This window comes from Chryseobacterium sp. Marseille-Q8038 (assembly GCF_965111995.1).
In genome coordinates, this window is the sequence record NZ_CBCOPN010000002.1 from 170,674 (window position 1) to 227,953 (window position 57,280).

General features: G+C 36.3%; 60 protein-coding genes and 1 riboswitch (2 of these 61 running past the window's edge). Of the genes, 27 read left to right on the forward strand and 33 right to left on the reverse strand.

Annotated features, from left to right (window positions below):
* Nucleotides 1-1,311, forward strand: partial view of a BspA family leucine-rich repeat surface protein gene (locus ACWPWS_RS14680; protein WP_454047015.1) — the 3' portion only. It extends 243 nt beyond the left edge of the window; 1,311 of the gene's 1,554 nt are visible here — the last part of the coding sequence; the start codon falls outside the window, past its left edge; its stop codon occupies nt 1,309-1,311.
* Between the two features lie 17 nt (nt 1,312-1,328).
* Nucleotides 1,329-2,888, forward strand: a complete 1,560-nt coding sequence (locus ACWPWS_RS14685; protein WP_454047016.1) for a BspA family leucine-rich repeat surface protein — start codon at nt 1,329-1,331, stop codon at nt 2,886-2,888.
* A 54-nt stretch (nt 2,889-2,942) separates the two neighbouring features.
* Here the strand turns inward: ACWPWS_RS14685 and purE are convergent, their stop codons facing one another.
* Complete coding sequence (purE, locus tag ACWPWS_RS14690) at nt 2,943-3,446, reverse strand: 5-(carboxyamino)imidazole ribonucleotide mutase (RefSeq protein ID WP_034699885.1); 504 nt, start codon at nt 3,444-3,446, stop codon at nt 2,943-2,945.
* A 205-nt stretch (nt 3,447-3,651) separates the two neighbouring features.
* Between purE and ACWPWS_RS14695 the strand changes: the two genes are divergently transcribed.
* The 5 genes from ACWPWS_RS14695 to ACWPWS_RS14715 all read left to right on the forward strand — a co-directional run bounded on the left by ACWPWS_RS14695 (nt 3,652) and on the right by ACWPWS_RS14715 (nt 8,797).
* The gene (locus ACWPWS_RS14695; protein WP_454047017.1) at nt 3,652-4,557 is read left to right on the forward strand and encodes a DMT family transporter; all 906 of its coding nucleotides are present in this window, start codon (nt 3,652-3,654) and stop codon (nt 4,555-4,557) included.
* A 64-nt stretch (nt 4,558-4,621) separates the two neighbouring features.
* Nucleotides 4,622-5,242, forward strand: coding sequence for a hypothetical protein (locus ACWPWS_RS14700; protein WP_454047018.1), 621 nt, complete (start codon nt 4,622-4,624; stop codon nt 5,240-5,242).
* An 89-nt stretch (nt 5,243-5,331) separates the two neighbouring features.
* Nucleotides 5,332-6,030 carry a hypothetical protein gene (locus ACWPWS_RS14705; protein WP_454047019.1) on the forward strand — a complete coding sequence of 233 codons (699 nt, stop codon included), beginning with the start codon at nt 5,332-5,334 and terminating at the stop codon, nt 6,028-6,030.
* Between the two features lie 70 nt (nt 6,031-6,100).
* Nucleotides 6,101-6,667, forward strand: a complete 567-nt coding sequence (locus ACWPWS_RS14710) for a hypothetical protein (protein ID WP_454047020.1) — start codon at nt 6,101-6,103, stop codon at nt 6,665-6,667.
* A 6-nt stretch (nt 6,668-6,673) separates the two neighbouring features.
* Nucleotides 6,674-8,797 (forward strand): cation:proton antiporter, encoded by a 2,124-nt coding sequence (locus ACWPWS_RS14715; RefSeq protein ID WP_209788435.1) that lies wholly within the window; start codon nt 6,674-6,676, stop codon nt 8,795-8,797.
* Between the two features lie 307 nt (nt 8,798-9,104).
* Here the strand turns inward: ACWPWS_RS14715 and ACWPWS_RS14720 are convergent, their stop codons facing one another.
* A complete protein-coding gene (locus ACWPWS_RS14720; RefSeq protein ID WP_105680999.1) occupies nt 9,105-10,217 on the reverse strand; it encodes a 5-(carboxyamino)imidazole ribonucleotide synthase in 1,113 nt (370 codons plus the stop codon).
* 24 nt (nt 10,218-10,241) lie between these two features.
* Nucleotides 10,242-10,793 (reverse strand): DUF1543 domain-containing protein, encoded by a 552-nt coding sequence (locus tag ACWPWS_RS14725; protein ID WP_105681791.1) that lies wholly within the window; start codon nt 10,791-10,793, stop codon nt 10,242-10,244.
* Between the two features lie 97 nt (nt 10,794-10,890).
* Here ACWPWS_RS14725 and ACWPWS_RS14730 point away from each other — a divergent pair, with 97 nt between their 5' ends.
* Both ACWPWS_RS14730 and ACWPWS_RS14735 read left to right on the forward strand, forming a co-directional pair.
* Nucleotides 10,891-11,721, forward strand: coding sequence for a sulfite exporter TauE/SafE family protein (locus tag ACWPWS_RS14730; protein ID WP_105681000.1), 831 nt, complete (start codon nt 10,891-10,893; stop codon nt 11,719-11,721).
* Nucleotides 11,721-12,104 (forward strand): DUF1634 domain-containing protein, encoded by a 384-nt coding sequence (locus ACWPWS_RS14735; RefSeq protein ID WP_105681001.1) that lies wholly within the window; start codon nt 11,721-11,723, stop codon nt 12,102-12,104. The genes ACWPWS_RS14730 and ACWPWS_RS14735 overlap by 1 nt, the downstream gene beginning before the upstream one ends.
* 4 nt (nt 12,105-12,108) lie before the next feature.
* Here ACWPWS_RS14735 and gloA2 read toward each other — a convergent pair whose 3' ends face one another.
* Complete coding sequence (gloA2, locus tag ACWPWS_RS14740) at nt 12,109-12,486, reverse strand: SMU1112c/YaeR family gloxylase I-like metalloprotein (RefSeq protein ID WP_209788424.1); 378 nt, start codon at nt 12,484-12,486, stop codon at nt 12,109-12,111.
* A gap of 36 nt (nt 12,487-12,522) precedes the next feature.
* On the reverse strand, nt 12,523-12,963 hold the full coding sequence (locus ACWPWS_RS14745) for a nuclear transport factor 2 family protein (protein ID WP_454047021.1): 441 nt from the start codon (nt 12,961-12,963) through the stop codon (nt 12,523-12,525).
* A 152-nt stretch (nt 12,964-13,115) separates the two neighbouring features.
* Between ACWPWS_RS14745 and ACWPWS_RS14750 the strand changes: the two genes are divergently transcribed.
* Nucleotides 13,116-14,156: an endonuclease/exonuclease/phosphatase family protein gene (locus ACWPWS_RS14750; RefSeq protein ID WP_454047022.1), complete on the forward strand. Its 1,041-nt coding sequence runs from the start codon at nt 13,116-13,118 to the stop codon at nt 14,154-14,156.
* A 42-nt stretch (nt 14,157-14,198) separates the two neighbouring features.
* On the opposite strand, the gene ACWPWS_RS14755 is transcribed toward ACWPWS_RS14750, so the two are convergent.
* The 11 genes from ACWPWS_RS14755 to ACWPWS_RS14805 form a co-directional block, all read right to left on the reverse strand.
* The gene (locus ACWPWS_RS14755; protein ID WP_209788419.1) at nt 14,199-14,342 is read right to left on the reverse strand and encodes a hypothetical protein; all 144 of its coding nucleotides are present in this window, start codon (nt 14,340-14,342) and stop codon (nt 14,199-14,201) included.
* A 2-nt stretch (nt 14,343-14,344) separates the two neighbouring features.
* Nucleotides 14,345-15,403 (reverse strand): diphosphomevalonate/mevalonate 3,5-bisphosphate decarboxylase family protein, encoded by a 1,059-nt coding sequence (locus ACWPWS_RS14760; RefSeq protein ID WP_454047023.1) that lies wholly within the window; start codon nt 15,401-15,403, stop codon nt 14,345-14,347.
* A gap of 128 nt (nt 15,404-15,531) precedes the next feature.
* Nucleotides 15,532-17,301 (reverse strand): AMP-dependent synthetase/ligase, encoded by a 1,770-nt coding sequence (locus ACWPWS_RS14765; RefSeq protein ID WP_454047024.1) that lies wholly within the window; start codon nt 17,299-17,301, stop codon nt 15,532-15,534.
* Nucleotides 17,298-18,311, reverse strand: coding sequence for an NAD-dependent epimerase/dehydratase family protein (locus ACWPWS_RS14770; RefSeq protein ID WP_454047025.1), 1,014 nt, complete (start codon nt 18,309-18,311; stop codon nt 17,298-17,300). Before ACWPWS_RS14770 ends, ACWPWS_RS14765 begins: the two co-directional genes overlap by 4 nt.
* Nucleotides 18,312-18,570: 259 nt before the next feature.
* Nucleotides 18,571-19,575 (reverse strand): MvdD family ATP-grasp ribosomal peptide maturase, encoded by a 1,005-nt coding sequence (locus ACWPWS_RS14775; RefSeq protein ID WP_209788404.1) that lies wholly within the window; start codon nt 19,573-19,575, stop codon nt 18,571-18,573.
* Nucleotides 19,568-20,524 carry an MvdC family ATP-grasp ribosomal peptide maturase gene (locus ACWPWS_RS14780; RefSeq protein ID WP_454047026.1) on the reverse strand — a complete coding sequence of 319 codons (957 nt, stop codon included), beginning with the start codon at nt 20,522-20,524 and terminating at the stop codon, nt 19,568-19,570. Before ACWPWS_RS14780 ends, ACWPWS_RS14775 begins: the two co-directional genes overlap by 8 nt.
* A 74-nt stretch (nt 20,525-20,598) precedes the next feature.
* On the reverse strand, nt 20,599-20,823 hold the full coding sequence (locus ACWPWS_RS14785) for a microviridin/marinostatin family tricyclic proteinase inhibitor (RefSeq protein WP_105681010.1): 225 nt from the start codon (nt 20,821-20,823) through the stop codon (nt 20,599-20,601).
* 53 nt (nt 20,824-20,876) lie between these two features.
* Nucleotides 20,877-21,113 carry a microviridin/marinostatin family tricyclic proteinase inhibitor gene (locus ACWPWS_RS14790; RefSeq protein ID WP_209788400.1) on the reverse strand — a complete coding sequence of 79 codons (237 nt, stop codon included), beginning with the start codon at nt 21,111-21,113 and terminating at the stop codon, nt 20,877-20,879.
* 114 nt (nt 21,114-21,227) lie between these two features.
* Entirely contained in the window at nt 21,228-22,007 is a 780-nt protein-coding gene (locus ACWPWS_RS14795) for an alpha/beta fold hydrolase (protein ID WP_454047027.1), read from the reverse strand.
* 105 nt (nt 22,008-22,112) lie between these two features.
* A complete protein-coding gene (locus ACWPWS_RS14800; RefSeq protein ID WP_105681013.1) occupies nt 22,113-22,832 on the reverse strand; it encodes a pyridoxine 5'-phosphate synthase in 720 nt (239 codons plus the stop codon).
* Between the two features lie 176 nt (nt 22,833-23,008).
* A complete protein-coding gene (locus ACWPWS_RS14805; protein ID WP_454047028.1) occupies nt 23,009-24,277 on the reverse strand; it encodes a mechanosensitive ion channel family protein in 1,269 nt (422 codons plus the stop codon).
* Between the two features lie 257 nt (nt 24,278-24,534).
* On the opposite strand from ACWPWS_RS14805, the gene ACWPWS_RS14810 reads away from it, so the two are divergent.
* The 3 genes from ACWPWS_RS14810 (at nt 24,535) to ACWPWS_RS14820 (ending at nt 26,817) form a co-directional block, all read left to right on the forward strand.
* Nucleotides 24,535-25,719, forward strand: coding sequence for a carboxypeptidase-like regulatory domain-containing protein (locus ACWPWS_RS14810; RefSeq protein WP_454047029.1), 1,185 nt, complete (start codon nt 24,535-24,537; stop codon nt 25,717-25,719).
* Nucleotides 25,720-25,799: 80 nt separating this feature from the next.
* Nucleotides 25,800-26,291: a DUF456 domain-containing protein gene (locus ACWPWS_RS14815; protein ID WP_105681015.1), complete on the forward strand. Its 492-nt coding sequence runs from the start codon at nt 25,800-25,802 to the stop codon at nt 26,289-26,291.
* A gap of 16 nt (nt 26,292-26,307) precedes the next feature.
* Entirely contained in the window at nt 26,308-26,817 is a 510-nt protein-coding gene (locus ACWPWS_RS14820; RefSeq protein ID WP_454047030.1) for a hypothetical protein, read from the forward strand.
* Here the strand turns inward: ACWPWS_RS14820 and ACWPWS_RS14825 are convergent.
* The 3 genes from ACWPWS_RS14825 to ACWPWS_RS14835 are packed head-to-tail and all read right to left on the reverse strand — an operon-like array spanning nt 26,804 to nt 29,053.
* Nucleotides 26,804-27,445: a uracil-DNA glycosylase gene (locus ACWPWS_RS14825; RefSeq protein ID WP_454047031.1), complete on the reverse strand. Its 642-nt coding sequence runs from the start codon at nt 27,443-27,445 to the stop codon at nt 26,804-26,806. The two genes, ACWPWS_RS14820 and ACWPWS_RS14825, sit on opposite strands and share 14 nt — an antisense overlap.
* Nucleotides 27,446-27,481: 36 nt before the next feature.
* Nucleotides 27,482-28,486, reverse strand: a complete 1,005-nt coding sequence (locus ACWPWS_RS14830) for an acyltransferase family protein (RefSeq protein ID WP_454047032.1) — start codon at nt 28,484-28,486, stop codon at nt 27,482-27,484.
* Between the two features lie 39 nt (nt 28,487-28,525).
* Nucleotides 28,526-29,053 carry a GNAT family N-acetyltransferase gene (locus ACWPWS_RS14835; RefSeq protein ID WP_454047033.1) on the reverse strand — a complete coding sequence of 176 codons (528 nt, stop codon included), beginning with the start codon at nt 29,051-29,053 and terminating at the stop codon, nt 28,526-28,528.
* A gap of 152 nt (nt 29,054-29,205) precedes the next feature.
* Here ACWPWS_RS14835 and ACWPWS_RS14840 point away from each other — a divergent pair, with 152 nt between their 5' ends.
* Nucleotides 29,206-31,353, forward strand: coding sequence for an endonuclease MutS2 (locus ACWPWS_RS14840; RefSeq protein ID WP_105681020.1), 2,148 nt, complete (start codon nt 29,206-29,208; stop codon nt 31,351-31,353).
* 67 nt (nt 31,354-31,420) lie between these two features.
* On the opposite strand, the gene ACWPWS_RS14845 is transcribed toward ACWPWS_RS14840, so the two are convergent.
* Nucleotides 31,421-32,506: a GEVED domain-containing protein gene (locus ACWPWS_RS14845; RefSeq protein WP_454047034.1), complete on the reverse strand. Its 1,086-nt coding sequence runs from the start codon at nt 32,504-32,506 to the stop codon at nt 31,421-31,423.
* 424 nt (nt 32,507-32,930) lie between these two features.
* Here ACWPWS_RS14845 and ACWPWS_RS14850 point away from each other — a divergent pair, with 424 nt between their 5' ends.
* From ACWPWS_RS14850 to ACWPWS_RS14860, 3 genes are all read left to right on the forward strand, one after another.
* Nucleotides 32,931-33,593, forward strand: a complete 663-nt coding sequence (locus tag ACWPWS_RS14850) for an ATP-binding cassette domain-containing protein (protein WP_454047035.1) — start codon at nt 32,931-32,933, stop codon at nt 33,591-33,593.
* Nucleotides 33,594-33,623: 30 nt separating this feature from the next.
* Nucleotides 33,624-34,424: a hypothetical protein gene (locus ACWPWS_RS14855; protein ID WP_105681793.1), complete on the forward strand. Its 801-nt coding sequence runs from the start codon at nt 33,624-33,626 to the stop codon at nt 34,422-34,424.
* A 34-nt stretch (nt 34,425-34,458) separates the two neighbouring features.
* Nucleotides 34,459-34,638: riboswitch (cobalamin riboswitch) on the forward strand.
* A gap of 115 nt (nt 34,639-34,753) precedes the next feature.
* Nucleotides 34,754-35,137 (forward strand): acyl-CoA thioesterase, encoded by a 384-nt coding sequence (locus tag ACWPWS_RS14860; protein ID WP_002977578.1) that lies wholly within the window; start codon nt 34,754-34,756, stop codon nt 35,135-35,137.
* Between the two features lie 52 nt (nt 35,138-35,189).
* Here ACWPWS_RS14860 and ACWPWS_RS14865 read toward each other — a convergent pair whose 3' ends face one another.
* Both ACWPWS_RS14865 and ACWPWS_RS14870 read right to left on the reverse strand, forming a co-directional pair.
* On the reverse strand, nt 35,190-35,780 hold the full coding sequence (locus tag ACWPWS_RS14865; protein ID WP_209788373.1) for an HD domain-containing protein: 591 nt from the start codon (nt 35,778-35,780) through the stop codon (nt 35,190-35,192).
* Between the two features lies 1 nt (nt 35,781).
* A complete protein-coding gene (locus tag ACWPWS_RS14870) occupies nt 35,782-36,483 on the reverse strand; it encodes an XAC2610-related protein (protein WP_454047036.1) in 702 nt (233 codons plus the stop codon).
* 518 nt (nt 36,484-37,001) lie between these two features.
* On the opposite strand from ACWPWS_RS14870, the gene ACWPWS_RS14875 reads away from it, so the two are divergent.
* From ACWPWS_RS14875 to ACWPWS_RS14895, 5 genes are all read left to right on the forward strand, one after another.
* Nucleotides 37,002-37,331, forward strand: a complete 330-nt coding sequence (locus tag ACWPWS_RS14875; RefSeq protein ID WP_103234940.1) for a PadR family transcriptional regulator — start codon at nt 37,002-37,004, stop codon at nt 37,329-37,331.
* An 11-nt stretch (nt 37,332-37,342) separates the two neighbouring features.
* The gene (locus tag ACWPWS_RS14880; RefSeq protein ID WP_454047037.1) at nt 37,343-39,064 is read left to right on the forward strand and encodes a PspC domain-containing protein; all 1,722 of its coding nucleotides are present in this window, start codon (nt 37,343-37,345) and stop codon (nt 39,062-39,064) included.
* Nucleotides 39,065-39,379: 315 nt separating this feature from the next.
* Entirely contained in the window at nt 39,380-39,967 is a 588-nt protein-coding gene (locus ACWPWS_RS14885; RefSeq protein WP_309512575.1) for a 1-acyl-sn-glycerol-3-phosphate acyltransferase, read from the forward strand.
* A 34-nt stretch (nt 39,968-40,001) separates the two neighbouring features.
* Complete coding sequence (locus tag ACWPWS_RS14890) at nt 40,002-40,430, forward strand: PaaI family thioesterase (RefSeq protein ID WP_209788365.1); 429 nt, start codon at nt 40,002-40,004, stop codon at nt 40,428-40,430.
* Nucleotides 40,431-40,588: 158 nt separating this feature from the next.
* On the forward strand, nt 40,589-41,557 hold the full coding sequence (locus ACWPWS_RS14895) for a chorismate-binding protein (protein WP_454047038.1): 969 nt from the start codon (nt 40,589-40,591) through the stop codon (nt 41,555-41,557).
* Nucleotides 41,558-42,354: 797 nt separating this feature from the next.
* Here the strand turns inward: ACWPWS_RS14895 and ACWPWS_RS14900 are convergent.
* The 11 genes from ACWPWS_RS14900 to ACWPWS_RS14950 all read right to left on the reverse strand — a co-directional run bounded on the left by ACWPWS_RS14900 (nt 42,355) and on the right by ACWPWS_RS14950 (nt 52,706).
* Nucleotides 42,355-42,555, reverse strand: a complete 201-nt coding sequence (locus ACWPWS_RS14900) for a hypothetical protein (RefSeq protein ID WP_047434073.1) — start codon at nt 42,553-42,555, stop codon at nt 42,355-42,357.
* 5 nt (nt 42,556-42,560) lie between these two features.
* On the reverse strand, nt 42,561-43,163 hold the full coding sequence (locus tag ACWPWS_RS14905) for a MarC family protein (RefSeq protein ID WP_209788359.1): 603 nt from the start codon (nt 43,161-43,163) through the stop codon (nt 42,561-42,563).
* A 44-nt stretch (nt 43,164-43,207) separates the two neighbouring features.
* The gene (locus ACWPWS_RS14910) at nt 43,208-44,923 is read right to left on the reverse strand and encodes a BatD family protein (protein WP_454047039.1); all 1,716 of its coding nucleotides are present in this window, start codon (nt 44,921-44,923) and stop codon (nt 43,208-43,210) included.
* Between the two features lie 23 nt (nt 44,924-44,946).
* Nucleotides 44,947-45,690, reverse strand: a complete 744-nt coding sequence (locus ACWPWS_RS14915) for a tetratricopeptide repeat protein (RefSeq protein WP_209788353.1) — start codon at nt 45,688-45,690, stop codon at nt 44,947-44,949.
* A gap of 99 nt (nt 45,691-45,789) precedes the next feature.
* Nucleotides 45,790-46,797: a vWA domain-containing protein gene (locus tag ACWPWS_RS14920; protein WP_309512578.1), complete on the reverse strand. Its 1,008-nt coding sequence runs from the start codon at nt 46,795-46,797 to the stop codon at nt 45,790-45,792.
* Nucleotides 46,797-47,789 carry a VWA domain-containing protein gene (locus tag ACWPWS_RS14925; RefSeq protein WP_209788345.1) on the reverse strand — a complete coding sequence of 331 codons (993 nt, stop codon included), beginning with the start codon at nt 47,787-47,789 and terminating at the stop codon, nt 46,797-46,799. The genes ACWPWS_RS14920 and ACWPWS_RS14925 overlap by 1 nt, the downstream gene beginning before the upstream one ends.
* Nucleotides 47,782-48,678 carry a BatD family protein gene (locus tag ACWPWS_RS14930; RefSeq protein ID WP_105681794.1) on the reverse strand — a complete coding sequence of 299 codons (897 nt, stop codon included), beginning with the start codon at nt 48,676-48,678 and terminating at the stop codon, nt 47,782-47,784. The genes ACWPWS_RS14925 and ACWPWS_RS14930 overlap by 8 nt, the downstream gene beginning before the upstream one ends.
* 57 nt (nt 48,679-48,735) lie before the next feature.
* A complete protein-coding gene (locus ACWPWS_RS14935; protein ID WP_454047040.1) occupies nt 48,736-49,599 on the reverse strand; it encodes a DUF58 domain-containing protein in 864 nt (287 codons plus the stop codon).
* A 60-nt stretch (nt 49,600-49,659) separates the two neighbouring features.
* A complete protein-coding gene (locus tag ACWPWS_RS14940; RefSeq protein ID WP_454047041.1) occupies nt 49,660-50,118 on the reverse strand; it encodes an N-acetyltransferase family protein in 459 nt (152 codons plus the stop codon).
* Nucleotides 50,118-51,122 (reverse strand): AAA family ATPase, encoded by a 1,005-nt coding sequence (locus ACWPWS_RS14945; protein ID WP_209788338.1) that lies wholly within the window; start codon nt 51,120-51,122, stop codon nt 50,118-50,120. The genes ACWPWS_RS14940 and ACWPWS_RS14945 overlap by 1 nt, the downstream gene beginning before the upstream one ends.
* A gap of 276 nt (nt 51,123-51,398) precedes the next feature.
* A complete protein-coding gene (locus ACWPWS_RS14950; protein WP_454047042.1) occupies nt 51,399-52,706 on the reverse strand; it encodes a hypothetical protein in 1,308 nt (435 codons plus the stop codon).
* Nucleotides 52,707-52,943: 237 nt separating this feature from the next.
* On the opposite strand from ACWPWS_RS14950, the gene ACWPWS_RS14955 reads away from it, so the two are divergent.
* The 5 genes from ACWPWS_RS14955 to ACWPWS_RS14975 all read left to right on the forward strand — a co-directional run.
* Nucleotides 52,944-54,278, forward strand: a complete 1,335-nt coding sequence (locus ACWPWS_RS14955) for a peptide-N-glycosidase F-related protein (RefSeq protein ID WP_454047043.1) — start codon at nt 52,944-52,946, stop codon at nt 54,276-54,278.
* Between the two features lie 249 nt (nt 54,279-54,527).
* Entirely contained in the window at nt 54,528-54,998 is a 471-nt protein-coding gene (locus ACWPWS_RS14960) for a DinB family protein (RefSeq protein ID WP_002977558.1), read from the forward strand.
* 30 nt (nt 54,999-55,028) lie between these two features.
* Nucleotides 55,029-55,421: a four helix bundle protein gene (locus tag ACWPWS_RS14965; RefSeq protein WP_454047044.1), complete on the forward strand. Its 393-nt coding sequence runs from the start codon at nt 55,029-55,031 to the stop codon at nt 55,419-55,421.
* A 78-nt stretch (nt 55,422-55,499) separates the two neighbouring features.
* Nucleotides 55,500-56,249 carry a 23S rRNA (guanosine(2251)-2'-O)-methyltransferase RlmB gene (gene rlmB, locus ACWPWS_RS14970; protein ID WP_454047045.1) on the forward strand — a complete coding sequence of 250 codons (750 nt, stop codon included), beginning with the start codon at nt 55,500-55,502 and terminating at the stop codon, nt 56,247-56,249.
* A gap of 3 nt (nt 56,250-56,252) precedes the next feature.
* On the forward strand, nt 56,253-57,280 hold the 5' portion of the coding sequence (locus ACWPWS_RS14975; RefSeq protein WP_454047046.1) for a serine hydrolase domain-containing protein. It continues 94 nt past the right edge of the window; 1,028 of the gene's 1,122 nt are visible here — the first part of the coding sequence; its start codon is at nt 56,253-56,255; its stop codon lies beyond the right edge, outside the window.

The following is a 57,280-nucleotide window of genomic DNA, read 5'->3' on the forward strand; positions in this document are numbered from 1 at the left end:
ACAAAACAGGTTCTTATTGACTTCGGGACGTCAATCGCAGAAAAAAATGATGCAAAATACAGGGTAAAAGTAAGTAATGGAAATGGCGTTTTCAAACAGATAAAATTTGGAACACCACAGATCCTTACTCTTCCTGAGCAGCTCTTCCCTATCTGGCAGCTCAATGGAAGTGCAGATAAAATACTAGAAATTGAGCAATGGGGAAATATTTCATGGACAACAATGAACAGTGCATTCAGCCTGTGTAAACTCATACTTCTTACTGCTACAGACAGCCCGAATCTTAATAATGTGGATGATGCTTCTTTTATGTTTTATGGTACTACCAGCTTTAAAGGTGCCAGCTCTATGCAAAACTGGGATACTTCGAAAATCCGGAATTTCAGTTTTATGTTTTCCCTTTTATTTGATGTTGCACCAGCCACATTGACGGATCAGTTTAATCCGCCCTATTTTGACACCTGGAATATGTCATCAGCTACAGACCTCAGCTATATGTTTGGAAACAGAATTGCATTTAACCAAACGCTTAATAGCTGGGATGTTTCAAAGGTAACAGATATGAGCTGGATGTTTGGCCAGTGTGCAAGCTTCAATCAGCGTCTCGACAACTGGGATACTTCGAATCTTGAAGACATGCACTTTATGTTTCATATGATTCCTGTTTTCAATCAGCAACTCAATTGGAATACGTCTAAGGTTACAAATATGGCTCATATTTTTCATGGCTGTGTTGCCTTTAACCAACCTTTAAACTGGGATATGACTAAAGCAAAGAAAATAGATCAAATCCTTAATAGTGCTTCAAGTTATAATCAATCCTTAGGAAACTGGAACTTAGCTTCTGTTATTGATGGTAATGGCGCTATAACTTTATCAGGCCTTAATTGTGAAAATTACAGCAAAACACTTCAGGGATGGGCAGACAACCCCAACACAGCAAACAACATTTCATTAGGTTCTTTAACAGGATTAAAATATGCTTCCAATGTGTCAGATAAAAGAGATGCCCTTATCAATAAAGGCTGGTTCATCAATGGGGATACTGTAGGAAATTGCTTATTGTCTTCATCTGATGTAAAACTGAATAAAAAACTTTCGCTTTATCCTAATCCTGCGGTAGATGATATTCATATTGAAGGATTAAGTGATATTAAAAATTACAGAATTTTTGATGCAGCCGGAAGACTTGTACAGGAAGGAAATCCTAATAATGATATGATTAATGTAGGATCTCTATCAAAAGGAAATTACATTTTACAGCTCATTCTGAAAGAAAAAACAATCTCTTCAAAATTCATTAAGAAATAACCATAAAAAGTTTCGGAATGGTATTAAAAAAAATTTCAACAGGATTTTTTATTTTGCTGCTATGTATGGTGAAAGCCCAGAATGAATTTATCACTATCTGGAAGCCTGCTTCTACGGTAATACAGCCCATCACTGTAAGTGCTCCCTATCAGGCAGATACTCAACAAATATGGTTTCCCGGAATTGGTGAAAACTATGACATCTATTGGGAGGAAGTAGGTTTCCCCCAACATAATGGTTCCCTTACCAATGTAACATCTACAAAACAGGTTTTTATTGATTTTGGTACATCAGTCGCAGAAAAGAATGATGCAAAGTACAGAGTAAAAGTAAGCAATGGAAATGGTGTTTTTCAGCAAATAAAATTTGGAGACGTACAGGAAGTTCAGCTTCCGGACCAGATTTTCCCGATCTGGCAGATCAATGGAAGTGCTGATAAAGTATTGGAAATAGAACAATGGGGAAACATTGCATGGAACTCTATGAACAGTGCTTTCAGCCAATGTAAACTGGTTCAGATTACTGCTACAGACATTCCTGATCTTAGTAATGTTAAAGATGCTTCTTATATGTTTTATGCTGCAAAAAGCTTTACGGGGAACAGTTCTATGCAAAATTGGGATACTTCAAAGATTAAGAATTTCAAATTTATGTTTGCTATTATTTTTGACAGTATCAATACTACGCTTCCTGATCAGTTCAATTCTCCTTATCTTAATAACTGGGATACGTCATCAGCAACTGATCTCAGCTTTATGTTTGCAGGACGAGGAATCTTTAATCAAACCGTGAACAACTGGAATGTTTCCAATGTAAAGGATATGAAGTGGATGTTTGCGCTTTGCCCAAGCTACAATCAACCTATGGATAACTGGGATACTTCAAGCCTTGAAGATATTCGTTTTATGTTTCATTTTGATTCTGGTTTCAATCAGTCTTTAAATAATTGGAATACGTCTAAAATTACCAATATGGCCCATGCTATTCATGGCTGTACAGCTTTTAATCATCCTTTAGAAAATTGGGATATGACCAAAGTTACTAGAATAGATCAGATCCTTAAGGAGACTCCGAACTTTAATCAATCCCTTGCAAGCTGGAATCTTGCCAGCGTTAATAATGGCTCCCTTGCTTTGACAGAGACAGGAATGGATTGTGAAAATTTCAGTAAAACACTGGCAGGATGGGCAGATAATCCTAATACCGCCAATAATGTTGATTTAGATATTGTAACTCCTTTGACTTATGCTTCCAATGCAGCAGATAAAAGGAATATTCTCATCAGTAAAGGATGGACAATGTCCGGTGATACAGTAGGAAATTGTTTACTCTCTTCATCGGATGTAAAGCTGAAGAAAAAACTGTCACTATATCCCAATCCTGCTGTGGATGATATTCATATTGAAGGATTAAGTGATATTAAAAAGTATAGAATTTTTGATGCAAGTGGAAGACTTGTACTGGAAGGAAATCCCAATAAGGATATGATTAATGTAGGATCTTTACCCAAAGGAAATTACATTTTACAACTCATTCTGAAAGATACTACCCTCTCTTCAAAGTTCATTAAGAAATAAAACAAAGAAGCCTCGCTGGAAAGTGAGGCTTTTTATTTTGAATGTAAAGATCAACTATTTGTCAAAATGATTAGGATGCTGAGCTTTAATATCATCTACTGTTCCTAATACTTTATCTTTCAAGGAATCCTGATATTTCTGAAGTTTTGCGGCTACTTCTTCATTACCGCTTCCTAAAATTTTAGCCGCTAAAATCCCTGCGTTCAAAGCACCGTTCAAGGCTACAGTCGCTACCGGAATTCCACCAGGCATCTGAAGAATAGACAAAACGGAATCCCATCCATCTATTGAATTACTGGACAAAATCGGAACTCCAATTACCGGAAGTGTAGTACAGCTTGCTACCATTCCCGGAAGATGTGCTGCCCCGCCAGCTCCTGCCACGATTACTTTTAACCCTCTTTCCTGAGCAGTCTTTGCATAATCAAACATCCTTTCCGGTGTTCTGTGTGCTGAAACTACCGTTAATTCATAAGGGATATCAAGGCTTTTAAGAAAATTTGCAGCCTGTTCCATGATCGGCAGATCACTCTGACTGCCCATAATAATTCCTACCATCTTCAATTTTATTAGATGTTCAAAGATAAAAAATAAAGCTGGAAGTTGGAAGAAGGAAGCAGGAAGTTCTTTTAATCACAATCCAACATTTAAACAAAAACCTACCATTATTTCCTTTCTTATCTGTATCATTGAAAATTGAAACAACTGTACCCATTATAATCATTTTAAAACCTCTACATTTGTTTGTTACACTTTATTCACGTTGAAAGATTATAAACTTATTTTTGCTGTTCTCACTGTTGCCATTGTTTGGGGAACAACTTTTTTGGCCATCCGTGTGGCTGTGGAAACAATTCCTGCATGGTTTGTTGCCGGAATCCGACAGTTTCTGGCTTCTGTTATCATGCTTATCGTTCTTCTTTCAAGAAAGGAATTCAAATGGATTGGATGGAAGAATCTGGGATATCAGATCATTTTCGCTTCCCTGATGCTGGTGGTTGCCAATGGTATGACTACGGTAGCTGAAGAAACGGTATCAAGCAGCCTTGCATCATTGATCAGTGCCTGCTCACCTATTCTGGTATTTCTGGGAAGTGTGGCTGTAGGATTACAAAAGTTTAGTTTGCGTGCCCTTAGTGGTGTATTGCTGTGTTTCAGCGGAATTCTTTTTATTTTCTGGGATGGACTGAAAGATCTTGCCAACCCCGATTACAGAATGGGTATGATCTTCCTGTTCTGTGCCATTGCAGGCTGGGCTTCCGGAACTATTTTCACAAAGAAATTAAATATTCAGAGCGGAAATATAACGTTAAACCTGTTTTATCAATTCTTATTTGCAGGCGTTGTTCAGATTATTTTTGCTTTCCTGTTTTCTCAAAATTACCACTTCGAAAACTGGACCATTAAAAGTATTTCAGCCATGCTGTATCTTTCTGTTTTTGGTTCAGTAGCTGCTTTTTTTGCCTTTCATTATGCCCTGACCAAAATTTCACCGGTACAGGTTTCCATCCTTGCATATATCAACACCATTATTGCCATATTTTTAGGCTGGCTGATTATGGATGAAAAAGTGACTTTCAAATTTATTCTTGCAGCTGTCATGATCATTTGTGGTGTTTTTATCATTAACTACAAACCGGAGATGTTCAAAAGACAAAAGGTTGCCTAATGACTATCGTTTTTCCTGAAAAATTCTTTTATTTTTGCTATTAAGCTATTTAAAAATCAAAATCTTGAATCAAATTTTAATTGAATGTAAAGGAATATCAAATGATATATTTTCACTTCCTGCATTCACCCTCCTTAAGGGTGAGACAATTGGTATTTACATAGGAAATAATGACTCTTATTCTACACAACAATTCCTAACAGCAATTTTCACTGGAAAAGCACAATATAAAAATACTTTAGTCTACAAAGACTTTACATTTGTTGATTATGTCTGGGAATCATGCTGGAGAAGAATATTCTTTCCTGTAACAGTTGGTGAATATTTGAAAAAACATTCAAATTTAAAAAATTCTTATGCTCAAAAGATTTACGAAATTGACTGGATCAATAAAAAAACAAAAATTAACCGACTGCCAGGCAATCCAAGAAAATTATTAAGCTTGTATTCGGTACTTTCAAAAAAAGAAAACATTATTACAGATTTTGCAGGACAAGATCAGCAAGGAATGATTTTGGCAGCAGAAATAATTAAAAAGGAAACCATAAAAGGAAGTTCTGCCATACTTTTCGACGTGTTCAAAACTTTTGAAGATACATGTGATCAGTATATAAAAATTGACTGGAAAGATAATAGAAAGGATTATAAACCTGTTTATCATTTTCCAGAAGAAGAATCGTTGTAAATCTGCTTATTTCTAATCCGAGAATAATTAAAATTTACAGGTAAGTATCAGAATTTCTTTACATTTGCCCAAACACAACGAGTATAACCATGAAGCAAAAACTATCCATCATTACTGTTTTACTTCTTCCTGCATTTTATTTTTCTCAAAAAGCAGAGCCCAGGGAAGATATCAAACTGAAAAGCTTTGATTACAAAATCTATATTCAAAACAAAAAAGACAAAGAAACCGATCAGGAATTATATATGATTCCTAATAAAGGGGATACTATCAGAGAAAATGCTCTTGTTAAAAACATATCAGGGGAAGAAACTCACAGAGGTATGTACAGAATGAACAATACAGAAATTCATTTTGTAGATATTGATCTTACCACAGAAAAAATCAACCATAAAATCTATAGCCCTAATAAAAAAGGAGTGCTAACATTAGTTAAAGAAAATTCAAATCTGGCCTCTTATCCAAAGGATCTTCCTCCAAAATTTAAAGACAATAAACCTCCGCATCCCGAATTCGCAGGTGGTGAAGCAGCATTGTATCAATGGATTGAAAAAAATATCTATCCGGTTCTGGAAAAGAAATATAAGAAAAAAGAGAAAGGGAATTCTGTTCTTATTTTAGATATAGATCCAAATGGAGTTCCAACTTTTGTAGAAATAAAAAATTTGAATATTGCTGATATCATCAAAAAACAATTCACCGATATCGTAAAAACATCTCCTGTCTGGAAGACCAATATACAAGGGTTTGACGTGTCGGGAATTGTCTTTATTCCTTTAGAATACTAAGGAGTATTGTCAGGGAGTATTTTCATATTCCCTTCATTTTTCTTATATTGTATACTCCAACCTATACAATATGCTGAAAAACACATTATTTTTATTTCTGACCGCCTCTTTTCTTTTGGTAAGCTGTGATTACAAAGAGAAAGAAAAGAACCTGACAGACCGGGAGAAACAATTATTAGAAAAAGAAAAAATATTCGCTAAAAAAGAGTCCGAATATCAGTCACTCCTGAAAATGAGGGACAGTATTTTTGCCAAAAAAGATTCTGTAGTCATTACTTCTTCATGGCCCGCGGAAATTTCCGGCCCATGGAATGGAAAAGTTATCTGTACAGAGTCTAACTGCAGTGAATATGCTGTAGGAGACCAGCGTACGGACATCTGGGAATTCGATAATGATTCCACCCAGCCTATTACCAAAATTATCAATAATAATAACCTGGTAAGGCTGTATACAGGCAAGTTTGAAAATAATGAGATCAGACTGTCTTTTAAAACAGATTCTACGGCCAAAAAGAATGTAGAAATGAGCGTTCTTCTTAATGATATTTCAGACAACAAGATCAAAGGAACAAGAACCATCACTTCTGATGGCTGTACCGCCAAGTTCTCTGTTGAATTAGTACGTTCCACAAAATAAACACATATGATTTTACTGAGTATACACAACCTGAGTCTTCCTATAGAAGATCCGGTACTGAAGTTCCTGTTGGTACTGGTCATTATCCTGGCAGCACCATTGCTGCTTAATAAAATTAAAGTTCCCCACCTGTTGGGGCTTATTATCGCCGGAGCAATCATTGGTCCGAACGGATTCAATGTATTATCCAGAGACAGCAGTATTGTGGTAACGGGAACTACCGGACTTCTTTATATTATGTTTCTGGCTGGGCTTGAGATTGATATGGGAGATTTTAAAAAGAACAAATGGAAAAGTCTCACCTTTGGTATCTATACCTTCACTGTTCCCTTTGTACTGGGATATCTGGGAGGATATTACCTTCTTCATTTCTCCATGCTGACATCTATACTATTCGCCAGTCTTTTTTCGTCTCATACCCTTATTGCGTATCCGTTAGTGAGCAAGTTGGGAATTGCGAAAAATAAAGCAGTTAATATTACCGTTGGCGGTACGATGATCACAGATATTCTTGCCCTATTGGTACTTGCTGTGATTGTAGGAATGTCTCAGGGTGACGTAGGAACAGAATTTTGGGTTAAATTATCTGTTTCTTTTGTTGTTTTTGCCCTGATTGTACTGATTGTATTCCCTATTATAGGACGCTGGTTTTTCAAAAGAGTGGATGATAAAATCTCACAGTATATTTTTGTACTGGTTATGATTTATCTTGCTGCTATGCTGGCTGAACTGGCTGGTGTAGAAGCGATTATCGGGGCATTCTTTGCAGGATTGGCTTTAAACAGACTTATTCCTCATACTTCTTCTTTGATGAACAGAGTGGAATTTGTGGGAAATGCTATATTTATCCCGTTTTTCCTGATCAGTGTAGGAATGCTGATTGATTTTAAAGTGTTCTTTAAAAGCTGGGAAACACTGGAAGTAGCAGGAATTATGCTGGTAGCCTCCATCGGAGGAAAATATCTTTCTGCTGTAGCCACTCAAAAAACATTCAGACTGACCAAAGAAGAAGGTAAACTTATCTTTGGACTGAGTTCCGCTTCTGCTGCTGCAACACTGGCTTCAGTAATGGTAGGATATAATATTATTCTTTCTGAAACTGAAACCGGAGAGCCCGTGAGATTGCTAAATGAACACGTGCTGAACGGAAGTATTTTATTGATTTTGATTTCGTGTACCATCTCCTCTTTCATTTCTATGGCAAGTGCTCAGAAAATTGCGGAAAGTGACAATGAAGATACGGTTTCAGGAAATACCCATGAGGAAGAAAGTATTCTCTTAGCGATCAATCATGAAGCAACGGTTGAGAGAATGGTAAATCTGGGAATCCTCATCAAAGCACATTCCAATACGGAAGATCTTTTCGCCCTGAATGTCATTAATGAAGACAAAAACGAATCTTCAGTAAAGAATGCGGAAAAACTTCTTCACCAGGCAGCAGATGCAGCTGCGGCCGCAGATGTTAAATTACAGGCTTTAAAAAGGTATGACAATGATGTCATCAACGGCGTAAATAATGTGATTAAAGAACAGAAAATTACAGACCTTATTATAGGACTGGAGGATGAAAAAGGATTCTCCCCTTCTTTTGTCTATAATCTTTACAACGGTTATCTGCAGAATGATGATGTGAATGTGCTGGTATATCATGCGGCACAACCACTTTCCACCATAAAAAAATATGCAGTGATGATTCCTGAAAATGCCCATCAGGAAGCAGGATTCTTCCATGCATTGCTGAGAGTATGGAACATTGCCAGAAATTCCGGAGCAACAGTTGTTTTCTATGCTCCTGAAAACATCCTTGATATTCTGCAGAAAATTATTAAAAAAGCCAATATAGAAGCAGAGTTTATCATTATGAATACCTGGCAGGACGGGGAAAGAACGGCTGCCCAATTGAAAGATGATGAAGCCCTGATTATCCTTATGGCAAAACGCGGTATGAAATCTTATATTCCAAGAATGAGGCTGATTCCGGAACTTCTGAACAGGAACCTGAAAGATAATAATTACCTTCTGATTTTCCCGTTCTCAGAATATGATAAAAACAGTCCGGAAATACGTTCTGTAGGAAATCATGGAGATTTTGTGGAGATTGGAAATGTAATTCAGAAAATTTTTAAATAAAAAGCTGGAAGAAGGAAGAGGGATGATGGAAGTTATCTATGCACAAATAATCACTTTTTATTAAACCATCAAACCATCAAACCATTCAGTCATCAATAGGATCGGGCTTTAGCCCGATATGAATAAGAATAACATACATAAAATTGGCTTTAGCCAAAACTTAATTTTAGGTTTCGGCTAAAGCCAATTGAATCTATAATTATTTGTAAACGGGCTAAAGCCCGTTCCTATTGAATTGATTGTATAACAAAGTAAAGGGAGCCGTTTTTAAATTGAAACGGCTCCCTTTATTTATTTTAAACTGATTTTACTCAGCAATTACTCTTACCATTCCCTTCACCATAACAAGCTTTTCCATAAGCTCTTCTCTGGAATCAGCAAGAACGTTAATATGTCCCATTTTTCTTCCTGGTTTGGTTTCTGTTTTCCCGTATAAGTGGATGTAGGTTTCAGGCAACTGAAGAACGTCTTCCATTCCTTCATAGATTACTTTTCCGGAAAATCCTTCTGCTCCTACCAGATTCAGCATTCCGCTGTAGGTGATAGCATCGGTATCTGCCAAAGGTAAGTTTTTAACCACACGGTACATCTGCTCAAATTGAGAATTTGTATTTCCTTCCTGACTCTGGTGTCCGGAATTGTGCAGTCTTGGTGCTGTTTCATTCACCCATATTTTTCCTTCTTTATCAAGGAATAACTCAATGGCAAATAATCCCGGTGAGTTTACTGCAGCTAAAAATTTCTCAGTAATAGAATCAATCTGGTTCTGAACATCTTCTGTCAGAAGAACCGGACATACATTGAAGTCTAAAAGATTCAGCTTGGGATCAGCAACCATTTCCGTTACCGGGAAAATATTGGTTTCTCCTTTCTCGTTTCTCGCTACAATGACAGAAAGTTCTTTTTCAATATCAACCAGACTTTCAATAACAGATGCTTCTGTCCATAGATGCTGATAGTCTTCTTCTGTTTTGATGACCTGTACTCCTTTTCCATCATATCCTCCGGTATTCATTTTCTGAACGAATGGTAATGGCATAATGATCTTTTCATCACTGTTCCATACCACCTGAAATTCCGGGCTTGGGATATCGTGTGTTTTATAAAATTCTTTCTGAAGGATCTTTTGCTGGATTGTTTTGATGATATTGGCATTAGGAACCACCTTTATTCCCTGCTTTTCAAGTTCTGCCAGTGCATCAGCATTTACATGTTCTATTTCAATGGTTACAACATCTTTATCTTTTCCGAAGTTCAAAACCGTTTCGTAGTCATTGAAATTTCCCTGTGTAAAATACGAGATATTATGACACGGAGCATCAGAAGCAGGATCCAGCGTATAAAACTCATCGTCATACTTCAGTGCACTTTGTATCAGCATTCTTCCCAGCTGTCCGCCTCCCAGAATTCCTATTTTCATTTTTTATTTTTATTAGATTTATTCTTATTGAATTTTATCAATTTTTAAATAGCCCAGTCCCATTGGGTTTACCTGATTTTCTTCATCAGACTTTTTAAGAACGATAGCATATTTTTCTTTCATATAGGCCGGAAGAATATCACTTACATTGAAAATATCATCAATATCCACTCCGTGCTTATCATCAATATGGCTTACAGCGCCTTCAAATCCCATGGTCTGGTAAAATTCTGTAGCCTTTGCTCTTTTTACAATTTCACCCATAGACTGCCCAACCATAAGGTGCTGCTCATGGAATTCTTCAAAGAAACCAGGCTTATAGCCTCCTAAATTGAGGAAAAACAATTGATCTTCTGAAGATTTTTCACCCTTTTCCACAATCTCCACTTTGTACCCATCAGCGAATTTTACTTCCTGATAACAGTCCAGGTGAATTTTCCCTTCTGCCTCCTTCCAAAAGTCTTTCATATCCGGAATCAAATCTTTAAGATTCTCTGCTATTCCGAAGAAAACATCGTGCTGCTCAATATTTCTTCCTTTGGGTGTTGCCCCAAGAATGACATAAAATAATTTCATTTCGTTTTTCATGCATGCAAAAATACGTTAAATTTATCTTTTTCAAATGTTTGGCAGACTACGACAATAATTTTATATTTGTAGTATTATTTGTAGTATGTCAGAAATCATCATACTCTTCCTTGGCGCAATTTCCGCGGGTCTTTTAGGTTCACTTACGGGTTTAGGAGGAGGAGTTATTATCATTCCCTTATTAACGCTGGGATTCGGCGTTCCAATGCATTATGCTATCGGTGCTTCACTCATCTCTGTGATTGGCACCTCTTCCGGTGCGGCTGTAGCTTTCGTAAAAGAAGGCTTTACCAATATGAGAATCGGGATGTTTCTCGAAATAGCAACTACAGCAGGAGCTATTATTGGTGCGCTGGTTTCAGGAATGCTTAACCCCAATACAATCGGAATTATTTTCGCAAGTATCCTTCTTCTTACAGTTATTTTAAATCTTAAAGGGAAGCCTGATCATCAGGAACCTTTGATCAAAGGAAGTCTGGAAGAGAAGCTAAAATTATACGGAACATTCCCGGATAAAGGGATTTTAAAAAGCTATTCTGCAAGAAATACCGTTCCCGGATTTTTGATGATGATGTTTGCCGGTGCAATGTCCGGACTTTTAGGAATAGGTTCCGGTGCATTAAAAGTATTGGCGATGGACAATATGATGAAACTGCCTTTCAAAGTATCTACAACAACCAGTAATTTTATGATTGGAGTAACGGCAGTAGCCAGTGCACTGATCTATTTCCAGAGAGGAGAAATTATTCCGGTAATTGTAGCTCCCGTATTGATAGGAGTTGTTATTGGAAGTTTTATTGGTTCAAAAACGCTGATGGTATCAAAAACCAAAAAATTAAAAGTATTTTTTGCCATTGTTATTACCATTCTTTCAGTTTATATGATGTATAACGGTATCAACAAAAGCTTCAGATAATGAAAAAGAATTTTACAGATGTAGATCTGAACCGTTCCGTAGGAAATCTTTTGAGACTGGGTGTTATTCTGTCTGTGGCTACATCGCTTATCGGTTTTATCAAGTTATTTATTGAAGGTTTTAAAATGCCTGAAAAATATTCCAGCCTTGTCGTAGGTACTTCTTCTGAAAAAGTATGGGGACACTTCTGGACCTCTCTTTGCAAAGGAGAAGGTGTAGCGATTATTCAGCTGGGTATTCTTTTGTTGATCTTCACCCCTCTGATGAGAATTGTTTTCGCTTTAATAGGCTATTTAAAAGAAAAAGACTACGTGTATGTAGTCATTTCTTCTATTGTTTTAGCAATTATGGCGGTAAGTTTCTTTGCAGGGTACGCCCACTAATTTTTTACATTTCATAAAACTCTAACGGCAACTGGTCCGGATCCTGGGTAAAGAAAAACTCTTTTCCGGTGAATTCATCTATGCGGATTTCTTCACAGCTAAGTCCCTTTCCTATCAGCTCATTCCGTTTTTCCGTAACATTTTCCACTGAGAAAGCAAGATGTCTTAAACCACATGCTTCAGGACGTGACGGCCGTTGTGGAGGATCAGGAAAGGAAAATAATTCTATTACATAATGATCTCCGATAGCCAGATCAAGTTTATAAGATTGTCTTTCCTCGCGGTATACTTCCCGGATGATATTCAGATTTAAAATTTCTGTATAAAATTTTTTGGAGACAGCATAATCTGAACAGATAATGGCGATATGATGGATTTTCATTCTTTAAATTTTAAACTACTTCTTAATTCAACGTTGTTATTTGATCTCTTTACAGTTATCTTTTCTTCTCGTATCAATAATATATTGGATTTTCCACTCATTATTCTGCTTTACCAATTGAAAACTGTTTGCTCCACAATGTGATAATTTTTCCTTTACATAAAAAGAATAGGGAGTAAATACGCTTGCCAGATTTCCATCCGCATGAATAGCTTCTATGATAATTCTTTCATCTAGATCTCCTTTTGTAAATTTTGAAACAGAGGCAACAAAATCCTGTATGCTGTCACTTTTCACAGTCCCATCTTTAGTGATGGTTTGCAGCACCGCATTCTCTGCAAAAGCTGATTTTACAAGCTCAGAATCTGCATTTTTCATGCCAAGGAACAGATTACGGATAGGTTTTTCAATCTCTTTATGCTGCTGCCCGAAGCCTGAAATACTTATAAGAACAAGAAGTACAATTATTTTATTCATAGTATAGATTTAGATAATTAAAAATAGATAAAATAAAATTTAAATTGATTAACAAATTTTAAAATTCATTTTCCTTAAATTGTAACCAAAATTATTTCAGAGCTTTTTATATGTGGATTATTTATCTGACTTTGGCCATACTTCTTCTGGTCATGACAATATTACCAAAGATTCAGCATTCTCACTGGATATTCAGGGTTCCGGAATTTGCAAAAATACAGGTCACTTATCTTATCTTTTTCACTTTCTTATTAGGCCTTTTTACTGATTCTGAAGAATATTTATGGTATTATCAGGGACTTCTTCTGGTCTTATTTGTTCATCACAGCCATACCCTCATCAAGTACACCCGTTTTTATCCTGTAAAAAAACACAGACAACGTCACAAGTCTTCTGATAAACTGCATTTTATTTCTGCCAATGTTTATCAGTTCAATAAAGACTACGAGAAATTCATGAGGCTTGTTAAAAAGCATAATCCTGATTTTTTCATGACTATGGAAAGCAATGGCGATTGGGAAAAGGCAATGAGACCTTTAGAAAAAGAATACGGCTTCCAACATAAAGTGACTCTTGAAAACACCTATGGAATGCATTTCTATTCCAGGATTGAAATCAAAGAAGCAAAAACTCATTATTTTGTGGCTGATGATATTCCGAGTATCGAGATCCATATGAAAACAGCGGATGGCTTTTCTTTTGTTTTCTTCGGAGTTCACCCGCCGCCGCCAAGTCCTACAGAAGAAGAAACTTCAAAGGAAAGAGATGGTGATCTTCTAAGCACTGCCAAGCGGGTAAAAGACATCAAAAAACCTGTTATTGTTGTAGGAGACTTTAATAATGTTGCATGGTCAAGATCATCTGTTCTGTTCAGAAAAACAAGCCATCTGATAGATCCGAGAATCGGGCATTCTTTTGTTTCTACTTTCCATGCGAAATACCGTCTCCTAAGGTTTCCTATCGATCTGATGTTTCACAGCGAAGACATTTTTATTAAACAGCTGAAAACTTTGGAAAACTTTGGTTCAGACCACCTTCCGGTATACTGCGAATTTTTTATAGATCATCACAATGATGAACAGGAAGAATTGATTGAAACAGCAACTTCCGAAGAGAAAGCAGAAGCAGAAATCATGATAGAGGAAGGAAAGAAAGAAGATGGCGAACGTGAAACTATCGTTACTGAAGATTAATAAAAAAAGTGGACTAAAGCCCACTTCTATTAATTTTTTTTATCAGAATCCAAAGTTCCAACCCCAATTGATTGTCCTGTTCCAGCCAAAGGCTACTTTTACCGGACCTTCCTCATATTCAGCAAAAAGCATAAACAATACAGCAATGGCAATAGCAACAAGGATATAAAGCTTCTTCTTTTTCATACTTAGAAATTCATCACATCCTTCACTACTCCATTTTTCTGAGTGTGCTGTAATAACTCAGCTTCAATGAAGGCTTTAATCTGCCCTTCGGAACCATTATTGGGGAACAAAAGATGAACATTAGCTCCAGCATCAAGGGTAAAGAATAAAGGAAGTCCTGTTTCTCTTCTGAAATCCCAGATCTTATTGATGACTTCCAGAGTACCTGTTTTCATCAGGATAAAAGCAGGGTCACTCATCATCATCATTGCATGTAAGGTAAGTGCTTCATGTTCTACCAGCTTGATGAAACGTTCCATATCTCCGTTTTTCAGGATTTCTTTCATCGGAACAAAGTTTTCCCTTGCTTCCTGAAATCTTCTCTCCGCGTAAGGATTGGCATTCATCAACCCGTGTCCTACTGTTGAGGAAACACTTTTCTGTCCTTCATGAATCAAAAGAACCCAATCATTAAAATTTTTGAATGATTCATGAATTTCAGCATCCGGATATTGTACTCCGAATAGATCTGAACTGCCTTCTACCTCATCTGTTTTCCCCCACACTACAAGCCCATTATACAAACTTCGGCATGCACTTCCACTTCCTAGCCTTGCCAGAAATGAAGCCTTTCTCAAAGATTCTTCTTCGGAATTTTTCCCCGTAAATGATGCATCCAATGCCATCAGACATTTTGCAATGGCTCCAAATCCTGAAGCTGAACTTGCAATTCCTGAACTGTGAGGAAATGTATTTTCAGTTCTGATAATATATTTCCCTTTTAAAATCCATGGAACGTATTGCTCTATATTTCTGAAATATTTTTCAATTTTCTCCGCAAACTTCACTTCTTCATTTCCAGCCAGAAAAGTCTGTACTGAAAAAGCTTCATCTGCTGTAAACTCCATTGAAGTATTGGTTTTACAATGGTTTAGTGTATAACTGATACTTGGGTTGGCAGGAATCTGATTGTCATATTTCCCCCAATATTTAATCAGAGCAATATTAGACGGACAGCTTTCCGAAACCGTTTGTGTATGAATGTTGAAATTTTCTTTTCCTATAAATTCTTGTGTTGTCATAGTTTCATTTAAGTCATTATTTTAAACCACCCCGTCAAAAATTCTTTGAATTTTCGCCACCCCTCCAAAAGAGGGGAATTCTCACACCTTTATTTGTACTTGACGTGAAAAACAGGAGGTTAAAATTTTTAATACATCTTCTCTATAATATCCGCATATTTTTTTATCACCACATTTCTTTTGACCTTTAGCGTAGGAGTAATTTCTCCTGTATTGATATCAAATTCTGCAGGCATTAAAGTAAATTTCTTCACTTTCTCATAGTCTGCCAGGTGACTCTGTAATTCTTTAACTTTTTCTTTATAAAGGTTGATGATCTTTTCATTTTTTACAGCATCTTCCCAATTGGTAAAAGAAATATTATTCTTTTTGATATAATCCTGTAAAAATTCAAAGTTAGGAACAATCAATGCTGAAACAAACTGTCTACCTTCTGCAATCAGCATAATCTGCTGGATGAAATTATTATTGGTCAGAAGATTTTCGATCTGCTGCGGAGCAATATATTTTCCATTGGAAGTTTTCATCAGATCTTTGATTCTATCCGTAATGATCAGATTTCCTTTATCATCAAACTTTCCTGCATCACCGGTTTTGAACCATCCGTCTTCCGTGAATACTTTCTGGGTTTCTTCAGGTTTATTATAATATCCTTTCATGATTCCGTTTCCTCTCGCCTGAATCTCATCGCTTTCTCCGATACGCATTTCTACTCCCGGAAGTGGTTTTCCGCTTGTACCATGTTCAAAATGAGTTAAAGGGAAAAGAGTCAGGGTTGCTGTAGTTTCCGTTAATCCGTACCCAACGGTCACATGAATTCCTACTGATTCAAAGAAACGGGTAACTTCCGGTGATAATGAAGCTCCTCCACAAGGTAAGAACCAAAGTCTGCCACCCATTTTTTCCTTAATTTTACTGAAAACCAATCTATCGGCAACAGCTTCTTTGAATTTTAATCCAAAAGGAATTGGCCTTTCATTTCTTCTCAATTCAGCAGTTTCCCATCCGGTTTTAAGCGCCCAGTCGAAGATTTTCTTCTTCAATGATGAACCTTCTTCTGCTTTTTCCAAAACTCCTGCATATACTTTCTGGAAAAATCTTGGTACTGCACACATCATAGTAGGTTTTACTTCTTCCAGTGCTTTGGCTACATTTTTCGGATCTTCCAGGAAATACACGCGGGCTCCGCCATATAAGCATAATAAACTCCAGCTTCTTTCAAAAACATGGCTTAAGGGTAAGAATGCCAGTGAGAGCTCTTCTTCAAAGTTTTTAAATTTAAAAAATTCAAAGTGGGAGTCAAATGCTTTGATGAAATTTCCATGGGTAAGCATTACGCCTTTTGGAGTTCCGGTAGTTCCGGAGGTATAAATCAGTGTAGCGGTATCATCATGTTCTTTCTTACAGATTTCCAGCTCTGTTGAAGCTTTTGCAATAAAATCTTCAAGATAAAAACTGTTGAATTCCTTTTTGATCCATACTGCTTTTTTGGAAACAATAATCGTTTCCAGATTGTTTTCTTCTTTATGTAAAAATTCCAGGCAGGCATCATACTGCATCTGATTTCCTACTAAAACTGCTTTAGCTCCTGAATCGTTAATGATGTGTTCTGCCTGTTCAGCATTATTGGTTGAATAAATCGGTACAGTAACGGCACCAATAGCCATTGAAGCCAGATCAAAGATCATCCATTCTGATGAGTTATCTGAATAAATAGCCACTCTGTCATTCTCCTGAACTCCGGATTCTTGTAAGGCATTGGCTGTTTTAAAAATAATCTCACTGAATTTTTTCCAGCTCAGCTCTTTCCAGGCTGCATCTTTCTTTTTAAATCCGATGGCCGCTTTTATAGGATGTTTTTCTACATTTTTAAGGATAATTGCCTCTGCAAGATTCATTTCTTCAGCTTTTTGTCGTTAATATAATTATTCAGGTGAAAGTCTATACTTTCTTTTACAGGAATAAACTGATAGTTCAGCTTTTCTTTAACTTTGTGATTGGAAATGGTGCTGAATGAAGAAATGGCCTCAATATTCGATTTGGTGACCATTTTCAGTTTCGGGATCAGCCATCCGAAAAGGGTATTGGCAATTCTTCCGATATTTAATACAGATTGTGAAAGAATTCTGGCATTTTTAAGTCCCAGGCGGGTTCTGACCTGTTTTGCAAGGTCGGCATATCTGTTATTTTCAGCAACAATAATAAAACGTTCTCCGAAAAGGTTATTTTCCATTAATCCTATCGCCGTATTGGCAACATCTCTTACATCTACGTAAGCAGAACCTCCTGAAAAGGTAAAACTATTGTCTTCAAAAGTAGAGAAAAGTTCACCGCTGCTTTGATTCCAGTTTCCGCTTCCTACAATCATTCCCGGATTGATGATGATCACATTAAGGCCTTCCGCTGAAGCTCTCCACACCTCCATTTCGGATAAATGCTTGGAAATAGCATAGGCAGAATGTTCAAGTTTCGGATTAAAGTCAGAATCTTCATCCAGTTCTCCTTTTTCATTAAAATTATCGAGAACAGCAACAGAACTTACGTGGAGAAATTTTTTAACTTCCGATCCTTCACAGGCAAACAAAAGATTCTCTGTACCCTTGATATTGGTGCGGTACATTTCTTTTTCATCTTTTGGATGAAAGCTTACTTTTGCAGCACAGTGATACACCTCATCTACTCCTTCCAGAGCCGTTTTCAAGGAATCGAGATCGTCAAAATCTACGTTTACCCATTCAATTTTGTTGAAAAAATCGTCAGGATTCTCCGTATAAAAGCTATATGAATGCTTTACTTCGTTTAAATTGCTGCCCGGTCGTTTGGAAGCACGTACCTTTTCCCCTCTTTTAAGAAGTTCCAGTACAATTATTCTTCCCAGAATTCCGGTAGCACCTGTTACAAAAATCATTACTTATTTTCTTGATTGCTGACTAAAATATAACAATATTTTCTATCCGGCAATTCTTCAGGTTTCTGTAAAAATTACCCCGAAAAACTGCTTTTGCAAATTTGCGATTTTTAAAGCATAATTCAAGTTAATTTAACCAATATTATCATTCACAGAACAACAAACCGAAAAAATTTTAACAGCATCAGGGTATTAAATTTAAAAGTCCTGAAAGAATTGACAACTTTCAGGACTTTTATGATTAAAAAACACTTTGTTTTTAAGCCATTACCTCATTATTTCGTCTTGGTGCTTTGTCACAAAGAACGTCTGCAATACTTTTGGAAATAAGGTTTCCTTCTGTAAGGTTATCCAGCCAGAAGAATTCTCCTGCAGCATTAATCTCTATGAAGTAATATTCGTCTTCAGGAGAAACAATCATATCTATTGCTCCGTAATCTACATTATAAATATCAAGCAGTTCAAGGAGTTTTGCTTCCACATCTGCCGGAAGTTCTGTTCTGTTCCATTTATCGATAAGATTCACCCCATCTTTTCTCCAGTCTATTTTAGCATCTTCGGACTGCTGAGAATCTATTTCGAATGCATAGACTTCTCTTCCCACAATGGTAATACGAAGTTCTTTTTTCTTTTGAATCATCTGCTGAAACTGCATTGGACAGTACAACAAAGAATCCAGTTCCTCCAGTTTATCTTCATTGACAACGTTGGTAAATACTACATTTTCAACACCGTCTTCATAAATGGCAAAACCGGTCTGCATTTTTGCCACTACATTTTGATGTTTCAGAATAAATTTTCTAGCTTCATCAGGATTGTTGGTAAGACAGGTAGCCGGAATGGTCAATCCTAATTTATCTGCAATTTTCAATTGTTCTTCTTTACTGTCGAGTCTTCTGTACACACTTGGTTTTCCTAAAGAATAGGCATCTACAGATTCGAAGAAACCAAAAAGGGTATTACGGATTTCTCCCATTGCGGCACCGTAAAATTTAGTATCCATTTCTTCTCGCAGACCTTTTCCTATGTTGTAGGCTCTTCTGTACCAGATTGCAGAAATATCATCCAGTCTGTGTTTTGCTTCAGGAGTTTCAAGAATGCTTATCCATTCTCCGTCCTGGAAAATAGTGGACAGTTTGTTTTGTAAAGGATATACGTCTACATCAAAGCGAATGACTTCACAGTTGTTTTTTTCAATGTATTCTGTGACTTTTTCAATAGAAAAATTATCTGCGGTATGGGTTATAATTAAAATTTTATTCATGGAAATTGATTCTTTTGATAAGATTGTCGGCAATTCTTTCTGCAATGGGAAACCCCAGTTCTTTTTGCAGCATTCCCCATTCTCCCTGCGGATTGACTTCAAGGAAATAATAGGCTCCGTCTTTTCCTTTGATCATATCGATCGCGCCTATATAAAGTCCCATTTCATTCATCATAGAAGTGAGATTTGCTTTTACAGATTCAGGTAATTCGTAAGCTTCCCAGAAATACCCTTCACGGGCTACTCTCCAGTCTGCATTTTCACTGTTATTGATTTTTCCTGTAAAGAAATCCCCGTCTACATAAACGATTCTCAATTCGTATTCTTTGTCAATATAAGGTTGAAAAATCATCGGACAGTAAGCGATATCTGAAAGGTGTTCCAAAGATTCCTCCTCAATAACTGTAGTGGAAATCATGTTTTCTCCTGACATTGTTTTCGCTGTTACCCCATGAAGTTTAGCAATGGCTTTTCCCTGACAGTATTGATAGAAAAATGTTGTTATTTTTTCTTCATCATTGGAAAAAATGGTTTTGGGAATGGTTAAGTTATTTCTTTGAGCTACTTTCAGCTGAAATATCTTATTTCCATCTACTTTTTTTTCATTTTCATAAGGGTTAATCCAGGGAATATGTTCTAAAGCTGTCATCAGATTATATCTCAGACTTCCATATTCGTTGAGAAAGATTCTTTCATAGTCCTGATCCAGTTCTTCAGGAGCATTGATCCTCCAGGCTTTCCTGTGCCACACTCCTTTTATGGTATCGGAATGGATTGTCTTCCCTGATTCATCCGTGAGCTCAAATGAATTTTCATGGATGCTGATTTTCTGAAGATGGTTCAGATGGTCAGAATTGAGTCTGAAATAGGGAATATTTTGAGACGTCAGGTATTCAAAAAAGATGTCGATATTATAAAAATCCTGTGAATGGGTGATGCAGAGAATCATTTGCCGGTTTTATTAAAAAGGGAAACTTACTATTTAAGTTTCCCCTACTATTTTATTTAATGTTCTGTCTGATCTTACAGTGGAATAAAGATGGTATCATCATCACCGTCCGATGGATATTTCAGCGTGTGCATCATATCATCTTTTGGAGAAGTTACTGTATCTATGGCAGGTTTTGTGATCAAATCCCTTTCAGCAAGGGTTACGTCAGTTCCTCCTTTTACCGTTTCAGGGTCTTTCACCTGCTTTTCTAAGAATGATGCGAAAAATGGCTTCTTCTTTGAGTTTTGGTTTTTCATAATGTTTTAGTTTTGGTTTGATATATAATTAGCTTAAGCTGTATGTATATTTTTTATACTTCTAAAACATCATCATCTCCGTCAGATGGATATTTCATGGTTACATTGTCATTATCAGGCTTGGTAACATTATCCTTAAGAGGAGTCGTGATCTGATCCTGAAGGGATGTAGTAATTTGGTCTACAAGTACGGAAGTAATACCTCCTCCTTTTACTGTTTCAGGATCTTTAACCTGTTTTTCTAAGAATGACGCAAAAAACGGCTTCTTTTTTGAATTTTTGTTTTCCATAAGTTAATATTTTTATTGTTTTGGAAATCCAAAGTACAAAAAATTCAAATCATGGAGAAATAATATTGCGTTTTAATAAAATTTTAACACAATATCAAAAATCAAAGTATAAAATTAATTTAAACCAAGAAATTCCTTAACAACATTTGCAAAATCAACGGGATTTTCGGCCTGCACCCAATGTCCTGCATTTTGTACGGTTACTATTTTAGCTTTAGGAAATTGCTGCCTGATACCAAATTCATCCTGTGGCAGGATATAATTAGATTTTGCTCCTGCAATAAACAATGTATCTCCTTCAAAAACACCGAATTTAATGGCGTTGGATACAAATTCAGTATATTTTTCAGATAATGTTTTAAGATTGAATCTCCAGCCCAGCTTTTTATTGTCATCCCAATACAGGTTTTTCGTTAAAAACTGCACGGTAGATCTTTCCGGAATATACTGGTTCAGAACGGCTTCCACTTCATTTCTTGAGGATACGGTATCAAAATCAACCGTTTCCAGTGCTTTGATAATTCCCTGATGGTGTGGCGGATATGCTTTAGGCGAAATATCGACAACGATAAGTTTTTCAACACGTTCAGGATATTTTATGGCAAACTGCATTACCGCTTTTCCCCCAAGTGAATGTCCCAGAACATGAGCTTTCTGAATTCCGTAATGATCCATATAGCGTGCAATATCGTCTGCCAGATCATCATGGGACATACTTTCTGAATGAAAGCTTCGTCCATGGTTTCTAAGATCGATCAGATGGACAGGAAGATATTCTCCCAGATCCTTTCCGAAACTTCCCCAGTTGTCAAGCATTCCGAATAATCCGTGAAATACGAGAAGCGGCGTATTGGTTACATTTTCGCCGAATATTTTTGAGTTTAAAATTTCCATTTTTATAGAAGTTAGAGGTGAGAAATTAGAAGTTAGATAATATAAGAGATCAGAAACAAAGTTGTACTAAATTCTAGTATCTAGCTTCTAACTTCTCTTAATTAATTACCATTTTGCCAGTCTCTTCAAATAAGCCTGTACTGTATTTTCCAATCCCATATAAAGTGCTTCAGAAACCAAAGCATGTCCGATAGATACTTCCAGCAGATTGGGAATAGTATCTGAAAAGTACTTGAGATTTTCTAAACTCAGATCATGTCCGGCATTGATTCCCAATCCTAATTTGCTCGCTTCAACAGCGGTATCGTAATAAGGTTTTATGGCCTGTTCTTTATTGATAAGATAATTTTTTGCGTAAGCTTCGGTATACAGTTCAATTCTGTCTGCTCCTGTTTTAGCTGCATATTCTACCAGTTCCGGTAAAGGGTCAAGGAAAACAGAAGTACGGATTCCTGCTTTTTTAAATTCAGCAATGATCTCTGTAAGGTAATCAAGATGTTTTTTGGTATCCCAACCTGCATTGGATGTAATAGCATCATCAGCATCCGGTACCAGAGTCACCTGTTCAGGCTTCACTTCCAATACCATGTCAATAAAATCCTGATGAGGGTTTCCTTCAATATTAAACTCAGTCGTAACCAATGGCTTCAGATCATAGACATCTTTTCTTGTGATATGCCTTTCATCAGGTCTTGGATGGATGGTAATCCCCTGTCCTCCGAATTCCTGAATTTTTACAGCAGCTTCTGTAACACTTGGGGTTTCACCTCCTCTTGCATTTCTTAACGTCGCAATTTTATTAATGTTTACGCTTAGTTTTGTCATTTTTTATTTTAGATGTTAGATATGAGAAGTTAGAAGTCAGAAGCCTGAAGCTGGAAGTAAACCAGACTTTGTACTTCTATTTGTCTTTCTAAATTCATTATCATTTAAAAGTTTAATTAAAATATGTTTTAAAGTGGATAAAACTTCCAGCTTCCTTCTTCTGTCTTCCAGCTTTTCTACACTTTCACGCTAACCTGCATCACCTGAAGTTCAAATTCTTTTGAAGCCACCAATAAATGGTCAAAAATATCGGCCTGAATCTGCTCAAAACGCTCCCATTTGGAATCATTGGCAAAACAATATATTTCAAGAGGCAGCCCTTGTGGCGTAATCTCCAGCTGGCGAACCATTCGGGTTCCGTTTTTATCAACATCCGGATCATTTTCAATATATTTCTGGGCGTAATATCTGAAAACACCGATATTGGTAAGCTGCCTTCCATTCACGATTTTATCTTTATGTTCAAGGCTTTCTTTTTCTTTTTTGATCTCTGAGGCTCTTTCTTCCAGATAATCTGAAATCAGGTTAATCTCCTTTAAACGCTCCACATCTTCGTCCGTTAGAAATTTAAAAGAATTGATGTTAAAGTAGATTGATTTTTTTATTCTTCGGGTATTGGATTCAGACATCACCTGCATATTCTTGATCTCTGTGGTCATCAGATCATAAGTAGGAATGGTAGAAACGGTTTTATCAAAATTGGTGATTTTGGTAGTCAAAAGATTGATTTCCGTAATATTTCCTTCAATACTGTATTTGGGAATACTTACCCAGTCTCCTACTTTCAGGTTTTTAGAAGTCGCTACGTGAAGTCCTGTTACAAATCCTAAGATTGTATCTCTGAAAACCAATACCAGCACCGCTGTAATGGCCCCAAGACTTCCTACAATAGTGGTTCCTTTGATGCCAAAAATCACACAAAGCCCGACTACTGTAAAGATGAAAAGTCCTAAAATTTTCACAGTTTCAGAAATAGCATTAAGTGCCATAATCTTATAGAAATCCTGTTTGATGCTGAAATAATTTCTGAAAGCAGTCAATGATCTGTACAGCATTCCTGCTAACATGAGTACCAATCCCAGATTGATACATCGTATAATAAAAATGGTTGTTTTTGGCAATGCATTTTCAGGAAATATGGATCCCTGTATACCGGCAACAGCAATCAAAGCTGCAAAATGTGCTACGGAGTTGGTGATTTTGGCCTGATAAATAGATTTTAAGATGGGAAACTTCTGTTCATTATGAAATAACCTGAAGACAGAATTAATGATGAATTTAAAAATAAAATCAGTAATAAAAAACAGGACAAGAAGTAAGCTCAATTTTACAATAATATGGAAAACCCAGTTCAGCCCGGAAGGTGATATCTGGGTAATATAAATGTAAAGCTGTTCGCTCAGCTCCTGTATAAAGTTTTTAGTTTCTTGTAACTGGTCATTCATTACAGCAAATTTATGAAATTAAGAATCATCATTTTACTATTCATAATCAATTTTCATCCCAAAAAGTAGTAAACGAAAAATATTGCGGATCAATCTTCAAAATATCAAATCTTCCACAACCCTTAATTATAAATGAAAAATCAACTACAAATTATCAATTTAAATAAAAAATATTAAAATAAATTACAATTTTAATGTTTTAATATTAAAAAATTATTAAATTTGATTAAAACTAAACCCATCAAAATCAATTAAATATGAAACAAAATTACTTGTTCATCATGCTATGCAGCCTTGTGTTGTTAGTAAACTGTAAAGGCGGCGATGACCCAATCAATCCCGAAGATTCCAAAACAATACCTACCGGAACAATAGAAGGTAAAGTATTTGCTAAAAACGGAACAAAACCTATTGGCGGGGCCATTGTATTCACTATTGACAGTAAAAATCAGGTGTACCATACCTATTCCAATGCTGACGGAACATTCAGCCTAACGGCACCTGAAGGAAACTCTACCCTTCACATTCAGACAGGGAATGGTTTAAACTTCAGAACAGAAGTTCCTGTTACCGTTAAAAAAAATGAAACAACCAGTGTGGCCGACAAAGATTCAAAACTGAATCAGATTGCAAAAATAGCTTATGTAGAAGGCAGTTATGACGAGATAGAAAGTATAATTACAAGTCTTGGTTATACAGCAACCGAAATTAGCTATCAGGATTTAAAAAATTTCAACACCATTTCTCAGTACGATATTATTTTTCTGAACTGCGGTTCCCGTAACTTCAATTATTCAGGAACCAACACACCGAGTAACGACCTTTCCATTTTCAGTAATCTCTCTACTTTCATCACGAATGGCGGAAGCATTTATACTTCAGACTGGGCTGCCGCCTATCTGGTAGGTGGAGATAAAAATGCTCCGTACTGTGGTGTTTATGGAGGTTTTCTGGATCTTACAAAGATTTGCTTTAATACCAATGGTAATAGTGCAATGTATAACAACTGCAGCGTTTCCAATGCTGCTATGGCCTCAGCAATAGGATTCAGCACATTAGATATTCAATATGACCAACCTTTGTGGCAGAAAATCCAGCATTATGATCCGTCGTTCTGGGAAGTATTGGTACAGAAAGATAATGAGCCATTGATGATAAGAACCAATAAGTACGTCAATACAACAGCTCCTAAAACACCTGTGGGGACATCGTTAAACAATAACCAGATGACCATCTGCCACCATACGGCAAATGGCAACAATATTACCATTACCATTAATCAGAATGCATGGAACGCTCACCAGGCACATGGTGATTATGTAGGATCATGTTCAGCCACTACCAGCAGCGGAAATATCTACTATACCACATTCCATAACCACGCCAGTGGAAATATCGGTAAATCAGGACCGATTCTGGAATACGTAATCTTAAATTTGTAATAAAATTTTATAACTCAGTTCTCAAAGTGGTCTTTTATAAGGCCACTTTTTTTATATTGCATGTATATTTTTTAAAAAGAATGGATACAACGATTATTAATATTTTCTGCCTTATTCTGTTATTTATCGGGATACTGGGAACATTTCTTCCGGTATTACCCGGGCTTTTGCTGAGTATCTGCGGACTTCTGATCTATAAATTCGGGACAGATGCAGACCTTCCGATGATCTATATCTGGGCATTCGGAATTCTCACCGCAGCTTCAGTAGTATTAAGCTATGTGATTCCGGCAAAAACCAATAGAAAATATGGAGGTACACGTTGGGGAAGTATCGGTTCTGTAATAGGAACCATTGTTGGGATATTTCTTCCGATTCCCTTAGGTTTTCTGATAGGAATGTTTGCAGGGGTATTTATTGGTGAATTACTTCATGACAGCAAGGATATGAATAAAGCTTTACAGTCAACCAAAGGAGCACTGATTGGATTCATTTATGGAACCGGATTCAGTTTTGTGGTAGGAGTGGCAATGTTTTTGGTAGTATTACTTAATATGTTCAACGTCATTTAATTAAATATAAGAAACTATGTTCCATAAAATTGTCATACTCAGCCTGGGAATATTTGCATTAACAGGATGCGATGCCCAAAAAAAAGCCAAGATTAACCCAAAAGCTACTGAAATGCCTGCAGGTACAAAAACAACAAGCACTAACAATCAGAAAGATGGTGTTATATATCTGAGTGAAGGAGAAAATAAGTTTTTAAGAGAATACCAGATGAATGTTACATTCAAAGGGGTTTCTGAGGACAGCCGTTGCCCTGAAGGAGCTAATTGTATCTGGGCCGGAGTTGCTCTTGCTCAGGTAGAAGTAATGGGAACTTCTACCCGACCAATGATTCTGAACCTTGCCAGCGCGGATTATCCGGGAAAAAATTATTACCAATCAACAGAATTCAACGGATATACCATTACATTGCAAGATGTTGCCCCAGCCCCAAAATCACAGGATGGTACAAAAGCATTAGCCGGAAAATATAAAATCGGAATTACGATAAAAAAAACAGACCCATCTGCTGATTCTACCAGGAAATAGGCTTCTTCCCCTTGGAAATAAGATACTCATTAATTTTTGAGAAAGGCTTACTTCCAAAAAAACCTCTGTACACGGAAAAAGGTGAAGGGTGTGCCGATTTAATAATAAAATGTTTAGCCGGATCTATGAGTTCGGCTTTTTTTTGTGCAAAAGCGCCCCATAAAACAAATACCACATTTTCTTTTTTATCGGAAATTTCCTTAATAATGAAGTTGGTGAATTTTTCCCAACCAAGATCTTTATGAGAATTAGGTGTATGGGCACGAACCGTTAAAGTAGCATTTAACAATAAAACGCCCTGTTTTCCCCAGTCATCAAGCTCTTTAGAGGTTCTTACCACTCCCAGATCATCTTTTAACTCAATAAAAATATTCTTAAGTGACGGTGGTGCTGCCACCTGCTCAGATACAGAAAAACATAATCCGTTCGCCTGATAATCATTATGGTAAGGATCCTGACCAATAATCACAACTTCCACATCATCAAAAGCCGTAAGCTCCAATGCTCTGAAAATCTGATTTTTTGGTGGAAAAACTTTGGTTGTCGCATATTCATTCTTCACTTTCTCCCAAAGGGTGGTAAAGTATTCCGTACTTTTTATCGGGGCTAAAATTTCTGTCCAGGTCATAGTGCAAAAATAATAATATTAAAATAAGAGCCTCTGTTATACCTTAAATATCTTCACTTTTCTTTCTATCAGCATATATGAAAAATAGGACAACAACAATGAAAGGGATATTAATAACAGATTATTAAGATGATAAGAATGTACAATAACGAAATCCTGTTTCTTCACCATATAATGGATAATATATAATGAGTAAGAGATATTTCCTAAAAAATAGACAGCTTTGGTTTCTAAAAATGTCTTCAGGTAATTGGGCTTCCCTTCATACAGATATTTGATCATAAATGCTGATAATAAAGGAATAAATAACAGCCCTTTTTCAATAAACAACATGGATATGAACAATATGAGAATGATATAAATAATCAGGTTTTCTTTCTTCATTTTAAATGCTGGTAAAAGGGCAACTCCGATCCCAAGAAAATAGGAAGAAATTGTTCTCAGAAGAGAAACCAGCCCATAAGGAAGATCAAGATATCTTGGTGATTCTCCTATCTCCAGCGGAATTTCAGAACCAATATACAAATGGCCGGGAAGATAAGGAAGTACAAACCTCAACGCCAAACCGGCAATAATTAAAATTTCACTGCGCACTTTATAATGCAGAACAAACCATAACATAAAAGGGAATAGTAAGTAACAAACCCATTCTGTACTTAGCGACCAATAGACTACATTCAGCAGATAATCAGGATCAAAAAAACATTGTAATAATGCAGCATTAATCAGAAATCCTGCTATGGAAGTCTTCACCAAAAACAATGCAATAAAAATAACCGATACAATGTATACAGGATAAATCCTATTGATTCTTTTTTTATAAAAAACCTCTATTGTTTTATAATTCAGATTTTTAAGCTTCCCGGAATAAGAAACCGTAAGCAAAAAAGCACTTAATACAAAAAAAATATCCACCGCTACATACCCCTTTCCTACGACATCCTGAATGAATTCATTCCTGAAAAAACTAAAATGAAAAAACGCTACCCATAATGCAACAATCCCTCTAAGTCCCGTTAAAGATTTTATTTCATTTTTCATATGTAATTTCAATCGGCGATAAAGATAGAGAAAAACCAATTAGATTTCATAGGAACCGCCGGAGACTCTTTGCAGGCGAAAAATAATATTATCCGGAAAACCTTCATCCTGCTTCCCTTCTTCCAAAATAAAATGATGTTTTAAAAGAAGCCCTTTCGAGTTTTCATTGAACTTATGGGTGATTGCCAGAATTTCCTCTACCTTCAATTCATTAAATCCAAAATCTAAAACGGCTTTCAAAGCTTCAGACATAATGCCCTGCCTGTGATATTCGGGTAACAGTTCATAACCAACTTCTGCTGTTTTCCGGTCTTCAGAAAAATTCCAAAGACAGATTGTTCCGATAAGATTCGGCTGATCTTTTAAAGAAATTCCCAAATAGACAGTTTGGTTGTTGCGAGTTCTTTCTTTAATGGTCAAAATAAACTGAAGAGCGTCGTAATTATTTTTGGGTGAGTTTCTTAGGACGAACTGATTGATCACTTCATTGCTTCGAATCCGTAAAATATCCTCAACGTGGCTTTCGTTGATATCTCTCAGTAATAATCTTTGGGTTTCCAGTTTCACATTTCAAATGTAATAAAAGAATATCATCTTATTTTTAACATTCCCATCTTTTTCAGAAAAAAGTAACATCATAAAGTTCAAATTTAAAGGTAATTTATTCTGTAAATCTCTCAGATATACGGAATAATCAAAATTCTCACTAAATTTGCATTGTGTATATAGATAAAGAAGATTTAGACGAATTAGAGTTTCCGCAATTGCTCGCGGAAATCTCCCCATTTGCGTATTCTCCGAAAACAAGAGAAAAAATTCTTCAACTTCGTCCAATGGAAATAGACGAGGCAGAACTTTCATTAAAAAAAACTTCGGAATATCTTTCGAGTTTTGAAAGTTCAAATGCGATTCCGTTTGATGAATATGAAGATATTGAAAGTGAGCTGAAATTGATGCTGATTGAGAATTACCGTCTTGAAAATGCTGCTTTCATCAAAATAAAAACCATCACGGAACAGATCGGAAAACTGCAAAAATTTTTCCCTACCATGCCGGAAACCTTTCCTACTTTATTAGAAGAAGTTTCTGTACTGGAATTCAGAAAAGAGATCATTGAGAAGGTAGATAAGGTTTTTAACCGTTTTGGTGAGGTAAAAAATGAAGCTTCTCCAGCTTTGAAAGGCATAAGAACTGAAATTCAGCTTGCTAAAAAAGCGATTCAGGAAAATTTCAACCGTGCCCTTACCACGTATGGACAGAGTGACTTTTTGGATGATATTCGGGAAACAATTATTGATGACCAAAGGGTTCTGGCAGTAAAATCAGGATTCAAAAAAAGGGTTGCCGGAAGAACGTTAGGAATTTCCAAGACAGGTTCCATTACTTACATTCAGCCGGATAGTGTTGTGAAGCACTATTTCAAACTCCGTGAAAATGAAGAAGAAGAGAAAAAAGAAATTGACAAAGTTCTCCGTAAACTGACTGCAGAACTGGCAGAATTTCAACCTCAGCTGTGGAGATATCAGATTTATATTTTTGACCTTGACCTTATAAGAGCCAAAGCAAAGTTTGGTGAATTGATCAACGGAGTTCTTCCGAAAATCAACCATCATAAAACGCTGAGATTAAGAGAGGCTTATCATCCTCTGTTATGGCTGAGAAATAAAGTAGAGAACAAAATAATTCATCCCCAGAGCCTTACCTTAACAGACCACAACAGGATTATCTGTATTTCCGGTCCGAATGCCGGAGGAAAATCAATTACCCTGAAAACGGTAGGACTATTACAGCTGATGATTCAGAGTGGTATTCTGGTTCCGGTTCACCCGAAGTCTGAGATGTTTTTCTTTGAAAAAATCATGACGGATATTGGAGACAACCAGTCCATTGAAAACCATTTATCAACCTACTCATCAAGATTGAAGAAAATGTCCGGAATCATCCGTGAGGCTGATGCCAATACTCTTTTATTGATTGATGAATTCGGTACGGGTTCTGATCCTGAGCTTGGAGGTGCGCTGGCAGAAAGTTTCATGGAGTTTTTCTATGACAAAAAGAGTTTTGCCATCATTACCACTCACTACACCAATATTAAACTGGTAATAGAACAGCTTCCCAATGCCCAGAATGCAGCCATGCTCTTCAATGAAGAAACACTGGAACCTATGTATAAACTGGAAGTAGGACAGGCAGGAAGTTCATTTACGTTTGAAGTTGCAGAAAAGAATAAGATTCCAAGATTCATTATCCATTCTGCCAAGAAAAAGGTAGAGCATGATATTGTTAATCTTGATAAAACGATTGTAAAACTGCAGCAGGAAAAGTTTGAGGTTGAAAAACTGAAATCTGATCTTGCAGAAAGAAAAGAATCTGTAGAAGATAAACGTGACAACCTTCAGAAACTGAATGATCAGCTTCAGCAAAAGCTTTTCAATTTCCAGAAGCTGTATGAGGAGGAACACCGTAAGCTTCAGTTCGGGAATAAGATTGAAACATTCATTGACAGCTATACTAAGGGAAAATCCAGAAAAGATGTTGTAAAAGATTTTGTAAAACTTCTTGAACAGGAGAAATTCAGAAAACTTGGGAATGACAAAGATGAATCAAAACGTCTGCAGGTGGTTAAGAGAAAAATTACCCAACAGCTGAAAAAAGAAGACGTTATTGAAAAAATTGCAGAAACCAATGAAAGACTGGAAGAACAGCGTAAAACCGACCGTGCAGTGTGGATGAAAATCGGGCAGCGTGTTCGTATTACGGGAAGCACCAGCGTAGGAACCATTGAAAAAATTTCACGCAATAAAGTGATTGTCAATTACGGAACTTTCAAAACAACAATTAATGCGGATGAACTTGAGAGAATTTAATTCATCTGAAATTAATGGAATGCAAATAGTAAGAGAGAGCACTAGAAGGTGCTCTCTTTTTTGATCTTTATTTCTTAATGAATTTTAATCGGATTGTATTGTCTTTATCTTTCAGCTGGATAAAATAAATTCCTTTGGACAAATTACTAAGGTTTACTTTATGGTCAGAAACTTTTCCTTCTCCCGTTTTCTGTCCCACAGCATTATAAATTTCATAATCCGTTACGTCTGAAATTCCTGAGATATTTAAAACATCGGATGCAGGGTTAGGATAAATTTCAGGTTTTGCAGATTTCCCTGATTCTTCAACTCCAAGGGTGAGATTGAGTAAATCTACTCCATAATCTTCAACTTCTCCATAGGTAAATGTACTACAGCCATCTGCTGGCATTGTTTGACTGGAAACAATCCTCATGGTTACCCCACACAATGTCACTGCTGCCAAACTTGGAATTGTGAAAACAGATACTGCCGGAGCAGCCTGAGTGATATTATTCGCCACCATAACTCTTTCGCTGGATTCAAAAATTCCGTTGGCATTAAGATCAATCCATGCCGTTACAGTGGCTGTACCCGGAGTTCCCGTCCACGTATTGGTCACTGAAAGTGTATTTCCTGTACTTCCTATAAAAAACTTGACCTTACGGCTTACATCACTTCTGTAATCTGTATAATTGGAAGGCCCGGAATTACTGACCATTGGAGTGGTAATTCCTGCAGAATTTACGGTCACATTGGAAATATGCATCAGGCTGGTATCTGTAGATGCACTAGCACAATAATTAAGCGTTGTTGTAAAAAATACAGGAGTAGACCATGTTCCCTGTACGGTACACACTTTTACCACCTGCACTTCATAAGTTGTACAAGGCTGCAGATTAGTAATAGTATAAGAATTTTGCCCAGCTACAGGAGTAGCCACCATCCAGATAGTGGATCCAGGGATTCTATATCTGATAAAATTATTCGGAGTATTGGGATCAGCAGTCCAGGTAACAGTTCCTGAGGTAAGAGTTGTAGACACCTGCACGCCAGTGGGAGCATTGGTATCACAGTAAAATAAGGGTTGGGATTCTTCTTCTACTTTGTTGTTTGCCTGAAAGCTGGAAACTCCCAAAATAAAAGAGAATACATACAGTAGTTTTTTTGTCATGTTTATTAGTTTTAAAATTCCCTTGAAAAATAAGAGATTTTTTGGAATATCTCCCACACAAACTCGATATTATTGTGCTTTTTTTAATACTTTTGAAATTAATGCTGTAAAAAATACACTCTCATAGATATTCCATTTTTATTTTTACCATGAACAAAAGTTTTTCTATTCTCTGGATTTTTTATAAAAAAATAATGTTTCCAACTTTGGGATTTTCTTTATTGATTTCTTTTTTATCATCATTCAGTATTAAAAATTTTGGACTGAATTTCCTTTTAATCCTTCCTGTTCTTCACTATTTCATTTATGAATTAAGGTTTAAAAACGAATATTACTTTTATGCCAATGTAGGGTTTTCGAGGATTTTTCTTTGGGTAGGAACGATATTATCGGGGATTATTGTAAAAATTATAACATTGTTTTTATGAGCAAACTGCATGTTGATAGTGTGACAAAGTCCTTCAATGAAAGGAAAATTTTGCAGGATGTTTATATAGAATGCGAAACCGGACAGATTACAGGGCTGCTGGGCAGAAATGGAAGTGGAAAATCAACTTTATTAAAAATTATTTTCGGGGTTATCAGCGGTGATACCCAGTTTATAAAATGTGGCAACAAGGTTTTGAAAAGTATATCAGACAGAAAAAACAGAATCTCATATTTGCCTCAAGACCTTTTTTTACCTAAATATGAAACCGTTAAAAACCTGATTCCTTTCTTCTGTAATAAAGAAAACACCAATTTACTGTTTGCCCTGGAATTCATACAACCCTTTCTTCATGAAAAAATTAAAAATATTTCTAAAGGCGAACAGAGAATTATTGAATCCCTGATGATCACTTACTCTGAAACAGATTTTGTTTTACTGGACGAACCATTCCATAGCCTTTCTCCAAAAGTTTGTGAAGAATTAAAGAAAATCATTCGTCAGCAGTCAAAGTATAAAGGTTTTATTATTTCTGATCACAATTACCAGGATGTTCTGGATATTTCAGACCACCTATATCTGCTTTCTGACGGCCATCTAAAACAAATACAAGATTTTAAAGAACTGCAGCGGTATAATTATCTCCCGAAAAGTATTTAATTTATATATTTGGGGATCAAAAAAAATTTCATGATGACTTTTATAAATAAAGCATTCTATTTATCCGCATTCAGTATTTTATCTATAGCTTTTGTAAAAGGGCAGACAAAAGTTCCTTTTGGAGTTGTAAAAGCTGAAGAAGGATATGCCAACGTACGTGTACATAAAGACGACTACCGAAAAATTGTAGACAAGATCCGTATGCGTAAAGGAGATGTTTTTGTTTATGTAAAACCGGCTCCGGGAGAAACAGAATGGATCTGGATCAAATATCCGGAAAAACAGGATGATGACAAGCCTTTTGTACGTTATGAAACTCTTGATAAAGAAGGAATGGTGAATAAAGGGCGTATTGCCTATGTAGATCAGCTTCCCGCGTATACTCCTTCTAAATCTAAAAACGGAAGATCAATTATTTTCACAGACAATTCCGATCCTAAAATCCCTACCGCCCAAAGAAGCAAAGTAGTGATTGATGTCTATCCTTCCAATGCAGGATACCGTAAAAAGGAAAAAGATGCTGAAGGAAAAATTCTTACCATTGATAAAGTAAAACCATGGGGAATAGGAAATGATCTTCCTGAAGGAATGACTGAAATCAAATCCATCAGAGTACAACAGCCCGGAAGAGGTTCTGTTTTTGTAAGAGAAGCCATCAAAAATATGTTCCAGCCTACCATGGATTTTGAGAACATTGGAGTAACTTCCCTTGACAACGATAATATTTTCCTTTATATGATCAATGGTTCAGGAGAAAACAGATACACAACTCTTTGGACAATCAAAAAAGGAAGAGTAATCAGCCAGATTATTTATCATAATCCGGAATAAATTCATTATTTTTGCACCCGAAAAAGTTTTACGCTTATTCATCATAGAAATTGGTTCTGCATCACTGCAGATTAAAAGGGAACCGTGTGAAAATCACGGACTGTCGCGCAACTGTAAGTAACTGAAATCTTTATCAAAGATCCACTGTGCGAGGCATGGGAAGGAGATAAAAGATGTTACAAGTCAGGAGACCTGCCTTTTTCTTAAACAAGTAACTTTCGCGATCTGAAGTTGTATTGATCTGATGAATTGTTTCAGGAATTTCCGAATTTCCTGTTATTATTCTGTTGTTTGATATTATTTCATTTCGCTTTAATTAATAATGAAATATGACTACAGAAGAAAGAATTGAAGCCTCCGAAACCAGAATCTTTAAAGCGGTTTTCCCAAACACAACCAATCATTATGATACCCTTTTTGGTGGTACGGCTATGCAGCTGATGGACGAAGTAGCTTTTATTACCGCTACCCGTTTTGCCAGAAAAAGAGTGGTAACGGTAAGCAGCGACAAAATAGATTTCAAAAAACCGATTCCTGCCGGAACGATTGTTGAACTGATTGGGAAAGTTTCATACGTGGGAAAAACCAGTATGAAAGTGAACGTTGAAATTTACACAGAGCAGATGTATTCGTATGAAAGAGAGAAAGCCATCGTAGGTGATTTTACTTTTGTAGCGATTGACGAATTCAAGAAACCAATCCAGATACTATAAATAAAGAATCGGGCGGCCTCTGGCCGCCCGATTCTTTTCATTTTCATTAAGGTTATTTCAACACTTTTTCTGTTTCCAGACTTCTGTTCAGTAAAAGTTCAAAAGCCTCTCCCATTTCATCCGATGCTCTGCTAATGGCATTTTCAAGCATATTTCGGATTTGTTTTTCGGTAACTCCGGCTTCCGTCCAGCTTTTTCCTGTGGTATGGGAATTTAAAATAAACGGCATGATTCTGTCGATTCCACAGGCAAAAATAGCATCCGGTGTTTTCTCATCTTCAAATTCAAGCCATAGATTAAAGAATTCTGAACGCAAAGGTTCATCCAGAATTCCAAAGATCTTTTGAGCAGATGCTTTCTCTCGTTCAAACTTACCTACCATTGCTTTTTCGTCAAAAATAAAAGTATCTCCGGCTTCTATCTCCACCAGATCATGAATGGAAAGCATTCTTATCACTCTCAATAGATCAATATCCGCACGGTTTTTAGCATACGGATAAAGGATCTGAGCCAGAATAATAATCTGCCAGGAATGTTCCGCCGTATTCTCTCTTCGGGAATCGTCTGCATTATAATTTCTTCGCTGTACATTTTTAAGCGCATCTACAGCCAGGATAAAATCTATCTCTTTCTGAATTTTCATCTTACTTCTTATTTCTGTTATATTGATCTGAAGGATATACCTTTATTTTGGTAATCCATTTATTATTAAGCTTTTCTTTAGTGGTTACTTTCACGCGTCCTTCAACGGTCATATCTTCTTCTTTTTCAAAGACTTTATCAAGTCCCTTATTCGGAATTACAGCATATTCTGTCGTAAAAAGATCACAGCATCCTGATTTCCCAAAAGTAATAAGGCGTTTACGTTTAGCATCAACTTCGAAAATATCAAAGGAATTGGAAGCAAGCTCCGTAAGCTCCTTGCTCTTCACAAAAGCCATTCTTGTACTGTTGAATACGTATACATCATAAGAGGCAGAACTGTAATTTCCCATATTACCATTCCTTACTGCTATATCCTCTGTTCCATCAAAATTAAAATCATCAATGATCACAGGGCTTTGTTCATTCTTTAACGGAAGCATTTTTCCCGGTATTAGCTTTTCGCCCTGATTCAGATTCAGCACCAGATGATCAGATATAAAAGTCTGCACCTTTGTATTTTTATGATCGTACAATTCTACAGTTCCTTTTCCGCTGCATTGTCCATCATAGCAATTCTCCACCTGGATGATGGCATCATAACTCTTCGATGCATTTTTAACTTCAAACTGATACTGTCCAAAACAGGCAGGTCCTAGTAAAACAAAAGCCGGTAAATGCTTATACTTATTGAATAAATTCATGGTAATAGTAAATGATTTAGGTGTTTTTTTCCTAACAAAAATACGAATCCTAATACCGATCTCAAAATCTCATTCTCTATATATGTTTCTCTAATAAAAGAATATTTATTAGTAAGAAGCTGTTTCCCGCTATCCGCTCATACTCCTCGCTTCTCTACGACGCCCTGGTTGCTGTGGGGTAACCGCTGCTATCGGGGCTATGATATGAGTAATGAGTGATAAGTGATAAGTGATAAGTGATAAAAGATCATTTTTTCTCTCCAATTTTCAAAATTCTATTTAAAAATTTAAATATTTTCAGACATTTTCTTGTAAAATCCGTTTTACTCAAAATTGACTATAAAAATTATTGTATTGATTTTCAATACATTAAATAATTTATTTTAAAAATTCCACTACTTTGTATTGCATAATACCATTTTATTTACATATCTTTGTAATGTAAAATCGAAATAGGTACAACTAGCTAGGTTCCGAACTTCGAAAATTATATAACTAATTAACAAAACTTATCAAAGATGAATACCGAAAATACCAAAGCGCAAATGCGAAAAGGAATTCTGGAATTCTGTATTCTAAGTCTCATCAATAACCGCGAAATGTATGTTTCCGATCTTATTGACGAACTGAAAAAAGGAAAACTGGATGTAGTGGAAGGAACCCTCTACCCTCTTCTTACAAGACTTAAAAACGGAGAGTTTCTCTCTTACAGATGGGAAGAATCTACAGGAGGACCACCCAGAAAATATTATCAGATCACAGAAAAAGGAAAACTTTTCCTGGATGAACTTCAAAATACATGGAATGAGCTGACAGCCTCAGTAAACCAAATCACCCAACAAAATTAAAAAACAAAGCTATGAACAAGACACTCTCAATAGGACTCGCAGGTTTTTCTTTTACCATAGAAGAACACGCATATATAAAGCTCAGCGATTACCTGAATGCACTGAGAAGCTCACTTGAAGCTTCAGAAGCAGATGAGGTAATGCATGACATAGAAATAAGAATGGTGGAGATTTTCAAAGATTCTTTAGGAAAACGTGAAGTGATCAACGATACCGATGTAGAAAAGGTAATCGCACAGATCGGAAGCCCTGAAAAAATCGAAGAACAGGAAGAGGCTTATTTTTCTGAAAAAACATCTACCAGAAAAAATAATTCAGGAACCGGTTATACCGATAAAAAACAATTGTTCCGTGATCCGGAAAAACAAAAAGTAGCAGGGGTTTGTGCAGGTTTAGCTCAATATGTAGGAATGGATATTACTACCATGAGAGCAATCTGGCTGGGAATCTTCGTATTAGGGATTTTCACTGCAGCAATTTCCTCTTCATTAATAGGTCTTTTATATGTAATCCTTTGGATTGTACTTCCAAAAGCTGAAACCGCAGCAGATTTCCTGAAAATGCAGGGAAAGCCTATGAACTTCGACAATCTTAAGAATGAGTCTAATAAATTGGTACAATTTGCCAATGAATCTACTCAGAGGGTCGGAGAAATCTATACAGAAAACAAACCTTATATCAACAATGCAAGCAGCGGAATCTGGAATGTATTCAAGTATATCGTAGGAGGATTCTTTGTATTAATGGCTGTAGGAAGTATTATTGGAGTATTTGTATTATTCGGACTTTTCGGAATGGATACAGATTTCCCCGGAGCTAATGAAATCAGATTCTACATGGATGACCAGGGACTTGATAAAGTACTGGCTGCGATGATGGTGATCGGAAGCTTAATTCCGGCAATCCTTTTCAGCTTATTAAGCATCAAGATCTTCTCTCCGAAAACAAAACTGAGAAATATCGGATGGGTTGTAGGTGGTTTATTCCTTCTTTTGATCGGACTTGGAACTTACTTCGGAATCAGCATGGCTAAAAAAGACATGATTTACAAAGGAAACAAGGAAGATGTAGAAAACGTAGCCATCAACACTACTTCAGATACAGTGTATGTAGATGTAAAACAAATCAACATTCCTCAGAATTTCAAAGGTTACAACAATGATATTTATTCTGATAAAAGAACAGTTTATGAAGAAGATTATATTTCTGTAGATGTAACCAGAAAACCGGATATCAAAACACCTTATCTGATCATTAAAAAAGAAGGAAAAGGCTATAATTTCCCAATCCAGCTGACTGTTCCTGTAGAAGTGGTAAATAACAAAATATTACTTCCCAATTACATCAAATATCCATATGAACACAGATTCAGAGATTACAGCCTTAATTATGAACTTGTAGTTCCGCAAAAAGCAGTAGTTATCTCTATGAATAAAGACCGTATCCACATGGATGGAGATTTAGACGGAGACGGTATCAATGATGAAGATCAGGACCAGGATGAAGACAACAACAATGTAAGAATTGAAAAAAATAAAATCACGGTAAACGGTTCCAGTATTGAGTACAACTCTGATGATAAGGACAGTATCATCGTAAATGGAAAAAAGGTTCCGAACAACCAGGCAAAGAAAGTTATTGATTCTGCAGTGTCCAATATCAAAAAATCAAATAAAGATATGGACATCAAAATCAAAGACGGAAAAAACGAAATTTCCATACAAACTAAATAATTAACTTCAGAGAGTGGTAGAAGGTGTGAGTGGATGGCAACCGTTTGAAATTCACACCCTTCTTCTCTCAGAAAAGTAAAAATAAAGCTCTATTTAGTTTCTTATGTGAAAAAAAAGGTTTAATTTCGTAAAGCTAAAATTTAATAACCAATCAACCAAAAACACAGCTTCATCATGATACAATTTGCAATGGAATTCGTAATGAAAATCGTAGATTTAATTAGCGGTTTGTTTTAAGAGCAATAATATTTCAATATATTTGTAAAGTATAACCAAAGTTTGGTTATACTTTTTTGTTTTTAATTCAAGAAATCTATGAAAAAGCTGTTAGGCAAAGCAATGTTAAAAGTATTAGGTTGGAAAGTCGTTCTACAGGGCGATGTAAACAATCTCAACAGGTGTATCCTTGTGGTAGCACCGCATACTCATAATATGGAATACATTTTAGGAAATTTCGCCTATTGGTCTTTGGAAAAACCTCTGAAAATTATCATTAAAGATGCACACACCAAGGCCTGGTATGGAAGTATCGTAAAAGGACTTGGAGGTATTGGTATAGACAGAAGCCAGAAAAATGATCTTGTAAACTTCGTAGCCAACCAGTTTTCCAAAGAAGATTTCAGCCTTGTTATTACTCCGGAAGGAACCAGAAGCTGGGTTCCGAAATGGAGAAAAGGATTCTATCATATGGCTTTGGCTGCAAAAGTTCCTATTGTACTGGCAGCAGGTGATTTTAAAAGAAACATTGTTTACCTGGGCTACACCATTCCTTACGAAAGGATAGCATCAGTACCTTTTTCAGAAATTATGCAGGAAATTCAGGACTATTACGTGAAAAACGATATTGTTCCTAAAGTTCCGGAAAACTGGAATCCCAATATTATGGGAACCGAACAGAGTTAGAGGCAAGAGGCAAAATTAATTATCAATTATAAAAATGAAAGGTCAGACAAAAGAAGAAATATTAGCATTCATCAATAACTGGGGAGACGTAACTCTTGCCAAGACACTTGAAATAAAATTCATCGATATTGATCTCGAAAATGAAACCCTTACCGCAACAATGCCTGTTCTTCCAAGAACTCACCAGCCGTTTGGAATCATGCATGGAGGAGCGAGCTGTGTTTTAGCTGAGACTTTGGGTTCAAGCCTGTCTAATATTTTTATCGATGGCGAAAAATATTACGGAGTGGGAACCAATATCAATTCTAACCATTTAAGAAGTAAAAAAGAGGGCATTGTAACGGCTACAGCACGTTTTATCAGAAAAGGCAAAACGATGCATGTTTCTGAAATTGAAATCCGTGATGAAAAGGGTGTTTTGATCAACCATACAACCATGACAAATAATATTATTCACAGATAAGTTGTAACAACATATAAAAAATAAAGAGCTTAAAATAAATTTAAGCTCTTTTTATTTTGACATCTTTAAGACTAATAATACCTTTGCAGAAAGGAAAATCAACCTGGGAATTTCCTGTATTATTTCCCGCTGATGATTTTCAAAATCCTTCATAACTCATGATTTATTTCAAACTTCCTTTCGATGAAAGACTTCTGTCTGCTGATGAAAAAAGCTCAAAAAATGCAGTCAGCTTTTTTTCCTATAATGGCTTAGATCAAATTAGCTTCAGCGGAGATATTTTTGAAATTAACTCTGTAGAATTTTCCCATACTTCAATTACAAATGAAGACCTAACCAATGATTCTACAAATTCTCCTGCCGAAACTAAAGAAGAATACTGCAAAACACTACAGGAAGTGATTGAGGTGATTAAAGATCATAATCTGCCAAAGCTTGTTTACTCCAGAAGAAAGATCTTTACAGACTTTACACTCATCAATTATAAAGAGAGCTTTAAAAATCTATGTGAATCCTATCCCAATGCTTTCAGGTACTTGTTTAATGACGGACAAAATGCCTGGATGGGTGCTTTCTCTGAAGTATTAGGAAAGTTTAATAAAACGACTCACCAGTTTGAAACCATGGCTCTTGCCGGAACTCTTCCTGTATCTGAGGAATGGTCTGAAAAAGAAATTGAAGAACAGAAGCCGGTTACGACTTACATTCAGGATATCCTTAAAAACTATTCGGATACGGTACAACAATCGGAAACTTATGACCATATTTCCGGTAATATCAAACATTTACGAACCGATTTTAAAACCAGTATAAAACCAGAAGATCTGGACAGCATTATTCAGGATTTGCACCCTACTCCCGCTGTCTGTGGGATTCCAAAAGATTTTTGTAACGAAAATATCCGTAAATACGAAAAATTTCCCCGTGAATTCTATGCCGGTTATATAAAAGTTGAAACAGAAGATAGTATTTTATACTTTGTCAATCTGCGCTGTGCCAGACTTTATAAAGATACTGTACATGTTTTTGTAGGAGGAGGAATAACAGCTCAAAGTGACCCGGAAAAAGAATGGAGAGAAACAGAACTGAAGTCTGAAGCCATATTGAAAAACCTGGTTATTTCTTAAAAGATATTGTTTTATATGTGAGAATTTCCCAACACATTTCACAGATTTTGAGAAGTGTTTACGCTCATTTTTCTTTGCTCAGTGGCAACGCCTTTGCGAACCGGTTTTTAAAGCCATTTATCATCTTTCTGCAAGCTTTGCTCAATAATGTAGGTTTTTTGGCTAAAGCCTATTGAATTTTATCCTCTATTTAAACGGGCTAAAGCCTGCTCCTACTGAATTAATCAGATCAATTATTTATGTAATATGTGGATTGATGCTGTAAGACTTGCACAGATAGTTGTATCTATTTTCTTTGCTGAGTGCAACGCCTTTGCGAACGATTTTAAAGCCATTTATCATCTTTCTGCAAGCTTTGCTCAATAATGTAGGTTTTAGCTAAAGCCTATGAATTTTATACTCTATTTAAACGGGCTAAAGCCCGCTCCTACTGAATTAATCAGATCATTATTTATGTAATATATGGATTGATGCTGTTAGACTTGCACAGATAGTTGTATCTATTTTCTTTGCTGAGTGCAACGCCTTTGCGAACGATTTTAAAGCTATGAATATAAACTTTGTGAGCTTTGCGGTGTATTCATAAGTTTTGGCTAAAGCCAATTGATCTCTTATCTTTTTTGGCTAAAGCCCTTCCCTATTGAATAAGAAAAGTAAATATGGATATTGATAGCAAATCTATTCCCTAAATCCTAATTCCTAATTCCTATTCCCTGCTACCTAACACCTCTTACCTAACAAAAAACAAAAACCTCCTTCAAAAAGAAAGAGGCTATATCTATAATGAAATATTCAATTTATTTCTTTACACCGATTCTGCTCCAGGTATCCATAACAAAAAGCAGGATAAGGCCTATTGCTGCAGCTCCGGCTGAGAATGCGAACCTAATGTTATCTTCATCTCCTAGAATATCAGTTGCCTGCCAGTTGATAGCATAAAGATTGATGGTGATGAATACAATAAACAGTACTAAAAATACTTTATAAAACTTCTTCATGACTCTTAAAAATTAATATAATTCTGCACCAGTTGAGCAAAATTTGCGGTGAATAATTTAATTGAAATTGCCAAAAGGATAATTCCGAAAACTTTCTGAAGGATCATCAAAGTAGCATCCCCAATTTTCTTCTCCAGCCATTTCGCTGATTTCAGCACCAAATATACGAAAATTGTATTAAGAATAATTCCGCAAATAATATTAATATCATGAAATTCAGCTCTAAGAGACAGGGCAGTTGTTAAGGTTCCAGCTCCGGCAACCAGCGGAAATGCGATGGGTACAATAGATGCAGCCTTTGCCTCGGTGGTTTTATTGATTTCAATTCCCAAAATCATTTCCAGGGCTATGACAAAAATCACAAAAGCTCCGGCAATGGCGAAGGAATTTACATCAACACCAATAAGTTTTAGAATCTTATTTCCTACGAACAGGAAAACAATCATAATAGCTCCCGCAGTAACGGCTGCCTTTCCGGCTTCAATCTGTCCAAACTTCTGCTGAAGGCTTACTATAATAGGAACTGAGCCGATGATATCGATAACGGCAAAAAGAACCATAAAGCTGGTAACGATCTCTTTAAAAGAGAAACCATCAAAAATTTCCATCTCTTTGTAATTAATAATTTCGCAAAAATATGAAAATAAACTGATTATTTGCTAATTTGTGAATATAAATTAACAATTGTTTTCAAAAGTTCTTCAAGAGCTTCAGCAGATTTCACAGGATGGTATTTTTCGATCTGAACTTTCTGCTGCAGTTTGCTGTATTCTTCTGCAACTGAAACGCCTTTGTGCTTTTCAAGAAAAGTCTTAAACTCGGAAGCAGAGCCTTGGAAATACTGACTTCTTACTTCTTCATCCAATTCTTCCAGCGTTACAAAGAACTTTTCATACTCACCATTATCTTTAAGGTTTTCCAGATATCCGAAATAATCATTCACATCCGTTTTCATCAATTCTCTGATCTCTTTTTCTGTTTCAGCCACTGAACCTAAAGGTTTTGACGGTACAGTTTCCCTAACTAATGTACGTTTTTTTTGCCAATTTTTAAATAGCATATACGCTACAAATAAGCTTATCAGAATAGCAATATTGATGAGAAGAATATTCCAGTGGAATTTACTTTTTTCTTTTACTTTAAATGAAGTTGTTTTTAACACCGGAGTATTTACGGTCTCCAGAAGGTTATTGGTGTATTCATTTACCTTTTCTACAGTAGAACGGGCCTCCATAATCTGATCGTGGGAGAATGCATTCAGATCCAGCGTTTTCTGTCCAAGATCTACATATTCTTTGCTGGCAGGATCAAAGAAAGCGAATTGTTCTGTTTTAATGGAAATGGCACCTGATTTTTTAGGGATAATCACATAATTAGCCAGAATTTCCCCTTTCATTCCTGCAGTTCCCGGAGCAACGTTAGAGGTAATCTTCGGAGCAAAAATTTCATAATCCGGAGAAGCGGCAATTTTAGGAAGTTCCATATCCGACAAGTTACCTTCTCCTGAAACTTTTACTACCACATTCAGAGGCTTTTTAGCTTCCGGTTTTTCTTTGGAAGCGTTATATACATTTACATTAAAGTTTCCAACAGCGTTTTTAAAGCATTCAGGAGCTCCCTCAGGAAGCTTTCTTACGTTAATTTTTACTTTATTGGAAACAATTTTAGTTTTATTGGAATAAGTACTTACAGAGGCAGATACTCCGGGAACTTCCACATAGCCTGCTTCATTCGGGAATACCATAAACATGGCCAGTACCTGTGAAGGCATGTTTGCATATCCGGACGGATCAATCTCAGACTTATCAAAATTGATAGGATGCACATTGATATTATCCTGCTGCGGAAGATGGATATTTTTCACCTTTCTCAGGTTATCCATATTTCTAGAATACACTCTCAGAACAGCTACTGTGGGCTGATCCTGATACACATCCCTGTCCTCAATCTCCATGTTCAGAAAAACATCATTGGAGGTATTGGCAGCCAGTGATCTTTTGTCAACAATATCGCGGATGCTGACATCAAAAGGTTCTGTTTTGTAGATTCTGTTGTTTACGGTAACAAGAACAGATCCGATTTTTATTTTCCCTTTTTTCTTGGGCTCAAGGGCAATTCTGGAAACTTTTTGTGTTATTAAAGTATTGGTAGCCGGATCAATAACAGTATTGGTAACGGATCCGCTTCCTATGATATTAAATTTTGAAAGATCCGGAAGCTGAAAACCTGTCTGCTGTACGAGATCACTTCCGTTAAGTTCAAGAACAATGGTCAGATTGATAATATCCTTACCGGCATATTCAGATTTATCTGCATCCATAGAAAGATTTACCTGTCCGTAAGTAATTACGGATGCTAGAGTAAGCAATATGTAAATCAATTTTTGCTGCATCACCAATCTTTCTCGTTGCTTTCAGGCATCGAATAAGAATTTTTGTTTAAAATTCTTCTGGCGGTTTCTTTTTCTTTTTCGTTGATTTTATCTAAGATCGCATTTTCAAGATTCTTTGGCATTCTGCCTTCATTATTTTGATTCTGCTTAGGATTGTCACCCTGGTCACTTTTACCTTCGTTTTGTGGGCCGTTACCCTGATCCTGTTTTTTGTCTTTGTCGCCTTTCTGATCATCACCTTTGTTCTGATCATCTCCGCCGCCGCCTTTTCCTGAATTATTTTGTTCTTTTTTTTGCTGTTGTTTTTCTTTCTCTTTCAGTTTGGCAATCTCATAGTTCTTTCTGGTTACCTCACTGTAAGGATCCTGTTTCAGGGCTTTTTTATAATAGTCAGCAGCTTTTTCCGGCTGGTTCATCTGCATATAAGCATTCCCTAAATTATGAAGGGCTGCAGCCTTATCAGGAAGTGTTTGTGAAAGTTTTTCCGCTTTTTCAAATTCGGCCTTTGCATCTTCGTATTTTTTACTTTTATACAATGCATTCCCCATATTATAGTGAGCGGTAAAATCTTTATCATTGGATTTCATCGCTTCCATGTATTTTGAGGAGGCTCCATCATAATCTTTACCGTCAAATTTCTGATTGCCTTCATACACTAAATTCTTATAGCTTTCCTGCCCAAACAGGAAGCCTGAGAACGAGATGGCAACAATAAACGATAAAAATATGATTTTAGTATTCATCACTTGCAAAATTATTCCTTTATATGTTAAGAAACAGAGTTTTATTTGTTAAAATTCGGTTAAAGTACTTGTAGAATTTCTTCTATAAATAAGGGAAACCTACACATTAAAATCTTTTTTAGGATTAAAAATATAAATTAAAAAGAAAAACAGAATAGATACCGCAAGGAAATATTGATAATAATGATTGGCATTCTGTGATTTCACCAAGGTTTCAGCCCCTGCAGACTTTTTATTGACAGCATCTACAATTCTGTCCGGAGCTTCATTGATATTATTGCCATCAATATAAGTTCCGTCCGTAGATCCGGCCATTTTCTTTAAAGCTTCCGTCTGTCTCTTTGAAATCACTGTTCCTCCGTTTACATCAGTCTTGTAGCCCATCAGCTGTCCAAAAACATACTCCGGAACCGGAGCGCCTTCATCCGTACCTACTCCTACAGAAGTAATGCTTATTCCTTCTTTATTAGCTAATCTGATGGCAGCATTATCATTTCCTTCATTATCTTCTCCATCACTCAGAAGAATTACTTTTCTGGATCCTTTGCTTACATTTTTAAATTTTTCAGCAGCAGCCTGCATTGCTTTCAGAAAATCCGTTCCCTGAATTTGCATAGAGCTTGTTTCAATACCGCTGATATAGGTTTCTGCAGAATTATAATCCGTTGTCAGAGGCATGATAGACATTGCATTTCCGGCAAAAATAACAATCCCAACCTTGTCATTATTCATTTTCTTCATGGTGGCCAGCATCAGATTCTTAGCTTCTGTAAGACGGCTTGGATCTATATCTTCGGCATTCATAGAATTGGATACATCCAGCATAAAGATCACATTATTCAGTTTCTGGGTGCTCTTCACCTCTTCTGAACCGTTCAGCAGGTCGATGATAGAGAATATCAGAAATAAGGTTCCCAATAAATATAGTGCAGGGAAAAACTTTGTAAATCCTGATCTTTTTTCAAATAAGTTTTCGTGAAACTGGCTGGCAGCAAAAATTTCTCTTTTCTGGCTTCTCCATTTTAAAAAACGGATCAAAAAAGAAGCTAACAGCGGCAGAAGCAACAGTAAAAATAAATACCAATAATTTCCTAAAGACCAACTCATCAGCTTAAAATTTTATAAAACACCCATCTCAACAGTGCGTCCAACAACAACATTCCTAAAGCAATCCACAGGAATATCTTAAAATATTCTTCATAATTGTACAGCTTGGAAACTTTCACATCAGACTTTTCCAGTTGATTAATCTCATCATATACTTCTTCAAGACTGCTGTTTGAGGTAGCTCTGAAATACTTTCCTCCCGTAGTCTGTGCAATTTCTCTTAAGGTATTTTCATCAATGGCAACCTCTGTTTCAGTAAAGATAAGGTCTCCAAAGATGTCCTGTGATGTTGGCATCAGAGCATAACCATTGGTTCCTATTCCGATTGAATATACCTTTATATTATTATTTTTTGCCAATTCTGCGGCTAACTGTGGAGGAATTGCATTCTGAATATTGCTCACTCCATCTGTCATCAGGATCACTACTTTACTTTTGGCTTTACTTTTAATCAAATGATTCACTGCAACGGAAAGTCCTTCCCCGATTGCTGTTCCCGGTTCAAGACCTGCAGAATTAAGGTTTTTAATTTCATCTATAACAACCTGATGGTCTGAAGTAACCGGAACTTTAGTAAAGGCTTCTGCAGCATATGCTACTACACCTATCCTGTCATTAGGACGTTTCTGGACAAATTTTACAGCAATATCTTTCAACGCTGTAATTCTGTCCGGACTAAGATCCTTGGCGAGCATACTTAAAGAAACATCAATAGATAACATTATATCCACTCCCTTTGTATCATCTCTGTCCTGTGAAACCGTGAATGTTCTCGGTCTGGCCATGGCAATGATCAAGGCTGAAAGAATGATATACTTTGAAATTTTCAGTAAAAAAAGTACACCCTGAATCCCTCCGCTGTGATCCATATTTTTTATGGTAGGAACTTTTATACCTTTTCTTTTGCCTCTCCCTGCATCTTTAATAAAAAGTGGGATAAACAATAGAAAAAGCAATAAGAACCACGGACTGTAAAACTCAAAATTAAACATCCTTTCTTAAATTTTCGAATTCTAAATCTTTGGATGATCTTTTCACAAAATCCCTGATATTGGCAAAATCTCTTTCCATTGTTTCCTGATCAGGGAATGTTTTGGCAAATTTTACCAGATCTCCCCTAAGGAATACATCCTCTACTATTTTTTCGTTATCCTGCGAGATGGTATTATTTTTTTTCATAACATCAATAAGATCATCAGTAAGAAGTACATCTGCCGGAAGGTGGTATTGTTTCGTAATGAAGGTTCTGGAAATATCGATCAGTTCCACATAAAACGAGCGGAAATTTCCTCCTTCAATATATTTTTTCTTTTTAAGAGAGTCCAGCTCTTTCAACGTCTGATTGGTCGCTACTACTGGAGAATTTTTTGATTTTCTACCCCATTTTACGAACATAATAATGGCAATAACCAGTGCGATACCGGCCAATGCTGCAAGGATATAAAACTTATAAAGTTCCCAATAATCTTTCGCTTCAAGTTTCACCTGCTTATTATTCATGATATCATTAATCTGATCTGCTTTTTGAGCTGTATTAATGACATCTATTTCGTAAGGAATTGTTTTAAGGATTTTATCTCCCACTTTGAATTCCAGTTCCGGAATGGTAAATTTTCCTTCCTCAAAAACTGCAAATTCTATCTTTCTCTCATAGGTATTGGCATTCTGCCCTATACTGTCTTTAGTTTCTTCAAAATGAAACGGGAGAAGCTCATTTTTGGGTGCCGAAGTTACCTGCTGTTCATTAAGATTATCAATCTTTATGGTAATATGATTGGTTTCTCCCAGAGCAAGGGTTTTCTTTTCTACGTTAGAGGATAATATCTGTGAAAAAGCATTTGCACAGATCAGAAAAGATAATATTAAAAGTATTTTTCTCAATGTTAAAATAATAAAGGCAAAACGCCTCATGTTTTTTAGTACGAGCAAAGCCCGGTGTTATTTTTTCTGAAAGTAATTATACAATAATTTTGAATAATCTGAGCCGGTATTGATATTCATAAAACTGGCAGAGCTGTTGGTAAAATCTTCTTCCAGAGTTCTCAACTTTTGTTTTTGCGCTTCCGCAAAGGTATACCGCCACCTTGCGCTGGAAGTATTGGCCCATATTTCTTTTCCGGTTTCCACATCAAGCAGACGGGCATATCCTACGTCAGGAATTTCATTATCCTTTTCATCATAAATCCTCATTCCCAGCAGTTGATGTTTCTTTGAAGCTACTCTCAACATTTTAGAATCATATTCATCTTCAAAATCTGAGAACAGAAAAACCAGCGATTTTCTTTTAAAAATACCCATCATATATTCCATAGCCTTATCTATTTTAGACTCTGCAGGAACATAATCTGCAGTCAGAATATTACTGATAATGGATAGAATGTGTTTTCTTCCTTTTTGAGGAGGGATTACCTTGTATACTTTATCTGCAAACAGGATCAATCCTACCTTATCATTATTGCCGGCTGCCGAAAATCCTAAACTTGCTGCAATTTCGGCTACATATTCTCTTTTCAACTGGACCTTCGTACCATAATCCATGGAAGCGGAAATATCAACGAGAATCATCATCGTCAATTCTCTTTCTTCTTCCATTACTTTTACAAACGGCTCACGGAAACGTGCGGTTTTATTCCAGTCTATTCTTCTGATCTCATCTCCAAACTGATAGGGGCGTACTTCCGAAAAAGTCATTCCCTGCCCTTTGAAGGCACTGTGATATTGCCCCATTAAAGCAGCTTCCGTCTTTTTTCTGGTACGGATTTCAATCTGCTTTACTTTTTTTACAATATCTTTTATCTGCATAGACGAGTTCAAGGTTTAAAATTCAAAGTTTAATGTTGAATGTGAAATATGGTTTTTGGGTTAATCTTTTAACTCAATAGAAACATTCGACCATTCATTATCAAACTTTGTATTGTATTTTTTATAAAAATTGATGGCTGGCTCATTCCAGTTCAATACCTGAAATACCATGCCACTATAGTTATTTGATTTTCCATGCTCCAATGTGGCATCAAATAATTTCTTTCCGATCTGCTTTCCTCTCAACTTTTCCGTTACTACAAGATCTTCAAGATACAGCCTTCTTCCTTTCCATGTCGAATATCTGTCGTAATACAGTGATATTCCAACAATCTCAGCATTATATTCCGCAACAAAAGCTCCCCAAACAGGAGAAGAACCAAAACCATCCTGAATAAATTCATCCAGCGTCACTGTTACTTCATGCAACGCTTTTTCATATTCTGCCAGTTCTTTAATTAGGTCCAGCATGGAAGCACAATCCTCCACAACTGCTTTTCTTATGATCACATCACTCATTATGGCGCCTGTATTTTTGCTAAAATTCTATTGATAATTTCTTCTGTTGAAATCTCTTCTGCTTCTGCTTCAAATGTTAAGCCCATTCTGTGTCTTAATACATCTTTTGCCAGTGCTTTTACATCTTCCGGAATGACAAATGCTCTTCCTTTTAAGAACGCATATGCTCTTGAAGCAATAGCAAGGTTAATGGATGCTCTTGGAGAAGCTCCGAAACTGATATAATTTTTAAGCTCAGAGAGGCCGTAGTTTTCCGGATAACGGGTTGCAAACACCATATCCAGGATATATTTTTCAATTTTTTCATCCAGATAAATCTGGTTGATCAATTCTTTAGCATCTACAATGTCCTGAAGGGAAATCACTGGATTCACCGTGGGCTGATGTGACGTTGAAACCATTCTCATTACCTGTCTTTCGTCTTCAAAAGAAGGATAGTCTATGGTACACTTCAGCATAAAACGATCGCTCTGTGCTTCAGGCAACAGATAAGTTCCTTCCTGATCAATCGGGTTTTGTGTTGCCAATACCAGGAATGGTTTTGGAAGCTTCATGGTTTCATCACCAATCGTCACCTGTTTTTCCTGCATTACTTCCAGAAGGGCTGACTGCACTTTTGCCGGCGCACGGTTGATCTCATCCGCCAATACAAAGTTGGCAAATACAGGTCCTTTTTTTATAGAAAAGTCATTGTCTTTGATATTATAGATCATAGTTCCCACTACGTCTGCAGGAAGTAAATCCGGTGTAAACTGAATCCTTGAAAACTCTCCATGCACAGCATCTGCAAGTGTTTTTATCGCTAAGGTTTTAGCCAGCCCTGGCACCCCTTCCAAAAGAACGTGACCATTTCCCAAAAGTCCTATCAAAAGACGGTCTATCATGTATTCCTGACCAATAATAACCTTGTTGATTTCCTGTCTCAGAAGAGAAAATAAGTAGTTTTTTTCCTTTACTTTTTCCGTCAATTGGCGGATATCTTCAGCTTGATATATCTCTGACATAGCTTCATTTAAAATAAGTGGTAAATTTCTGATAAATACTTGCATTAATCAACACAATAAATGCCATTTTTGAGTTAAAGTTTGTTAAAAATCCGGTGTTGACGAGATATTTAAAGCTATAACGCTGAATTTCTTAGGTATAAACAAATTCAGAATTCAAATTATATCAAGGTATATCTTTATTTTATTACAATTCATAAAAAATGTCACAAAATCACTTTTGCAACATTTTAATTTATCTTCTTAATATTTAATCTGAAACTATATTATCTAATTTTAAAGCTTGGTTATTGTAATGGTAAATATATTTTCGGGAGCATCAGTAGTATCTTCATACGCTCCGACATTTATAAAATATTCTGTTCCTGATACCGTGGTAATAGTAAGCGTTTCCGCAGTACCTCCACCACCATCATCTACAGTTCCGGTACATGACAGATTACTGCAGCTGCCACTATAAACGCCTATCTGCGGATCATAGCTGCTGCCAGAAGGCATGGTCACTTTAATGGTAAACTGACTGCCATCCCCTGTAAACTTAAACCAGGTACCATCATTCATTCCTGTATCTCCAGTACTTGTACATACACTTATATTTCCTGTATTATTTGTTGTAGATACAGCATCATCCTGAGTATAGGTGTAAGGAAATACTGATGCCTGCAATGCTCCAGTACACGTATCATTTGCAGGTATTGGAGGAACAGTTTTAAAAACAATTTCTGAACACCCGGAAGATTCGGCACTTCCTGAAACGGATGTCACTTTTAAATAATAAGTGGTTCCGGCTGTAAGCACTGTGGAAGGGGTAAAGCTATTTCCTGAAACTGTTTGCTGATTAATAATATCAGCACTTCCTGAACTTGTTCCCAACGAAACTTTGTAGGATGTAGCCCCTGAAGCCGGAAGCCAGCTGAAATTGGGAGTTAAAGAAATATTCTGAGTATTATTTACCGGATAAACAACAAAAGGACATGCCGGCCCGGCGCTTGGTGTAAGACCTGAAATGGTAACTGCCGATTTATAATCCGCTCTGATTCCTCCTGGAGGAAATGCAATATCTACGACTCCGCGGTCACCTTTATAATACAGGGTTGAATAGGGAATATGGGGATAGACATGAAAAGCTTCATCAAAAGTATTGATATCCATATTCGGAGAATTCTCTTTTGCGGCAATAACCAGATTATCTACATTATTATAAGCAAATGGTGTTGTAAAAATAATTTCAACCTTATTATTGTTTTTGGTAACAGTTCCTGCAAATACCTGCGTGAGTTGTGCTGCAGGAATCCAGTCTGTACCGGAAGAGAAAGCGGTTTTTGAGGTATGACCGAGATATACTGTCCAGTTAGAAGATTCAGTAATTGTAGAGGAAGGATCCACATAAAATGTAAGGCCAGTGATATTTCCTGCTGCATTGGCATTTACTTCCTGTTTAGGATAGATTTGCTGTACATAGGAATAGGAAAAAAAACTGCTTATAGGAGCTACACCTACATTTGAACTTCCAATATTGATATTGATCTGGGCGCTCACCGCCGTCACTACAAAAAACAAAGCTAAAAGTAAAATTCTTTTCATTATTAATAACATTAATCTGGAATACCATGCTAATTTAACAATAAATACTTTGATTACAGCAATAAAAAAAATATTTCATTACATAATTTAACACAAGGAAATAATTTGAATGAAAAAACGCATTAAAATCAAAACCAATAAACATTCAACAATAAAACAGCACAAAAACATAAAAATAAAAGAAATTAAAGGTAATTTCGATACACATTTCATATATTTACACTAAACATCAATAACATGTATAAAAAGCTACTCTTTTTCAGTTTTTTCATTACCCATCTCATTTTCGCCCAAACGACAATGACCAATATAATTTCAGATGCAGTATACTATGATGGCTATGCTGCCACGGTATCTAACCCTGTACCTGCGGGTTTAACCAGACTGAATAATGCCAGATACACGAGAAAACTTACTGATGCAGAGTTAGACGCTTTCAAAGCTAAGATCGCTATGCGGGTAACCATCGCAGCATTGTGTGATAATTATGACCGTCTTGGGGAAGTCTTTTTAGCAATGGTTCCTAAAAACCAATCTACCTACACCATCAATGACCCTAATGTCAAAAGAATTGAAGTGGGCAGATATATTACTCCTTTCATGAATAAAAACAGAACTCCTTCAGAAGTTCCTTACACTTATGATGTCAGCAATTTATACAGTATATTTCATGATACGGCATTACGAAATGCTTATGATCTGTATATGGAACTTGATGTTTTTGGAGTTCCGTATGCAGCTCAAACCCAGGTTTCAGGCTGTTCAGGCAGAATTGATGTTTTTTCGGGAACTCTTACCTTTTTCTCAACGGATACAGGAGCCACTCCTACCGATAGCAACACTATCGTACCCATATTAAGTTATAGCACCCTTAATAACTATAACAATACTGATGTTACCGGAGAAACTGTTAGAATTGTTACTTTTAATCTACCAAACCCGGTTACCGATGCCCGTTTCTTTGTAATTTCTACTCCTCATGGCGCGAACAGTGGTGGTGAAGAATATATCAGAAGACAAAACTACACCTATTTAGATGATGTACAGGTACTCACGTATACTCCCGGAGGTATTTCATGTGAACCGTACCGTGTATACAATACTCAAGGAAACGGAATCTATGGAACTTCTCCCAAATCTTTTGCAGACTGGACTTCATGGAATAACTGGTGTCCCGGAAATGCTGTTCCCATCAGAGAATTTACATTACCCAACTTAACTGCAGGCAATCATACTTTGAAACACACAATTCCAACGGCAGTTTTCAACCAACAGCAGGGATATGTCATGTTATCAGTTTATATGCAGGGAAAAAGCAATGTAACGTTAAATGTAAAAGATATCAGAACGGTTGATGTGAATATTTACCCCAACCCTACTTCTGATTTTGTGAATATAAAATCAAAAGTAGAAGTTAATTCTATCAGTATTTTTAACGCAGAAGGAAGAAAACTTGCAGAAACATACAAAGAGAACAGGATAGATCTTTCCTCATACAGCACAGGAATTTATTTTTTAAGTATTGTTTTAAAAGACGGAACCACCTTTAAACACAAAATCATCAAAAAATAATAAACTGTAGATCTTTTGAACACAATAATAAAACCCTCTCCAAATCTTTTTTGGGGAGGTTTTTTTTTATAGGTTACCTTTTCAATATAAGCGTAAAAACATCCTTATATCAATAAAAACAGTTTAAAAAATAATCTTAATCCATCCGTTTTCCCAATAGTTAAAAAACTTTAACTTTAATCCTCTACCCAAAAAAATTGTCATTTCCAGTTTATTAAACTATTTTTGGTGATTAAAAAATTTTGCAAAATGAATTATCATTTTCAAGCACACAGACAGGTAAGAAAGAACCTTTTAGATATCCTTCAGAATACATCTCATGAAGATTTAATTCTGATTCCGGATGGTTTCAACAACAATATTTACTGGAATATTGCACATACCGTTGCCACACAGCAACTGCTGCACTATTACCTGAGCGGAAATCCTTTCCGTATTGACAAATATTGGATTGAAACCTATAAAAAAGGAACTTTACCCAACTTAAATGTTCAGAAATCAGAAGTAGAAGATTTAGAGTTTTTACTTACAGAAACTTCAAAGATTTTAATGAAGGATTATGACAGTGATTTCTTCTCAGATTATACACCCTACACAACAAGTTTCGGGATGGATCTGAAAAGCATCCAGGATGCCATCATCTTCAACAATATGCATGAAAGCCTTCACTATGGATACGTGATGGCTCAGAAAAGAGCAATTTTAGGAGAGAAATATTAGTTCAAAGTTTAAGATTTAAAGTTTAAGGTTATGGGAACAGTTAATAAATTTGAGGATTTAGAGATCTGGAAGCTATCCCGACAACTTTGTCATGAGATTTATGATATTATTGAATCTGCCAACCTTAAAAATAATTTTAAACTTTGTAATCAAATCGATGGATCTTCAGGATCAGTAATGGATAATATTGCTGAAGGATTTGAAAGAAACGGCAATAGAGAATTTATACAGTTTCTTTCTATTGCGAAAGCTTCCTGTGGAGAAACCAGATCACAATTGTATCGGGTTTTCGACAGAAGTTTTATTTCTCAGGAAAAATTTGAAACATTAATGGAGCAGACAGAAACGTTAAGTAAAAAGATCAGCTCCTTTATAAAATATTTAAATACAACAGATTTAAAGGGAACAAAGTACAAAAATTGAATTTCAAAACTTTAAACATTAAACTTTGAATTTTAAACATTGAACATTGAACCTTAAACATAAAATTTTAACAACTCAATGAAAGACGATTTTATTTTCGGGCTGCGTCCCGTGATTGAAGCAATTGAAGCGGGAAAAACGATTGACAAGGTCTTTGTGCAAAATGCACTTCAAGGTCCTATTTATGCTGAACTAAAAGCCATTTTAGCGAAAAATAAAATCCGTCCCAATTATGTGCCGGTTGAAAAACTGAACCGCTTTACAAGAAAAAACCACCAGGGAGTGGTTGCCTTTATTTCGGATGTACCGTTTCATAAATTGGAGGATATTGTTCCACAATTATTTGAACAGGGAAAAACTCCTTTTCTTCTGATTCTGGACAGACTTACGGATGTAAGAAACTTTGGAGCGATCTGCAGAACAGCAGAATGTGTAGGTGTGGATGCTATAATCATTCCGGAAAAGGGTGCTGCTCCTATTAATTCTGATGCTATAAAAACCTCTGCAGGTGCTATTTACAATATTAAAATATGTAAAGAAAATAACCTGGCTCATGCTGTGGATTTCCTTCAGCAAAGCGGAATTTCTGTGTATGCTGCCAGTGAAAAAGCTCAGAAATTGATCTATGATGTTAATATGACAGAGCCATGTGCTATTGTGATGGGAAATGAAGAAACCGGAATTTCTAAAGAAGTATTGCATCATGCTGATGAAAAAATAAAACTTCCTATTGAAGGAAAAACTCAATCTCTGAATGTTTCTGTAGCATGTGGAGCGATTTTGTATGAGGCGGTAAGACAGAAAATGACTGTGATACCCAACCCATAAACCATGAAAATACAATCACTTTTACCCTTATTTTTTGTCCCACTTATTTTTAATGCGCAGGCAAAAAAAATAGCAACAGACAATCACCTTACCACTGAGCTTGATAAGATGGTTCAGAAAGAAGCGCTCGCTTATATGCAGGATACTGCACGGGTAGGACTTTCAATAGGTGTTTTTAAAGATGGTAAAAGTTATTTTTATAATTATGGAACTACAGAGATAGGAAAAGCAGAGCTTCCAACCTCTAAAAGTTTATACGAGATTGCGTCCATTACCAAGACTTTTACCGGAACACTTCTGGCTCATGCTTTAGCAGATGGTAAAATCAAAATGAATGATGATATCCGTAAGTATTTAGATGGGAATTATGCCAATCTTGAATTTGAAGGACACCCGATAACGATTGGGAATCTTACAAATCATTCATCAGGATTGCCACAATTTCTGCCGGATCAGTCTCAGACATTCAAAAAACCGATGGATTCTGTAGCGATGGCCCTGTCAGATTTTTATAAAAACTATTCAAAGAAAAAGTTTTATGTGGATCTTCATCAGGCTAAAGTGGATTTTGTACCGGGAACAGACTATAAGTATTCCAATGTAGGAACACAGATTTCAGGAGATATCCTTGAAAAAATCTATCATAAAAGCTATGGAGACCTGCTTGCAGAGTATATTACAAAGCCACTGAAAATGAATCAGACCATTATTGGTACGAATTCTGCACAGCTATTGACTTGTTACAGCGAAAAAGGAAAAGTAATGCCCAGAAATTTCAGTACCATCTTTGCTCCTGCAGGCGGAATTATATCCACCACGGAGGATCTGGTGAAATATATGCGTTATCATCTGGATGAAAACAACAAGTATGTGAAGATATCTCATACTCCTCTTGTGAAAAGTGAAGGAGACGCTATTGGGCTATACTGGAGATTGCACGCCTATGAAGACGGCACCCAAGCGGTGTATCATACCGGAGGTACATTTGGTTTTTCAAGCGTACTTCAGCTTTATCCTTCAAAAAAAATGGG

What these genes read in the sequence shown, in the direction of transcription:
- ACWPWS_RS14685 (WP_454047016.1), top strand. Translation starts at nt 1,329, where the DNA reads ATGGTATTAAAAAAAATTTCAACAGGATTTTTTATTTTGCTGCTATGT.
- purE (WP_034699885.1), bottom strand. Translation starts at nt 3,446, where the DNA reads ATGGTAGGAATTATTATGGGCAGTCAGAGTGATCTGCCGATCATGGAA.
- ACWPWS_RS14705 (WP_454047019.1), top strand. Translation starts at nt 5,332, where the DNA reads ATGAAGCAAAAACTATCCATCATTACTGTTTTACTTCTTCCTGCATTT.
- ACWPWS_RS14710 (WP_454047020.1), top strand. Translation starts at nt 6,101, where the DNA reads ATGCTGAAAAACACATTATTTTTATTTCTGACCGCCTCTTTTCTTTTG.
- ACWPWS_RS14715 (WP_209788435.1), top strand. Translation starts at nt 6,674, where the DNA reads ATGATTTTACTGAGTATACACAACCTGAGTCTTCCTATAGAAGATCCG.
- ACWPWS_RS14720 (WP_105680999.1), bottom strand. Translation starts at nt 10,217, where the DNA reads ATGAAAATAGGAATTCTGGGAGGCGGACAGCTGGGAAGAATGCTGATA.
- ACWPWS_RS14725 (WP_105681791.1), bottom strand. Translation starts at nt 10,793, where the DNA reads ATGAAATTATTTTATGTCATTCTTGGGGCAACACCCAAAGGAAGAAAT.
- ACWPWS_RS14730 (WP_105681000.1), top strand. Translation starts at nt 10,891, where the DNA reads ATGTCAGAAATCATCATACTCTTCCTTGGCGCAATTTCCGCGGGTCTT.
- ACWPWS_RS14735 (WP_105681001.1), top strand. Translation starts at nt 11,721, where the DNA reads ATGAAAAAGAATTTTACAGATGTAGATCTGAACCGTTCCGTAGGAAAT.
- gloA2 (WP_209788424.1), bottom strand. Translation starts at nt 12,486, where the DNA reads ATGAAAATCCATCATATCGCCATTATCTGTTCAGATTATGCTGTCTCC.
- ACWPWS_RS14745 (WP_454047021.1), bottom strand. Translation starts at nt 12,963, where the DNA reads ATGAATAAAATAATTGTACTTCTTGTTCTTATAAGTATTTCAGGCTTC.
- ACWPWS_RS14750 (WP_454047022.1), top strand. Translation starts at nt 13,116, where the DNA reads ATGACAATATTACCAAAGATTCAGCATTCTCACTGGATATTCAGGGTT.
- ACWPWS_RS14755 (WP_209788419.1), bottom strand. Translation starts at nt 14,342, where the DNA reads ATGAAAAAGAAGAAGCTTTATATCCTTGTTGCTATTGCCATTGCTGTA.
- ACWPWS_RS14760 (WP_454047023.1), bottom strand. Translation starts at nt 15,403, where the DNA reads ATGACAACACAAGAATTTATAGGAAAAGAAAATTTCAACATTCATACA.
- ACWPWS_RS14765 (WP_454047024.1), bottom strand. Translation starts at nt 17,301, where the DNA reads ATGAATCTTGCAGAGGCAATTATCCTTAAAAATGTAGAAAAACATCCT.
- ACWPWS_RS14770 (WP_454047025.1), bottom strand. Translation starts at nt 18,311, where the DNA reads ATGATTTTTGTAACAGGTGCTACCGGAATTCTGGGAAGAATAATTGTA.
- ACWPWS_RS14775 (WP_209788404.1), bottom strand. Translation starts at nt 19,575, where the DNA reads ATGAATAAAATTTTAATTATAACCCATACCGCAGATAATTTTTCTATT.
- ACWPWS_RS14780 (WP_454047026.1), bottom strand. Translation starts at nt 20,524, where the DNA reads ATGATTCTCTGCATCACCCATTCACAGGATTTTTATAATATCGACATC.
- ACWPWS_RS14785 (WP_105681010.1), bottom strand. Translation starts at nt 20,823, where the DNA reads ATGAAAAACCAAAACTCAAAGAAGAAGCCATTTTTCGCATCATTCTTA.
- ACWPWS_RS14790 (WP_209788400.1), bottom strand. Translation starts at nt 21,113, where the DNA reads ATGGAAAACAAAAATTCAAAAAAGAAGCCGTTTTTTGCGTCATTCTTA.
- ACWPWS_RS14795 (WP_454047027.1), bottom strand. Translation starts at nt 22,007, where the DNA reads ATGGAAATTTTAAACTCAAAAATATTCGGCGAAAATGTAACCAATACG.
- ACWPWS_RS14800 (WP_105681013.1), bottom strand. Translation starts at nt 22,832, where the DNA reads ATGACAAAACTAAGCGTAAACATTAATAAAATTGCGACGTTAAGAAAT.
- ACWPWS_RS14805 (WP_454047028.1), bottom strand. Translation starts at nt 24,277, where the DNA reads ATGAATGACCAGTTACAAGAAACTAAAAACTTTATACAGGAGCTGAGC.
- ACWPWS_RS14810 (WP_454047029.1), top strand. Translation starts at nt 24,535, where the DNA reads ATGAAACAAAATTACTTGTTCATCATGCTATGCAGCCTTGTGTTGTTA.
- ACWPWS_RS14815 (WP_105681015.1), top strand. Translation starts at nt 25,800, where the DNA reads ATGGATACAACGATTATTAATATTTTCTGCCTTATTCTGTTATTTATC.
- ACWPWS_RS14820 (WP_454047030.1), top strand. Translation starts at nt 26,308, where the DNA reads ATGTTCCATAAAATTGTCATACTCAGCCTGGGAATATTTGCATTAACA.
- ACWPWS_RS14825 (WP_454047031.1), bottom strand. Translation starts at nt 27,445, where the DNA reads ATGACCTGGACAGAAATTTTAGCCCCGATAAAAAGTACGGAATACTTT.
- ACWPWS_RS14830 (WP_454047032.1), bottom strand. Translation starts at nt 28,486, where the DNA reads ATGAAAAATGAAATAAAATCTTTAACGGGACTTAGAGGGATTGTTGCA.
- ACWPWS_RS14845 (WP_454047034.1), bottom strand. Translation starts at nt 32,506, where the DNA reads ATGACAAAAAAACTACTGTATGTATTCTCTTTTATTTTGGGAGTTTCC.
- ACWPWS_RS14850 (WP_454047035.1), top strand. Translation starts at nt 32,931, where the DNA reads ATGAGCAAACTGCATGTTGATAGTGTGACAAAGTCCTTCAATGAAAGG.
- ACWPWS_RS14855 (WP_105681793.1), top strand. Translation starts at nt 33,624, where the DNA reads ATGATGACTTTTATAAATAAAGCATTCTATTTATCCGCATTCAGTATT.
- ACWPWS_RS14860 (WP_002977578.1), top strand. Translation starts at nt 34,754, where the DNA reads ATGACTACAGAAGAAAGAATTGAAGCCTCCGAAACCAGAATCTTTAAA.
- ACWPWS_RS14865 (WP_209788373.1), bottom strand. Translation starts at nt 35,780, where the DNA reads ATGAAAATTCAGAAAGAGATAGATTTTATCCTGGCTGTAGATGCGCTT.
- ACWPWS_RS14870 (WP_454047036.1), bottom strand. Translation starts at nt 36,483, where the DNA reads ATGAATTTATTCAATAAGTATAAGCATTTACCGGCTTTTGTTTTACTA.
- ACWPWS_RS14875 (WP_103234940.1), top strand. Translation starts at nt 37,002, where the DNA reads ATGAATACCGAAAATACCAAAGCGCAAATGCGAAAAGGAATTCTGGAA.
- ACWPWS_RS14880 (WP_454047037.1), top strand. Translation starts at nt 37,343, where the DNA reads ATGAACAAGACACTCTCAATAGGACTCGCAGGTTTTTCTTTTACCATA.
- ACWPWS_RS14885 (WP_309512575.1), top strand. Translation starts at nt 39,380, where the DNA reads ATGAAAAAGCTGTTAGGCAAAGCAATGTTAAAAGTATTAGGTTGGAAA.
- ACWPWS_RS14890 (WP_209788365.1), top strand. Translation starts at nt 40,002, where the DNA reads ATGAAAGGTCAGACAAAAGAAGAAATATTAGCATTCATCAATAACTGG.
- ACWPWS_RS14895 (WP_454047038.1), top strand. Translation starts at nt 40,589, where the DNA reads ATGATTTATTTCAAACTTCCTTTCGATGAAAGACTTCTGTCTGCTGAT.
- ACWPWS_RS14900 (WP_047434073.1), bottom strand. Translation starts at nt 42,555, where the DNA reads ATGAAGAAGTTTTATAAAGTATTTTTAGTACTGTTTATTGTATTCATC.
- ACWPWS_RS14905 (WP_209788359.1), bottom strand. Translation starts at nt 43,163, where the DNA reads ATGGAAATTTTTGATGGTTTCTCTTTTAAAGAGATCGTTACCAGCTTT.
- ACWPWS_RS14915 (WP_209788353.1), bottom strand. Translation starts at nt 45,690, where the DNA reads ATGAATACTAAAATCATATTTTTATCGTTTATTGTTGCCATCTCGTTC.
- ACWPWS_RS14920 (WP_309512578.1), bottom strand. Translation starts at nt 46,797, where the DNA reads ATGAGTTGGTCTTTAGGAAATTATTGGTATTTATTTTTACTGTTGCTT.
- ACWPWS_RS14925 (WP_209788345.1), bottom strand. Translation starts at nt 47,789, where the DNA reads ATGTTTAATTTTGAGTTTTACAGTCCGTGGTTCTTATTGCTTTTTCTA.
- ACWPWS_RS14935 (WP_454047040.1), bottom strand. Translation starts at nt 49,599, where the DNA reads ATGCAGATAAAAGATATTGTAAAAAAAGTAAAGCAGATTGAAATCCGT.
- ACWPWS_RS14940 (WP_454047041.1), bottom strand. Translation starts at nt 50,118, where the DNA reads ATGAGTGATGTGATCATAAGAAAAGCAGTTGTGGAGGATTGTGCTTCC.
- ACWPWS_RS14945 (WP_209788338.1), bottom strand. Translation starts at nt 51,122, where the DNA reads ATGTCAGAGATATATCAAGCTGAAGATATCCGCCAATTGACGGAAAAA.
- ACWPWS_RS14950 (WP_454047042.1), bottom strand. Translation starts at nt 52,706, where the DNA reads ATGAAAAGAATTTTACTTTTAGCTTTGTTTTTTGTAGTGACGGCGGTG.
- ACWPWS_RS14955 (WP_454047043.1), top strand. Translation starts at nt 52,944, where the DNA reads ATGTATAAAAAGCTACTCTTTTTCAGTTTTTTCATTACCCATCTCATT.
- ACWPWS_RS14960 (WP_002977558.1), top strand. Translation starts at nt 54,528, where the DNA reads ATGAATTATCATTTTCAAGCACACAGACAGGTAAGAAAGAACCTTTTA.
- ACWPWS_RS14965 (WP_454047044.1), top strand. Translation starts at nt 55,029, where the DNA reads ATGGGAACAGTTAATAAATTTGAGGATTTAGAGATCTGGAAGCTATCC.
- rlmB (WP_454047045.1), top strand. Translation starts at nt 55,500, where the DNA reads ATGAAAGACGATTTTATTTTCGGGCTGCGTCCCGTGATTGAAGCAATT.